At 44.0% G+C, this 55,497-nt stretch carries 58 protein-coding genes (2 of these 58 cut by a window edge); 24 read left to right on the forward strand and 34 right to left on the reverse strand.

From position 1 onward, the window contains the following. The 8 genes from J8Z23_RS23130 to malK form a co-directional block, all read right to left on the reverse strand. A protein-coding gene (locus tag J8Z23_RS23130; protein WP_434635471.1) for an O-antigen ligase family protein crosses the window boundary here: on the reverse strand, window positions 1-664 show its 5' portion. It extends 590 nt beyond the left edge of the window; the window shows 664 of its 1,254 coding nt (coding positions 1-664); the start codon lies at window positions 662-664; the stop codon falls past the left edge of the window. Further along, entirely contained in the window at window positions 630-1,682 is a 1,053-nt protein-coding gene (locus tag J8Z23_RS23135) for a glycosyltransferase (RefSeq protein ID WP_374072310.1), read from the reverse strand. The genes J8Z23_RS23130 and J8Z23_RS23135 overlap by 35 nt, the downstream gene beginning before the upstream one ends. 2 nt (window positions 1,683-1,684) lie before the next feature. Beyond that, complete coding sequence (locus tag J8Z23_RS23140) at window positions 1,685-2,494, reverse strand: putative capsular polysaccharide synthesis family protein (RefSeq protein WP_176319697.1); 810 nt, start codon at window positions 2,492-2,494, stop codon at window positions 1,685-1,687. Continuing rightward, entirely contained in the window at window positions 2,472-4,652 is a 2,181-nt protein-coding gene (locus J8Z23_RS23145; RefSeq protein ID WP_434635472.1) for a GumC family protein, read from the reverse strand. Before J8Z23_RS23145 ends, J8Z23_RS23140 begins: the two co-directional genes overlap by 23 nt. 15 nt (window positions 4,653-4,667) lie before the next feature. Then, window positions 4,668-5,201, reverse strand: a complete 534-nt coding sequence (locus J8Z23_RS23150; RefSeq protein WP_048625325.1) for a polysaccharide biosynthesis/export family protein — start codon at window positions 5,199-5,201, stop codon at window positions 4,668-4,670. A gap of 12 nt (window positions 5,202-5,213) precedes the next feature. Continuing rightward, window positions 5,214-6,419, reverse strand: coding sequence for an outer membrane beta-barrel protein (locus J8Z23_RS23155; RefSeq protein ID WP_434635473.1), 1,206 nt, complete (start codon window positions 6,417-6,419; stop codon window positions 5,214-5,216). A gap of 10 nt (window positions 6,420-6,429) precedes the next feature. Then, entirely contained in the window at window positions 6,430-7,830 is a 1,401-nt protein-coding gene (locus tag J8Z23_RS23160; RefSeq protein ID WP_048625323.1) for an undecaprenyl-phosphate glucose phosphotransferase, read from the reverse strand. 423 nt (window positions 7,831-8,253) lie between these two features. After that, entirely contained in the window at window positions 8,254-9,372 is a 1,119-nt protein-coding gene (gene malK, locus J8Z23_RS23165; protein WP_005375271.1) for a maltose/maltodextrin ABC transporter ATP-binding protein MalK, read from the reverse strand. 672 nt (window positions 9,373-10,044) lie between these two features. On the opposite strand from malK, the gene malE reads away from it, so the two are divergent. From malE to malG, 3 genes are all read left to right on the forward strand, one after another. Next, entirely contained in the window at window positions 10,045-11,223 is a 1,179-nt protein-coding gene (gene malE / locus J8Z23_RS23170; RefSeq protein WP_005375272.1) for a maltose/maltodextrin ABC transporter substrate-binding protein MalE, read from the forward strand. A gap of 79 nt (window positions 11,224-11,302) precedes the next feature. Further along, window positions 11,303-12,877 carry a maltose ABC transporter permease MalF gene (gene malF / locus J8Z23_RS23175; protein ID WP_031780258.1) on the forward strand — a complete coding sequence of 525 codons (1,575 nt, stop codon included), beginning with the start codon at window positions 11,303-11,305 and terminating at the stop codon, window positions 12,875-12,877. A gap of 12 nt (window positions 12,878-12,889) precedes the next feature. Next, complete coding sequence (gene malG, locus J8Z23_RS23180) at window positions 12,890-13,780, forward strand: maltose ABC transporter permease MalG (protein WP_005375275.1); 891 nt, start codon at window positions 12,890-12,892, stop codon at window positions 13,778-13,780. A gap of 362 nt (window positions 13,781-14,142) precedes the next feature. Here the strand turns inward: malG and J8Z23_RS23185 are convergent, their stop codons facing one another. The 3 genes from J8Z23_RS23185 to J8Z23_RS23195 form a co-directional block, all read right to left on the reverse strand. Beyond that, the gene (locus J8Z23_RS23185; RefSeq protein ID WP_005375277.1) at window positions 14,143-14,388 is read right to left on the reverse strand and encodes a hypothetical protein; all 246 of its coding nucleotides are present in this window, start codon (window positions 14,386-14,388) and stop codon (window positions 14,143-14,145) included. A 171-nt stretch (window positions 14,389-14,559) separates the two neighbouring features. Beyond that, entirely contained in the window at window positions 14,560-15,045 is a 486-nt protein-coding gene (locus J8Z23_RS23190) for an acyl-CoA thioesterase (protein ID WP_005392490.1), read from the reverse strand. 145 nt (window positions 15,046-15,190) lie between these two features. Further along, window positions 15,191-16,096, reverse strand: a complete 906-nt coding sequence (locus J8Z23_RS23195; RefSeq protein WP_176319692.1) for a DMT family transporter — start codon at window positions 16,094-16,096, stop codon at window positions 15,191-15,193. Between the two features lie 98 nt (window positions 16,097-16,194). Here J8Z23_RS23195 and J8Z23_RS23200 point away from each other — a divergent pair, with 98 nt between their 5' ends. Next, entirely contained in the window at window positions 16,195-16,983 is a 789-nt protein-coding gene (locus J8Z23_RS23200) for an AraC family transcriptional regulator (protein ID WP_048625321.1), read from the forward strand. On the opposite strand, the gene J8Z23_RS23205 is transcribed toward J8Z23_RS23200, so the two are convergent. Continuing rightward, window positions 16,978-17,895 (reverse strand): M14 family metallopeptidase, encoded by a 918-nt coding sequence (locus J8Z23_RS23205; RefSeq protein ID WP_150917767.1) that lies wholly within the window; start codon window positions 17,893-17,895, stop codon window positions 16,978-16,980. The genes J8Z23_RS23200 and J8Z23_RS23205 overlap by 6 nt on opposite strands. A 172-nt stretch (window positions 17,896-18,067) precedes the next feature. Between J8Z23_RS23205 and J8Z23_RS23210 the strand changes: the two genes are divergently transcribed. Continuing rightward, the gene (locus J8Z23_RS23210) at window positions 18,068-18,973 is read left to right on the forward strand and encodes a DUF808 domain-containing protein (RefSeq protein ID WP_046873771.1); all 906 of its coding nucleotides are present in this window, start codon (window positions 18,068-18,070) and stop codon (window positions 18,971-18,973) included. Between the two features lie 98 nt (window positions 18,974-19,071). On the opposite strand, the gene pyrC is transcribed toward J8Z23_RS23210, so the two are convergent. Further along, window positions 19,072-20,100, reverse strand: a complete 1,029-nt coding sequence (gene pyrC, locus J8Z23_RS23215) for a dihydroorotase (RefSeq protein ID WP_048625318.1) — start codon at window positions 20,098-20,100, stop codon at window positions 19,072-19,074. Between the two features lie 155 nt (window positions 20,101-20,255). Continuing rightward, on the reverse strand, window positions 20,256-20,420 hold the full coding sequence (locus tag J8Z23_RS23220; protein WP_005375297.1) for a YqaE/Pmp3 family membrane protein: 165 nt from the start codon (window positions 20,418-20,420) through the stop codon (window positions 20,256-20,258). Between the two features lie 268 nt (window positions 20,421-20,688). Between J8Z23_RS23220 and J8Z23_RS23225 the strand changes: the two genes are divergently transcribed. Then, window positions 20,689-22,506: an MOSC N-terminal beta barrel domain-containing protein gene (locus tag J8Z23_RS23225; RefSeq protein ID WP_434635474.1), complete on the forward strand. Its 1,818-nt coding sequence runs from the start codon at window positions 20,689-20,691 to the stop codon at window positions 22,504-22,506. 82 nt (window positions 22,507-22,588) lie between these two features. On the opposite strand, the gene nadE is transcribed toward J8Z23_RS23225, so the two are convergent. Further along, window positions 22,589-23,419: an ammonia-dependent NAD(+) synthetase gene (nadE, locus tag J8Z23_RS23230; protein WP_006742205.1), complete on the reverse strand. Its 831-nt coding sequence runs from the start codon at window positions 23,417-23,419 to the stop codon at window positions 22,589-22,591. 177 nt (window positions 23,420-23,596) lie between these two features. Between nadE and J8Z23_RS23235 the strand changes: the two genes are divergently transcribed. Continuing rightward, entirely contained in the window at window positions 23,597-24,130 is a 534-nt protein-coding gene (locus J8Z23_RS23235) for a nicotinate-nicotinamide nucleotide adenylyltransferase (protein ID WP_005392500.1), read from the forward strand. A 14-nt stretch (window positions 24,131-24,144) separates the two neighbouring features. Then, window positions 24,145-24,627, forward strand: a complete 483-nt coding sequence (locus tag J8Z23_RS23240; protein WP_006742203.1) for a hypothetical protein — start codon at window positions 24,145-24,147, stop codon at window positions 24,625-24,627. A gap of 127 nt (window positions 24,628-24,754) precedes the next feature. Here the strand turns inward: J8Z23_RS23240 and J8Z23_RS23245 are convergent, their stop codons facing one another. Then, window positions 24,755-25,363 carry a hypothetical protein gene (locus J8Z23_RS23245; protein WP_006742202.1) on the reverse strand — a complete coding sequence of 203 codons (609 nt, stop codon included), beginning with the start codon at window positions 25,361-25,363 and terminating at the stop codon, window positions 24,755-24,757. A 191-nt stretch (window positions 25,364-25,554) separates the two neighbouring features. Between J8Z23_RS23245 and J8Z23_RS23250 the strand changes: the two genes are divergently transcribed. Further along, window positions 25,555-26,664 (forward strand): 1-acyl-sn-glycerol-3-phosphate acyltransferase, encoded by a 1,110-nt coding sequence (locus J8Z23_RS23250; RefSeq protein WP_006742201.1) that lies wholly within the window; start codon window positions 25,555-25,557, stop codon window positions 26,662-26,664. Window positions 26,665-26,738: 74 nt separating this feature from the next. Here the strand turns inward: J8Z23_RS23250 and J8Z23_RS23255 are convergent, their stop codons facing one another. After that, window positions 26,739-27,338, reverse strand: a complete 600-nt coding sequence (locus J8Z23_RS23255; RefSeq protein WP_046873766.1) for a hypothetical protein — start codon at window positions 27,336-27,338, stop codon at window positions 26,739-26,741. 317 nt (window positions 27,339-27,655) lie between these two features. Between J8Z23_RS23255 and J8Z23_RS23260 the strand changes: the two genes are divergently transcribed. Further along, on the forward strand, window positions 27,656-27,928 hold the full coding sequence (locus J8Z23_RS23260) for a YnjH family protein (RefSeq protein WP_006742199.1): 273 nt from the start codon (window positions 27,656-27,658) through the stop codon (window positions 27,926-27,928). Window positions 27,929-28,002: 74 nt separating this feature from the next. On the opposite strand, the gene J8Z23_RS23265 is transcribed toward J8Z23_RS23260, so the two are convergent. Beyond that, complete coding sequence (locus tag J8Z23_RS23265) at window positions 28,003-28,302, reverse strand: YfcZ/YiiS family protein (protein WP_005375307.1); 300 nt, start codon at window positions 28,300-28,302, stop codon at window positions 28,003-28,005. Between the two features lie 607 nt (window positions 28,303-28,909). Between J8Z23_RS23265 and J8Z23_RS23270 the strand changes: the two genes are divergently transcribed. Further along, window positions 28,910-29,371, forward strand: coding sequence for a TetR/AcrR family transcriptional regulator (locus J8Z23_RS23270; RefSeq protein ID WP_005392508.1), 462 nt, complete (start codon window positions 28,910-28,912; stop codon window positions 29,369-29,371). Between the two features lie 191 nt (window positions 29,372-29,562). Here J8Z23_RS23270 and J8Z23_RS23275 read toward each other — a convergent pair whose 3' ends face one another. Genes J8Z23_RS23275 through J8Z23_RS23300 form a run of 6 tightly spaced genes read right to left on the reverse strand, consistent with a single transcriptional unit; the run spans window position 29,563 to window position 34,147 of the window. Further along, entirely contained in the window at window positions 29,563-30,345 is a 783-nt protein-coding gene (locus J8Z23_RS23275; protein ID WP_434635476.1) for a heme ABC transporter ATP-binding protein, read from the reverse strand. After that, window positions 30,345-31,382, reverse strand: coding sequence for a FecCD family ABC transporter permease (locus J8Z23_RS23280; protein ID WP_167427675.1), 1,038 nt, complete (start codon window positions 31,380-31,382; stop codon window positions 30,345-30,347). The genes J8Z23_RS23275 and J8Z23_RS23280 overlap by 1 nt, the downstream gene beginning before the upstream one ends. Before the next feature lie 9 nt (window positions 31,383-31,391). After that, the gene (locus tag J8Z23_RS23285) at window positions 31,392-32,261 is read right to left on the reverse strand and encodes a heme/hemin ABC transporter substrate-binding protein (protein ID WP_164665815.1); all 870 of its coding nucleotides are present in this window, start codon (window positions 32,259-32,261) and stop codon (window positions 31,392-31,394) included. A 28-nt stretch (window positions 32,262-32,289) separates the two neighbouring features. Further along, window positions 32,290-32,703: an ExbD/TolR family protein gene (locus tag J8Z23_RS23290; RefSeq protein ID WP_048625312.1), complete on the reverse strand. Its 414-nt coding sequence runs from the start codon at window positions 32,701-32,703 to the stop codon at window positions 32,290-32,292. Next, window positions 32,700-33,398 carry a MotA/TolQ/ExbB proton channel family protein gene (locus tag J8Z23_RS23295; RefSeq protein ID WP_005392513.1) on the reverse strand — a complete coding sequence of 233 codons (699 nt, stop codon included), beginning with the start codon at window positions 33,396-33,398 and terminating at the stop codon, window positions 32,700-32,702. The genes J8Z23_RS23290 and J8Z23_RS23295 overlap by 4 nt, the downstream gene beginning before the upstream one ends. Next, window positions 33,398-34,147 carry a TonB family protein gene (locus J8Z23_RS23300; protein ID WP_434635477.1) on the reverse strand — a complete coding sequence of 250 codons (750 nt, stop codon included), beginning with the start codon at window positions 34,145-34,147 and terminating at the stop codon, window positions 33,398-33,400. Before J8Z23_RS23300 ends, J8Z23_RS23295 begins: the two co-directional genes overlap by 1 nt. A gap of 160 nt (window positions 34,148-34,307) precedes the next feature. Between J8Z23_RS23300 and hutW the strand changes: the two genes are divergently transcribed. The 4 genes from hutW (at window position 34,308) to J8Z23_RS23320 (ending at window position 37,431) form a co-directional block, all read left to right on the forward strand. Next, window positions 34,308-35,678 (forward strand): heme anaerobic degradation radical SAM methyltransferase ChuW/HutW, encoded by a 1,371-nt coding sequence (gene hutW, locus J8Z23_RS23305; RefSeq protein ID WP_301659276.1) that lies wholly within the window; start codon window positions 34,308-34,310, stop codon window positions 35,676-35,678. Window positions 35,679-35,707: 29 nt separating this feature from the next. Next, window positions 35,708-36,211: a heme utilization cystosolic carrier protein HutX gene (gene hutX / locus J8Z23_RS23310; protein WP_005392516.1), complete on the forward strand. Its 504-nt coding sequence runs from the start codon at window positions 35,708-35,710 to the stop codon at window positions 36,209-36,211. A gap of 56 nt (window positions 36,212-36,267) precedes the next feature. Then, window positions 36,268-36,798 (forward strand): heme utilization protein HutZ, encoded by a 531-nt coding sequence (gene hutZ, locus J8Z23_RS23315; protein ID WP_006742192.1) that lies wholly within the window; start codon window positions 36,268-36,270, stop codon window positions 36,796-36,798. 96 nt (window positions 36,799-36,894) lie between these two features. Further along, window positions 36,895-37,431 carry an ATP:cob(I)alamin adenosyltransferase gene (locus J8Z23_RS23320; RefSeq protein WP_005392518.1) on the forward strand — a complete coding sequence of 179 codons (537 nt, stop codon included), beginning with the start codon at window positions 36,895-36,897 and terminating at the stop codon, window positions 37,429-37,431. Window positions 37,432-37,531: 100 nt separating this feature from the next. Here the strand turns inward: J8Z23_RS23320 and J8Z23_RS23325 are convergent, their stop codons facing one another. Then, window positions 37,532-38,446 (reverse strand): chemotaxis protein, encoded by a 915-nt coding sequence (locus J8Z23_RS23325; RefSeq protein WP_005392519.1) that lies wholly within the window; start codon window positions 38,444-38,446, stop codon window positions 37,532-37,534. A gap of 214 nt (window positions 38,447-38,660) precedes the next feature. On the opposite strand from J8Z23_RS23325, the gene ppiC reads away from it, so the two are divergent. Continuing rightward, the gene (ppiC, locus tag J8Z23_RS23330; protein ID WP_074189873.1) at window positions 38,661-39,002 is read left to right on the forward strand and encodes a peptidylprolyl isomerase PpiC; all 342 of its coding nucleotides are present in this window, start codon (window positions 38,661-38,663) and stop codon (window positions 39,000-39,002) included. Between the two features lie 124 nt (window positions 39,003-39,126). Here the strand turns inward: ppiC and J8Z23_RS23335 are convergent, their stop codons facing one another. The 3 genes from J8Z23_RS23335 to rcnR form a co-directional block, all read right to left on the reverse strand. Next, complete coding sequence (locus J8Z23_RS23335; RefSeq protein ID WP_434635478.1) at window positions 39,127-39,555, reverse strand: hypothetical protein; 429 nt, start codon at window positions 39,553-39,555, stop codon at window positions 39,127-39,129. Beyond that, on the reverse strand, window positions 39,552-40,478 hold the full coding sequence (locus J8Z23_RS23340) for a zinc dependent phospholipase C family protein (protein WP_301659274.1): 927 nt from the start codon (window positions 40,476-40,478) through the stop codon (window positions 39,552-39,554). Before J8Z23_RS23340 ends, J8Z23_RS23335 begins: the two co-directional genes overlap by 4 nt. Window positions 40,479-40,675: 197 nt before the next feature. Then, a complete protein-coding gene (gene rcnR, locus J8Z23_RS23345; RefSeq protein WP_046873754.1) occupies window positions 40,676-40,948 on the reverse strand; it encodes a Ni(II)/Co(II)-binding transcriptional repressor RcnR in 273 nt (90 codons plus the stop codon). Between the two features lie 136 nt (window positions 40,949-41,084). On the opposite strand from rcnR, the gene J8Z23_RS23350 reads away from it, so the two are divergent. From J8Z23_RS23350 to J8Z23_RS23360, 3 genes are all read left to right on the forward strand, one after another. Beyond that, window positions 41,085-42,161 (forward strand): nickel/cobalt efflux protein RcnA, encoded by a 1,077-nt coding sequence (locus J8Z23_RS23350; RefSeq protein WP_301659273.1) that lies wholly within the window; start codon window positions 41,085-41,087, stop codon window positions 42,159-42,161. 51 nt (window positions 42,162-42,212) lie between these two features. After that, window positions 42,213-42,563, forward strand: a complete 351-nt coding sequence (locus J8Z23_RS23355; protein ID WP_005392525.1) for a DUF3147 family protein — start codon at window positions 42,213-42,215, stop codon at window positions 42,561-42,563. 345 nt (window positions 42,564-42,908) lie between these two features. Next, the gene (locus J8Z23_RS23360) at window positions 42,909-44,468 is read left to right on the forward strand and encodes a methyl-accepting chemotaxis protein (protein ID WP_047008423.1); all 1,560 of its coding nucleotides are present in this window, start codon (window positions 42,909-42,911) and stop codon (window positions 44,466-44,468) included. Between the two features lie 131 nt (window positions 44,469-44,599). Here J8Z23_RS23360 and J8Z23_RS23365 read toward each other — a convergent pair whose 3' ends face one another. Continuing rightward, window positions 44,600-45,499 (reverse strand): LysR family transcriptional regulator, encoded by a 900-nt coding sequence (locus J8Z23_RS23365; RefSeq protein ID WP_046873751.1) that lies wholly within the window; start codon window positions 45,497-45,499, stop codon window positions 44,600-44,602. A gap of 142 nt (window positions 45,500-45,641) precedes the next feature. Here J8Z23_RS23365 and accD point away from each other — a divergent pair, with 142 nt between their 5' ends. Continuing rightward, window positions 45,642-46,505 (forward strand): acetyl-CoA carboxylase, carboxyltransferase subunit beta, encoded by an 864-nt coding sequence (gene accD / locus J8Z23_RS23370; protein WP_395207065.1) that lies wholly within the window; start codon window positions 45,642-45,644, stop codon window positions 46,503-46,505. A gap of 31 nt (window positions 46,506-46,536) precedes the next feature. Here the strand turns inward: accD and J8Z23_RS23375 are convergent, their stop codons facing one another. After that, window positions 46,537-47,514, reverse strand: coding sequence for a hypothetical protein (locus J8Z23_RS23375; RefSeq protein ID WP_395202943.1), 978 nt, complete (start codon window positions 47,512-47,514; stop codon window positions 46,537-46,539). A 447-nt stretch (window positions 47,515-47,961) separates the two neighbouring features. Between J8Z23_RS23375 and J8Z23_RS23380 the strand changes: the two genes are divergently transcribed. Beyond that, window positions 47,962-50,388 carry a M9 family metallopeptidase gene (locus tag J8Z23_RS23380; protein ID WP_395187300.1) on the forward strand — a complete coding sequence of 809 codons (2,427 nt, stop codon included), beginning with the start codon at window positions 47,962-47,964 and terminating at the stop codon, window positions 50,386-50,388. Window positions 50,389-50,672: 284 nt separating this feature from the next. Next, window positions 50,673-50,903: a PAS factor family protein gene (locus J8Z23_RS23385; RefSeq protein WP_005375384.1), complete on the forward strand. Its 231-nt coding sequence runs from the start codon at window positions 50,673-50,675 to the stop codon at window positions 50,901-50,903. Window positions 50,904-50,980: 77 nt separating this feature from the next. Here the strand turns inward: J8Z23_RS23385 and J8Z23_RS23390 are convergent, their stop codons facing one another. Both J8Z23_RS23390 and J8Z23_RS23395 read right to left on the reverse strand, forming a co-directional pair. Beyond that, window positions 50,981-51,358, reverse strand: coding sequence for a carboxymuconolactone decarboxylase family protein (locus J8Z23_RS23390; RefSeq protein WP_053809605.1), 378 nt, complete (start codon window positions 51,356-51,358; stop codon window positions 50,981-50,983). Between the two features lie 58 nt (window positions 51,359-51,416). Further along, window positions 51,417-51,773, reverse strand: coding sequence for a MerR family transcriptional regulator (locus tag J8Z23_RS23395; protein WP_005392533.1), 357 nt, complete (start codon window positions 51,771-51,773; stop codon window positions 51,417-51,419). A gap of 518 nt (window positions 51,774-52,291) precedes the next feature. On the opposite strand from J8Z23_RS23395, the gene J8Z23_RS23400 reads away from it, so the two are divergent. Next, a complete protein-coding gene (locus J8Z23_RS23400) occupies window positions 52,292-53,641 on the forward strand; it encodes an alpha-amylase family protein (RefSeq protein ID WP_301659270.1) in 1,350 nt (449 codons plus the stop codon). Between the two features lie 108 nt (window positions 53,642-53,749). Here the strand turns inward: J8Z23_RS23400 and J8Z23_RS23405 are convergent, their stop codons facing one another. Beyond that, window positions 53,750-54,043, reverse strand: a complete 294-nt coding sequence (locus J8Z23_RS23405) for an ArsR/SmtB family transcription factor (RefSeq protein ID WP_005375388.1) — start codon at window positions 54,041-54,043, stop codon at window positions 53,750-53,752. 245 nt (window positions 54,044-54,288) lie between these two features. On the opposite strand from J8Z23_RS23405, the gene J8Z23_RS23410 reads away from it, so the two are divergent. Beyond that, window positions 54,289-54,582, forward strand: coding sequence for a hypothetical protein (locus J8Z23_RS23410; RefSeq protein WP_005392536.1), 294 nt, complete (start codon window positions 54,289-54,291; stop codon window positions 54,580-54,582). A gap of 99 nt (window positions 54,583-54,681) precedes the next feature. Here the strand turns inward: J8Z23_RS23410 and J8Z23_RS23415 are convergent, their stop codons facing one another. Continuing rightward, window positions 54,682-55,497, reverse strand: partial view of a monovalent cation:proton antiporter-2 (CPA2) family protein gene (locus tag J8Z23_RS23415; protein ID WP_301659269.1) — the 3' portion only. It continues 1,143 nt past the right edge of the window; only the last 816 of its 1,959 coding nucleotides appear in the window; the start codon falls outside the window, past its right edge; it ends in the stop codon at window positions 54,682-54,684.

The raw sequence follows: 55,497 nt of genomic DNA on the forward strand, positions 1-55,497 counted from the left end.
TTCTCATCAGGTTTTTTACGAGCAGCTGGTCAAAGAAGAAAAGCAGACAAAAACCAAGTAGTGCTTTTCTTTCTTGCGACAACACCAGTAGTACCAAAGCAACGAGCATTAAAAGGTGGAAAGCGCGAATTTTATCCCGATAAAGGTATAGTAGTGAGCAAAGTACACCGAAACCGTATTTACTTACCCCGAGTAACTTAAAGCCGCTTTGATAGCCTTGAGCAAAGTGCCATAAGGCAACGAGCGTGCAGATCAAAAACAGCAGATAAGTGAAATAAACCATTACCCATTCATCATCAAACACGCCATAGGCGTACATTAGGCTAAGCAAGCAGAGAATCGCCAGCCATTGCACGGTTTCTATAACTAGCGGCATTAAGGGGACGCGATTTAGCAGGCCATTTAAGAACACATACCCACTGAACAGTACAAGGAACCCCATGCAGGGATGCATGAGTTTTTCAGCTTTTCCTTCCAATACCACTAATGCAGTAAAACCAATGGACAAAAGACTTACGATGTCTGATGGTGCTAGTGCAACTCCTCCAGCACGAAACTTCATGGGAATAAAGAATAATGCCAGTAGGCATGCCGCAAACCATGAGGCTCGGTGGCTCGATGGCGCGGAACTATTTGTTGGCGCAAAGCTGCTGGTAGATTCCATAGTAACCTTCACGAAATTTATCGATGGTGTAGAGAGAGGCCCTATTGACTGAGTATTGACTTGCAGCGTCATACCGCTCAACACTTTCACACAGCTGGAGCACTTTCTGGCTCAGCTCATTTGAGTTACCAACCTGAAATAAATATTCGGCACGTCCGGTGATGTCATCCAAGCCGGGTACGTCCGATGATAATACGGGTAAGCCTGCTGCCATGGCCTCAACCGCCGCCAAGCCAAAGCCTTCGACGTGTGACGATTGCACGTAAATGTCCATGTCGTTTAAAAAGGCTGGAATGTCAGAAACTACGCCATGAAAGTGAACGCGTTGCGCGACGTTGATTTTTGTTGCTAATGCTTGCAGTGACGATTTTTTTTCGCCATCTCCAGCAAGATGGAGCTCGTATCGTCTCGGTAAATGGACAAGTGCTTGGATAAGCGTTTCATGATCTTTATGTTGATGAAGTCGGCCCACCATTCCAATCTTGATAACTGGTTTGTCGATTAGGTGGCTGGCGTATCTTGGCGTCATAGAAAACCTTTTTAAATCAACGCCATTGTGCACCACGTGATATTTATGTTGGTAGCGAGGCATGAACTTCACCAGTTCATCTTGTACTTTTTCACTAATACTGACCGTCAAGTCGTGGCCCCAATATAAGACGTACTCCATGAACTTAAACAGCGGATAGTCACGTCGACGGTTGTAAGAGCAGTGCTCAGTCTGGATTCGTTTTTTACCTACCGCCAATAGCGCTAGATAAATGGAAGGGTAGAGGTGCCCGTGAACGACATGCGGCCAACGTAGCAAACAGTATTTCTCACTCAATGACAAAGTGCGCCAGTTAAAACACTCTATCCCTTGGGCGGATAGCGTTGGTAAGTAATCATTTTCATCACATAAGACCAAAATTTTGATTTCGTATTCAGGCTTATGTTCTAAAACAAGGTCGACTAAGAACTTCTGAGCACCGCCGTTCTGAGAAAGATCATTAATAATATGTAGAATCTTGGTTTTCATGATTAATTGGTCAGATATTGCTGTTTAAGGTCGGTGATTTCTGCATTTGAGAAAAAGTGCTTCGTCAATTTAGAATTCAGCATTTCTTCAACGTACTCGGGTGTAGGTTGAAATTGCGTTTTGAATTCTTTCATTAGTGGCGAGTACCATTTGTTGTCTGACTGATTTTCATAAACGACATCCACGGGGTAACCTAAAAAGCCTTCGACTGCGGAGTTAGCCTGCTTTAGCTTGTCACTTCGAATGACCAACAGTGAAAAGTTATTGTTATGGTATGTCTGATAGCCTACTTCGTGATTAAAAGGTTCGTTAAACACATCAATCCCTGTTAGTTGTTTGATTTCGTTGTCAAACCACTGCAGCGCATATTGATGATTCATGTGCTTATCAAATGCCTCTTGGAGTAACTGCGGACGTTCGGTACGGATTGCGCTATCATCTTTTAGGTATTTGTCCGCCATCCAAAACGGAAGTGCTTGAAAGAACATTGAAATATTTCGTCCGATCGGTTCACGCACCAGTGAGATAATTCGAACTTTTTTCTTGTGCTTTAACATACGGCTCATCGCTATGCGCTTGAGTCGTCGCTTTAACGCATTGATCTGAGGTTTATGCAATTGCGCTCTAACAGGGGATATCTGTTTTTGCGCATCGACAGTCATAAGGTCGTGCAAGTGAATCGAGTTAGGAATGGAATGTTCTAATGCACTCGAACCTACTTTGCCCATTTGATAGATCAATACCGGTTGTTCTTGGCTTTTCAACGTTTGGTACCAAGATGCGTTTGAGTTAGTAGGCGTATTTCTGGACATAAAGCGTTTCTCCTTCCTTAGTCTTGGCTTGTGTGATTAAGACGCCAAGAGATGGAACTGAGTGTTGTATTTGTTTAGATAACGCAAGGTTAACCAGTGATGATTTTGTCGATTCTGAGCGAATGACGGTAATCAGACCATTGGCATACTGACCAAGAATAAGTGCATCACTCACTGACAGTAGGGGCGGTGTATCGATAATGATCCGGTCATACTTATTTTGAAAATGTTCGAGCAACTTTTTAAAGCGTTCAGAAGCTAGCAGTTCCTGTGGGTTTGGCGGAATTAGGCCTGCCGGCAATACATCTAAGTTGGCTTCTTCTATATGTGTAACACAATCTTTGATTGGCGTATCCATAGTCAGGATATGCGTTAAGCCTGGGCTTGATTCAGCAATACCAAACCGTTTTGCGATGGAAGGTCGACGTAAATCGCAGTCGATGATCAATACCTTTTCCATTTTTGAAAACGACACCGCCATATTGATACTGGTCGATGTTTTTCCTTCTTCTGGAATGGAAGAAGTAAAGGGCAATATCTTTTGCTTCGTGTTGGTTAGTCTGAGCAGAAGCGAGGTTCTGACGGAGCGGCAAGCTTCACTAAATAGCTTTTCTTCATCATCTAAATACGCGGTATAACTGACGCCGTTTTTACGCAAATTGCGTTTTTTGACCATCGGAATCACGCCTAAACACGTAACACCAAGTTTTTCCTGCACATCGGCTGTGTTTCGGATAACTTCTCGCAGAGTTTCTAAGATGATGACCAGCGCACAAGCAATGGCAAAGCCAAAAAATGTGGCAATCAGTACCAGTTTGATTCGTTGCGGTGCTACCGGAAATAGAGGGATGATGGCTTTGTCAGTAAAACGTGCAGTGACATTTTTGTAGTCGCTGGTGGCGTTGGTCTCTTTCTCACGATTTAAGAACGCTTCATAGAGTGCCTTATTGGATTCAACCTCGCGTTTTAACTGTTCGTAACGCGCTTTTTGTGACCCTAACGATTGGAAGTCGGACTTTTTGTTATCGAGTTCTGCTCGAAGCATGTCCTCTTGCGCCTTTGCAGCAAGAAGGTCTTGTTGCTTGCTGAAGGAAATGTCACGAATGAGTTGCTGGGTTCTTGATTGAATTTCAGCGAGCTGCGCTTTCGCCTGAATCATTCGGTCATGCTTGGGGCCGTAGCGCTGTGCCAGCTCAGAGAGATTTTTGGCTGCCTGGGCTTCCGATAATTTTAGGTCGCGGATCTGCGCTTGATTAGCGAATTCATCAATTGACAGCAAGCTGTCTAAACTTTGTGAGGATTTACGTCTTAACAGTTGGATTAACGTCTGCGCTTCAATGCGCTTATTAACAGCGACATTTAGCTTGCGAGTGAGTTCTTCTAGCTCATTTGCGTAAATTTCATCAATACCGTTTATATCGATCAATCCTTCTTTTAACAAGAATTCTTGCAGCGCTTGCTCAGAGTTACGTAATCGCTCCTCCAATTTTTGTGAGTTATTTGTCAACCAAGTGGCCGCATTTTGTGTAACGACCAATTTGGCTTCAAAATTTGCGTCAATGTAGGCTTGGCCGATCGCGTTGGCGATTGTTGTTGCAAGCTTAGGATCGGTAGAACGAAAGCGAATTCTGACTAATTGGGTGTTACGTACCGGCTCAATATCGAGTTTACTTCTGAAAGCTTGAAGCGCTTGATAATAGGACTCTGAAAACTGGGCAGTTTCTTTTGGGCTTGGTGCCACATTCAGTAGGTCTTGAACAAAAGGGATCGACTTTATTTGGTCGATCTTTTGATTTAATCCACCTGAGCGTGTGAACTCCGGTAGTTGAGTTAGGTTCAGCTCTCTAATGACCTTATCTGCGATATGATTCGATTTTAAAATAGCGATTTGCGTTTGAAAGTACTCTTTTTTTGTCGTGTCGACGCCATATACTTCCTCGATTGAAAGGGCGCTTTTTTGTTCTTCTTGGATGAGTAGCGTTGCTGTAGCTTGGTATATCGATGCTTTGGAGTAGATATACCAAGTACAAGTTAATGAAAACAGAAGTGTGAAAGCTGCGATGCTTAGCCCATTCTTTTTAATCGCTTTAAAGTGATGACCAAAACGAATCAGTTCTACTTTGTTCATCTGGAGATTATTTGGATGAGTCCCGTTCATTTGATTCCCTGTCACTTAAAAGAAGCTTTGGTCGATAAATACAATGTCACCAGGCTCAACGTTGCGGTGCATACTGACACCCTCTATCGTTTGACCCGTTTTATGTTTGGTGAGGTTAATGCCTTTGCGTGAGGCTCGGTCGGTCAAGCCACCAGCTAAAGCGATGGCCTTTTCGATAGTTAATCCTGGTCGATATTCAAATCCACCTGGTTTCCTGACTTCGCCGTTGACATAAAACAGACGAAAGTTATTGATAGTGACCATCACTTTTGGGTTGATGAGATAATCGCCTTTTAAGCCCGTTTCTATTTCGTACTTGAGTTGTTTCGGTGTTTTTTTGATTGCTTTGATTCGGCCAAGGTAGGGGTAATCAAAATAGCCATCTGACGTTATTAGAATATTTTTAATCGTAAGATCTTCTTCACCGTAGACCTGCACAGAAATGGTATCGCCCGTGTCGAGTAAGTAATCTTCTTCGTTTGAGTCAGCGTTTACCAAGGTGCTAAATAGCAATAACGCGACGCTCATGAATGTGATGAATGACTTCATTAATAATCCTTGTTACAGAGAAAACTGTGCGCTTAAAGTCCAAATGTTCTGCTCGAAGCTATAACCTGGTCGGTTAGAGGTTTTATCTTGGTATTGCCAGTCGGCTTGCAGCTGTATCCAGCGTTTAATTTGATAATCGATACCAAAAGATAGGGTGTAGCGATCGTCGTTTCTGGTGATCCCCGTATAGTCATCTTGTTGATAAATAGCACCTAAGCGAGTTGCAAGGTAACTATTCCAATCGTGCTTGAGGTTCAGTCGATAACGAGTTTGTAGGTTGTAATCGCCATCTTGATCTGGGTTAACTGCCGCTTGAGTGGTTTTCACGCTGACTAGAGTTTGTTCTTGAGGCAGCCATTCAAAGCCGATATCCCAACTAAAGCCTTTAAATGTCTCTCGTTGAGCGCTGTCAAAATCTTTGATTTGATAACCGAGTCGAGCGATGCCTTTGGTTTTTCCCGTTACTTCCCATTCGGCACCTGTGTAATAGAAACTGGTGCTATTATCTTTGGAAGGAAGAGCAGAATTTCTGTGTTGATAGTCGGTTACTATTTGTTTTGTCCCAACCAACCAATAGGTTCTTGGCGTCGCCCTTAAATAGAATTCCAAGTGTGCATTGGGAGCTCGAAAATCGTTGTATTTCGTTTTAGCGTTTGGGCGCCCAGGTAATCCGTCACGGTAGTTTTGATAGGTTCTATCACTGTAGCCTAAACCGAATTCGAGTCTGCCTTTTGCACCGTTAGAGCCAAAGACATAATTGGTTTTGATATCGTTACGGTTGAACTCAATTGGTGAGTCTATTGCGCTACCATTACCTTCGGTAATGTCTTCCCCTCTAATTTCATGCTGGGCGCGAAAACGATAATCAACCACTAAACGATGACGATGATTGAACTCAAAAAAGTTGGAAAACTGAAAGGTATGATCGTCGAAGTCGTTGCGGTCATCGGATGAAAAACCTGCTTTCAACTTGTATAAAATATCTGCGCGATATCGATTCCTTTCTATACGTGCTAATAAGCTTGGCTCTATACCCCAAATATTGACCGATTCTACATTGCCGGATTCCTCCGCTTTGTTGATGTTGTCATCGCCCTCGTAGAAAGTTCTTACGAGGGGAATAAACTCAATGCCAGACTCGGTTTGGTAAGCCATCGGTTCTGCGAGTAAGCCAGTTGAAAACAGACTCAATGCTATTGCCATTGTCAGTTTCTTCATAATCTCAACCTTAGTAAGCGTTAGCACCAGTGAACCCTTTGAAAACGGTCATGAAGATGATTTTGATGTCCATCCAAACCGACCAGTGGTGGATGTAATCCAAATCAAATTCGACTCTCTTTTCCATTTTTTCTAAGGTGTCGGTTTCGCCGCGATAGCCATTAATTTGCGCCCAGCCAGTAATGCCTGGTTTTACTTTGTGACGTAGCATGTATCGGTCAACAATCTGGCGATACTCTTCATTGTGCGCCACGGCATGGGGGCGTGGACCAACAATAGACATGGTCCCTTGCAGTACATTGATAAATTGAGGCAGTTCGTCCAAAGAGGTACGACGCAGAAAACCACCAAAAGGCGTAATGCGTGGGTCGTTCTTTGTCGCCTGTTTCACGTGAGGACCTTGATCCATAGTGGTCATTGAACGGAATTTCCATACTTCAATCTTGCGTCCATCGAGGCCGTAACGATGCTGTTTAAAAATGACCGGACCTTTAGAGGTCAGCTTAATGCCAATCGCAATGGCGAGCAGGACTGGAGAGATCAAGGCTAAAATAATGCTCGAAAACAAGATGTCTTCAAACCGTTTTACCCAGGAAGAAATTCCAGCAAATGGTGTATCAAACACGCTGAGCGTTTGAACTTGGCCGATTTGTGCCCAACGAGAATGCAAAAGGTTATAGGTAAAGAAGTCGGGAATCAGATACGTATTTGCGGTTGTGTCTGAGAATTGGTTAAGAAGCGATGCAATACGTTCTTTTGCGTGCATTGGCATTGCGATATAGACATAATCCACTTCCCCTTTTTTGGCTCGCTCAAGAGCGTGGTCAACTGCCCCTTTAATAGGGTAAGCAGAATTTGGCAATCTGTCGGAAGAACGCTCATCGTAAAAGCCATCAAAAAGCACACCGTGTTCAGTGTGGTTTTGAATTTCGTTAGCAAGGGTAATGCCGTGAGGAGTTTGGCCGATGATTATTGCAGTACGAGTGTTGAATCCTTTTTTTCTTAAATAGGCTAATCCGGTACGGAATGTCACTCGCCATGCCAAAAGTAGAGCGGGCGTAATCGCAAACCACAATGCCAGAATAGTGTTATCAAATAAGTCATAGACTTCCGAAAAATACAGAACAATAAAGATAAGCGCGGAAGTTACTGCCCAGGCCACACAGACAATAATCATCTGCTCTTTAAACGAACTGGTTCGCCAAGAGCGGTACAGATTGCCGCTTTCTGCCATAAATAGAAAGGAGATGCCTCCAACAAAAGCCAGTATGACGTAATCTTTCCCCATCGCAGTATTCATGTCTTTGAACACTAAAAGCAGCATAAAAGAGACGATGACAGCAAGATCTGAGATGCGATATAAAAAAGCGAACTCCATCTCGTGAGAGCGGATAAGTCCTTTTTGTTTCATGACTCAGTTTCCCTTCTTACACGCTACCGCCCTTGGGTGTCTCCCCCAATTGCCGTGTCGTGAGCGTTATTAGTAGTTGGTGAACAGAGCATTCTGTTGAATGCTTCTGAGTTTTTTGTCACGTGTAATTTCGTTGATAAGTGTAAAAATTTGCGTTGTTGAGGTAAGTGGAAATAAGAATGAAATTTAGACCTTTGGCTAAGTTTGGCGGGTTAGGAAAAAGCTGGTACTTACTCATGAGGGATGAGGAAAAGTATTAAAAATGAAGTATCAGTACAAAGACAATGGTTTATGTAAAGGTAGAAGAAACGGGTGATCTTATTCGTTAACGATTAATGATTTAGTATCGAATTACTTATATTTATTAGGATAAAAAAATCCCTCTCAAGTGAGAGGGATTTATTGTGAATCAGGACGAAAGAATTATTCGACTTCTACGCCGTTTTCTTTGTATAGGCGGCGGCATGCACGACCATCACTGTGGAACAGGTGACAACGGTGTGCTGGAATACCAATCTCGATTTTATCGCCGGTATCGACTGCGAGCGTGTCAGGCTGACGGAAAATAACGTCCGCGTCCGCACCTTCTAGGTTTAGGTATACTTGAGTTTCGTTACCTAGCTTCTCAACAATCATCACTTCACCGTGAATGCTTGCATCAGCTTCAGAAGCGGATAATAGGTGCTCAGGGCGAATGCCTAAAGACATGCGGTCGCCACGGTTAACCGTCGTGCCATCCACTGGAATCCAGAAAGATACGCCATTAGATAGTTGAACTTTGACGCGCTCTGCTTCTACTTCATCAATGAATACGCTCATGAAGTTCATTTTCGGAGAACCGATAAAGCCTGCTACAAAGCGGTTTTGTGGGTAATGGTAAAGTTCAAGTGGCTTACCAACTTGCGATACATAACCGCCGTCTAGTACAACGATTTTATCTGCCATTGTCATTGCTTCCACCTGATCGTGTGTTACGTAGATCATGGTACAACCAAGTTGACGTTGTAGCTTCGTGATTTGCGCACGCATGTTTACACGCAGTGCGGCATCCAAGTTTGATAGTGGTTCATCTAGAAGGAATACATTAGGTTGCGATACCAGTGTTCGACCGATAGCCACACGTTGACGCTGACCACCTGAAAGCGCTTTTGGTTGGCGTTCAAGTAAGTGACCCAGTTGTAGAATTTCTGCAGCCTGTTCAACACGTTTGTCGATTTCTGCTTTGTCTGCTTTTGCTAATTTTAAGCCAAATGACATGTTGTCATATAAGTTAAGGTGTGGGTAAAGAGCGTAAGACTGGAATACCATACCAACACCACGTTTGGATGGTTCGACGTCATTCATGCGCTGGTCACCAATATACAAATCACCTGAAGTAATGTCTTCAAGACCGGCAATACAACGTAAAAGGGTAGATTTACCACAACCTGATGGACCTACGAAAACAACAAATTCACCTTCGTTGATTGTTAGGTCTACGTTCTTAGAAATCAGTACGTCGCCATACGCTTTACAAACATTTTTTAACGTGACACTCGCCATGTAGCTCGTCCTCGATCAATTTTTTATTATTCACCGCTCATCATTATATGAATTATCTAGCGAGCAGTAACAGTAGGAATCGGTAAGTTATTGCGGTTGGTAAGAAAAGTAGGGTAGCACTTCAATAAAATGTCCTGAATAGAAGTGCTACCCATCATAGCCAAGTACGAGTTTCTCTCCCCCACATTATTCGTGTTGTCTCCCCCGTGAAATAATTACCACAAACAACACCAATAATGACATTCCACTCGTCTGGCAATGCAAAACCAGCAAATCTTTTTCCTAATACGTAGGCACTGCTGGGAAAGGGTTCTTACCATCCACTCTTGGATGACTGAAGTTTGTAAGATTGTGCGAGGTGCGACATCCTCCTAATAGAAATAATTGTAGGGGGAGTAGGTAGGGAGGAGTAAAAAAGGAGGAGGAATAAAGCAGTTGGTCGGAAATCACATTATTGCACCACCTAAAGTTGAAACCGATCACAGGAAGTATCCGTTTTGTGATTTGAGTCTCTTACCCTTGGCGATTTAGATCACGAAAATACGTCATAATTGTAAGGGCGTAGGGATTAGGAGGATGAGACATATTGGATTATTTCAGATGATATATGTCGAAATACGGCTGAACCTCAATGGACTAGCCCTACATCAAAAATATAAAAAGGATACGAACATGAAAAAGTTAAGCGCTGTAGCACTAGGTACTCTTGTTGCTTTGGGTTCTTTTGGTGCTAATGCTGCCATCGAAGAAGGACAACTTACTATCTGGATTAACGGCGACAAAGGTTACAACGGCCTTGCTGAAGTTGGTAAAAAATTCGAAGAAGACACTGGCATTAAAGTGACAGTGGCTCACCCAGATGGCCTTCAAGACAAATTCCCTCAAACTGCAGCGACTGGTGACGGTCCTGACATCGTATTCTGGGCTCACGACCGTTTCGGTGGTTACGCAGAAGCTGGCCTGCTAGCAGAAATTAAACCTTCTAAGAACATTCAAGAAGGTATTGTTGATTTCGCTTGGGATGCTGTACGTTACGACGGCAAATTGATCGGCTACCCAGTTGCGGTTGAGTCTCTATCTCTAATCTACAACAAAGACCTAGTTCCAAACCCACCGAAGTCTTGGGAAGAAGTTGCAGCGCTAGATGCAAAACTTAAAAAAGACGGCAAGTCTGCAATCATGTGGAACCTAAAAGAACCGTACTTCACTTGGCCACTAATGGCTGCTGATGGCGGCTACGCGTTCAAATACACTTCTGAAGGTTATGATGTTAAAGACGCTGGTATCGCGAAAGAAGGCGTTAAAGACGCAATGAGCTTCGTAAAAGGCTTGGTAGACAAAGGCGTGATCTCTGCAGATATGGACTACTCAGTATCTGAGTCTGCATTCAACCAAGGTAAGACAGCAATGACGATCAACGGTCCATGGTCTTGGGGCAACATCGAGAAGTCTGGCGTTAACTACGGCGTGACTACGCTACCTAAGTTCCAAGGTCAATCTTCTAAGCCATTCGTTGGTGTTCTAACGGCTGGTATCAGCACTGCGTCTCCAAACAAAGACCTAGCGGTTGAGTTCATTGAGAACTACCTACTAACAAATGACGGCCTACGTATGGTTAACAACGATAAGCCTCTAGGTGCGGTAGCGCTTAACTCGTTCCAACGTGAACTAGATTCAGATACTCGTATTGCTGCGACAATGGACAACGCGATGAACGGCGAAATTATGCCAAACATTCCTCAAATGAACGCATTCTGGGGCGCGGCTAAGAACGCAATCATCAACGTAGTTGATGGTCGTCAAACTGTCGATGCAGCATTGGCAGACGCAGAAAAACAAATGACTAAATAATTAAGTAAGACCTTTTTAAGGAGGGGGCAACTCCTCCTTACTTTTCTATATTTATTCTATATTCGCTAGCAGGTTCCCTATGCAGTCAGTTCAAGGTACAAATGCTATGACAGCACCAGAAGCCAGCCTTCCGAGCAGCAAAAAAGTGTTCATGAAATGGTCACTTTTAGGCACAGTCGGCATTATCAATGGCTACGCAACAATCCTTATGTATTCACGCGGTGAGATTGCGTTTGCACTACTTACGATCATTCTTACCGCTTTAGCGTTGTTCATCTTTGGTAGTAAAAAGACGTACGCACACCGTTACATCTACCCTGGTATCGCAGGGATGATCCTTTTCATTCTTTTCCCTCTGGCGTACACCATAGGTTTGGCGTTTACCAACTACAGCGCGAAAAACCAACTCTCTTTTGATCGTGCGCAGAGCGTACTTTTGGACAGAACTTATCAAAGTGGTGATAGCTACCCGTTCACTTTATATAAAACGGATCAAGGACATCAGCTTGTGGTTGAAAAAGATGGTGAGCTACTTGCTACGCCCACTTTTCAACTAGATAGCCTCTCAGCATCGGATCTTGACCTATCGCCAATTGAAGAAGCAACGGGCGAGAAAGAATCAATCAAGACGATTGTTAAGAGCCGTAATACGTTGAGCAGTGTTGATTTGCATCTGCCGAGCGGTGAAGACATCCGCATGAGCGGGTTACGTAAGTTTGCGGCAGTTGTGCCTTTGTACACGCTGCAAGAAGACGGCGAAACGCTTTACAACAATCGTACTGAAGAGACGTTACGTCCAAATATGGAAGTAGGTTACTACCAACCTGTCGATGAAAATGGTCAGTTTGTTGGTAGCACAGTGTCTCCTGGCTTTGTGGTGAATATTGGCACGCACAACTTTGAGCGTGTGTGGAAAGATGATGGCATCAAAGAGCCGTTTATCAGTATCTTTATCTGGACGATTGTGTTCTCGGCACTCACCGTACTATTTACGCTTGTAATTGGTCTTGTTCTAGCAAGTGTTGTTCAGTGGGAAGCATTAAAAGGCCGTTCGGTTTACCGACTCTTACTGATTCTGCCTTATGCGGTACCGGCGTTTATTTCTATCTTGATCTTTAAAGGTTTGTTTAACCAAAGCTTTGGTGAGATCAACATGCTTCTGGAAGGTTTGTTCGGTATTAGCCCTGCTTGGTTCTCAGACCCGTTCATGGCGAAAACCATGATCCTGATTGTGAACACGTGGCTTGGTTTCCCTTACATGATGATTCTATGTATGGGTCTACTAAAAGCGATTCCTGATGATTTATATGAAGCGTCAGCAATTGATGGTGCGAACTTTATTACTAACTTTACTCGTATCACGCTACCAATGATGTTGAAGCCTTTAACACCACTGTTGATTGCGAGCTTTGCCTTCAACTTCAACAACTTCGTACTTATCCAGTTGTTGACAGGCGGTGGTCCAAACATGATTGGTACGTCAGAACCTGCGGGTTACACAGACCTATTGGTAAGTTACACCTACCGAATCGCATTCGAAGGTGCGGGCGGTCAAGACTTCGGTCTAGCAAGTGCAGTAGCAACACTTATCTTCCTATTGGTTGGCGCATTGGCACTTATCAACCTACGCGTAACTAAAGTAGCTCAGGACTAAGGAGAGATTACAATGGCAATGGTACAAGGTAAGTCATTAAAGTATCGTGTTTGGGCTACTCATATTGCGATGTGGGCATTCTTGGCACTGATTATTTTCCCTTTACTGATGATCATCGCGATTTCATTCCGTGAAGGTAACTTTGCAACGGGTAGCCTGATCCCAGACAACCCAACGCTTGATCACTGGAAATTGGCATTAGGTTTCTCGGTGACTAACCCAGACGGTACAGTTACACCGCCACCATTCCCAGTTATGACATGGCTGTGGAACTCAGTAAAAGTGGGTGGTATTTCTGCAATCCTAATCGTGGCGCTATCAACCACATCAGCTTATGCGTTTGCTCGTATGAAGTTCAAAGGTAAGAACACCATCCTAAAAGCGATGATGATCTTCCAAATGTTCCCTGCGGTATTGGCATTGGTTGCCCTATACGCGTTGTTCGACAAATTGGGTCAGTACATCCCATTCCTTGGTCTCAACACGCACGGCGGTCTGATATTCGCTTACTTAGGGGGTATCGCACTGCACGTTTGGACGATTAAAGGCTACTTCGAAAGTATTGACTCTTCGTTAGAAGAAGCGGCGGCACTGGATGGTGCGACACCATGGCAAGCATTCCGTTTGGTATTGCTTCCATTGTCTGTGCCAATCCTAGCGGTAGTATTCATCTTGTCGTTCATCATGGTAATTGGTGAAGTTCCTGTAGCATCACTACTACTTTCTGATGTAGACTCGTACACACTTGCAGTGGGTATGCAGCAATACCTATATCCACAAAACTACTTGTGGGGTGACTTTGCTGCAGCTGCTGTACTTTCAGCAGTGCCAATCACTGCCGTATTCTTACTTGCTCAACGCTGGTTGGTTGGTGGTCTAACCGCTGGTGGTGTGAAAGGATAATCTCTTGTGGTCTGAGATTGATAAGAATAACTAGAAAAGGGCGACCACATGGTCGCCCTTATACGTAGCACGGATATTACAATTTTGGTTTGGCCGCCGATCAGTAATATCTTGGCTTTTATTGGCGTTACGCATAGCTGGCTGTTAGCTTAGTTCCTTACGATTCAATCACTAACAGTTTTTGTAACCATAACCTGAGTTTTGATTCAGGTTTTTTTATACCTGTTAAATACAGTTGTTCAATAAGCAGGTAAAGATTAGCGGCTTTGCAATGGATTACACAGGGCTAGGAGAATGCCCTGCGTAGCACTTCACATAAATAACCTGAGTTCAGGTATCAGTAAAATTGAGGTAGGTAAGGATTAAAACTCTCGACTGGAGGGGGCACATCCAACGTATTGAAGCAGCGTGTATAAGCTTTCTTGCTGTAGTGCGACGCGACGAAATAAATTTGCAAAGGTGACATCACCGCCAAAGCAGGTCTGAATGTAATGGTTAATTTCTGTTTCGTTATACCCCTCGACGTACATGGTTCTTACCCACTGGTACTCGACCGCTTTTAAATTGGTCAACGTCTCTTCACTTAAGGTCGTTTCTTTTAGTCTCAAGATCCAAACTCTATCCAACTCCAAAATAGTGGAAGGATTTAAGCAAAGCTAGGTGAAGGATTTATGACAGAGGAGGCCGAGTGTGAAGCAAATGGCAAAACCATGATGTTGCTCCACACTCTGGTTATAAGTAACGTTGAGGTAGTCAATAGCGTTCTTAACGGATGTAGGTTACTTGAGATACTTTACGTGCGCTTCCATCTCTTCCCCGATTTCTTTGCGCATGTTCATAAGGCGGATAGCGGATTGTTCCAAGGCTTTATCTTCATCAGATTCTGGAACCCATTTCGGCACGTCGGTTGGTTTTCCGTTCTCATCTACAGCAACCATAATAACGATACAGTGGGTGGTGAGTCTGTTTTTCATTTGTTTTGGGTCACTGGCTTGCACGTCAATCGCGATGTGCATTGAGCTTCGTCCGGTATAAATGACTTTCGCGCTAACTTCGACTAAGTTGCCGACATGAATCGGCGCAACAAAACGAATACCACCTGCGTATGCAGTAATGCAATATTTGCCACTCCACGCTGCAGAGCAGGCGTAGGCTGCTAAGTCGATCCATTTCATTACGGCACCGCCGTGCACTTTTCCGCCGAAATTGACGTCACTGGGTTCTGCTAAAAAGCGAAGGGTAATGTCTCTTTGACCACTGCTCATCTGTCTTTCCTTGATGGGTTATTGTTTTCCCAATTTAGCAGTAAGATGAATTTTCGGGAATAGAGAATGAAACAAAATATTAACTTTTATTCGAACGATGAAAACAAAAAGCCACAGCGTAGTTCTGTGGCTTGGGGAACTGGGATTAATTGGCGGTGGAGGCAATCTCGGAATTGGGCAATTGCTTTCTGTGTCGTATTTTTATTTGCGACAGGATAACGCCAGAGATGACTAACAGCCCACCAATAATGTGGTAAGCGTAAATTTTCTCACCAATCAACGTTGAAGCAAGTACGACAGAAACCACGGGCATTAAGTTCATGAACATGGCACTTGAATCAGCGCCAATTGAATCGATCGCTTTCACCCACATTAACGGCGCAAAAATGGAAGCCGCAATGCCAGCATAGGCGATTAATGGTAGCGCGTCTTGGCTTGGTAACAGTTGCTCACTAGAGAGCCAAAGTGGTGTAAGCATCACAACCGAGAAGAAGCCTTGCATGTAAACCAGAGTCAAACTACTGAAAGGCATCTTCCAGCGTTTTAGCAGCACGCAATAAGCCGCGTATACCATGGCTGCAATCAGCATAAGGCTATCACCTTGGGTCATGTCTTGATGTAAAAAGTAGGTGATATCACCATGACCAAGCATAAACGCCAAGCCGCCGAGCGAAATCACACCACCGACGATACTTAACATTGATACAGACTTGCCTAACAGAGGAACACTTAAAAACACACTGATCAAAGGAACCAAAGAGGTAATCAGTGCCATGTTGGAAGCCGTTGTCGTTAAACCAGCGTAGTAGCCAAGTGATTGGTTGAGCACCATGCCAAGTAACGCAAGAAATGCCAGCTTAGTTAAGTAAGGTCGAATAATGTGTCGTTGTTTGATGATCGCAGGCAGACAAAATGGAGTTAGAAGTACCATTGCGACAAACCAACGATAGAAACTCATCGCACTTGGTTCAATGGCGCTTGCTGCCATCTTATTCACAATTGAGTTACCACCCCAAATCATAACGGTGAAAAACGGAAGTAAATAAATCATGAGAACCCTATAGCACAATTATTGATGGCGCTAGTCTGGCAGGTCTTTATAATAAAAAGTATCTCTTAAAAGACATCGTAAGCGATAGGAAGACAATTTTGAAAAAGAGCGCCAGAAATCTTCATCCCTCATTATCAATCGACCGCGCACCATCGGATGTATTTATGAATTTTGAAGCCTTTCTCTCTAATACAGAAACGCGAATTCATAGCCATCCTTGGGGGCAAGTGCAGCTGATCAGCGGTGGGATCCTAGAGATGGATGCAGAAGATACAAGATTTCTAGCGCCTCCGCATCTTGCAATTTGGGTTCCTGCTGGTATCCGTCATACTAGTTACAACCGTAAACCTATCGAATATTGTTCTTTGAACATTGCCCCTGAATTGACGGCGCACTTTCCTACCAAAACGAGTCTGATCAAAGTGACTCCAATCGTGTCGTCCATTATTGAGGACTTTCGTCAACGAGATATTAACGTGGCGCAAAGTGATGAAGACAAGCGCTTGGTACAGGTGTTATTGGACCAGCTCGCAAAGCAAGAAGTGGAACACCACTTTTTACCAACGACCGATAACAAGTATCTTGAACCGATTTTAAAAGCAGTAGAAGAATCGCCGACGGATGAGATCAGTTTGGCAGAATGGGCAGAAAAAGTGCATACCACTGAACGCACGTTAGCGAGACACTGCCAGAGTGAGTTGGGCATGAGCTTTACTGAGTGGCGCTTACGTGTGCGATATTTACATTCTATGGAGTTGCTGCGTAAAGGGCAGACCGTAAAGGAAGTCGCGTTGACGTTAGGTTATAACCAAGCTAGCCCTTTTATCGCAATGTTCAAGAAATACTCCGGCATGACACCGGAGCAATATAAGAACCGCTTATTATAACTGAGCCAGAACGTAATTCAGACCACCGACCACGGCTGCAACTTGCGCATCGTTGCACTCTTCGTCGGTCACCGTTGGGCTGTCTGGGTACACTTCCGTTGTCGTGCCGTAAACGCAATTTGTTACGCCGCCACACAGACCCAGCTTCACCATTGGGTAGTTGATAACGCCAAACTGTACGACTGGTGAACCAATGATTTCGCCATTTTCATCTGCAGGTGCAATGTGAGTCACTTTCGCAACCGATTCAATCACCGCTTTTTGAAACTCGGGTTGAGGGTTTTCACTATCTCCAACTGTGTAAAAACCGTCTGGGATCATGCCCTCGATGTATTCAATGCCATCACGAGCGGCAAGCGCAGGACGGAACTCTGTTTCATCGGAGTCTGTCGTCTCGTGCAAATCAATGTGCATTAATACATCGCCTAATGTCGCAACGAGCTTCATGAGGTTGGCGGATTCTTCGGCGGGGCTATCCTTATAGAAAGAGCGGTTTGGATCAATCGCGTTTGGATTCCAGCGGTTGATCACCTCGTAACCCCAAGGGCTTACGCAGGGTGCAACGACAATATTGAAATGCTCTGCATAGCGCTCTGCTTCCGTTTCTACAAACTTTAATGCGCCATGTACACCGCTGGTTTCGTAACCGTGTACGCCGCCTGTGACCAACACAATAGGCTTCGTTGAATCCCAATTGCGTGTTTTGATACAAAATAGAGGGAAACGTGCCTCGTTGTATGAGAGCGCACCGTATTGTTCAACATCAAAACGCTCGCGTAGGGCATCGATTTTACTGACGACTTCATCTTGGTAGCTACGTTTTACTTCTTGCGTTGCTAACCAAGCTTTACGTTCTTCTTCGCTCCAAGGTTGGCCAGGGGTGCCGATTGGGTAAATGTATCCACTTTTCATCTATACTTTTTCTTTTGACTGCTGAAAGGTATCACAAGACTAGACCTGTCTTATCTCAACGGCAATATAAAACACCATTTGGCATAGTATTCTTTGCAAAATCATCACTTTGATGAGTGATTTATTGGTGTTACATTTTGTTACTTACTCAATTTCATATAAGAGACAAAAAATGGCTGGAGCAAGTTTACTCACACTGTTGGATGATATTGCCACGGTACTCGACGATGTCGCCTTAATGTCGAAAATGGCGGCAAAGAAAACCGCTGGTGTGTTGGGTGATGACCTAGCGTTAAACGCTCAACAAGTGTCTGGTGTTGCATCTGAGCGAGAAATTCCAGTGGTTTGGGCGGTTGCGAAAGGCTCGTTCAAAAACAAATTGATTTTAGTTCCTTCAGCATTGCTAATTAGCGCGATTATTCCATGGCTTATCATGCCATTATTGCTAATTGGCGGCTTGTTTCTCTGCTTTGAAGGGGCAGAAAAGGTGCTTGAGAAAGTGTTCCCTCACTCGCATCCGCACGAAGAAAAAGAAGAGTTAGTTAATACTGGCGAGTCGATAGAAGAGTATGAAAAACGCAAAGTTGCTGGTGCGATTCGAACGGACTTTATTCTTTCAGCGGAAATCATTGTGATTGCGTTGGGTACCGTGACTGGGGCGAGCCTTGTGACGCAAATCTTAGTGGTGAGCTTAATTGCAGTCATCATGACCATTGGTGTTTATGGCTTAGTAGCAGGGATCGTGAAATTGGATGACTTGGGCTTCTACCTTGAAATTCGCTCAAAAGGTAAGGGCTGGATGGCGAAAGTCGGCAGTGCTTTAGTTGCTTTCGCACCAAAGCTGATGAAGTTGTTAACGATTGTGGGAACTGCCGCGATGTTTTTAGTCGGCGGGGGGATTGTAGTGCACAACGTACCTGCCATTCATCACTTTGTAGAGCCGATTATTATGAACTTTAGTGGTCATTCGGTTGCTACAGCGATTCTGCCTATTTTGCTTAACGGTATTATCGGTTTTGTGGCGGGTTTGATTGTGGTTGCTGTGTGGACAGCTGTAGAAAAAATTCGCGGCCACTAATAATCACAGCTCAAAACAAGAAAAGAATAACAAGGGTCATGACTTCTTTTCACAGAAAGGCATGACCCTTTTTTATGGATGGAACGTCAGTAAAGTACTTACTTCACTTTCCATTCGATCTGTTCATTTGCTCGAATAGGCACAACGATATCATTGCCAAATGGCATCGTTTCCGGCACATCCCAAGCGGATTTTTCTAACGTTACCGTATCTGTGTTGCGCGCAATGCCGTAAAAATCAGGACCATTGAAGCTTGAAAACGCTTCCAAGTTTTCCAGCTTGCCTTCATTCTCGAATACTTCTGCATAAAGCTCTAGCGCTGCGTGTGCAGTGTAAGAACCAGCACAACCGCAAGCGGACTCTTTTGCCCCTTTCGCATGTGGTGCCGAGTCTGTACCTAGGAAAAACTTCTTGCTACCACTAGTTGCTGCTTCGATCAGCGCTTGCTGGTGGGTTCCGCGCTTAAGAATTGGCAAACAGTAGAAATGAGGTTTAATACCACCCACAAGCATATGGTTACGGTTGAAAAGAAGATGGTGAGCAGTGATGGTAGCAGCTACGTTATCTGAGGCGTTATTAACGAAGTTTGCTGCGTCGGCGGTAGTGATGTGTTCTAGAACGATTTTAAGATTAGGGAAGTCATTGACGATAGGAGCGAGGACAGTATCAAGGAATTCTTTCTCTCGGTCGAAGATATCAACATCGTGATGTGTTACTTCGCCATGAACCAAAAGTAACATTCCGACTTCTTCCATCGCTTCGAGAACGTGGTAAATGTTCTTCGCATTGGTCACACCGGAATCTGAGTTTGTGGTAGCTCCAGCAGGATAAAGCTTGGCAGCAACAATGTTTCCGGTGGCTTTAGCCTTACGTATTTCATCTGGTGTGGTGTTGTCTGTGAGGTAAAGCGCCATCAAAGGTTCAAACTGTTCGCCATGTTGCTCTTTTAGAATTCGGTCACGGTAGGCTAGGGCGAGCTCAGTTGTAGTAACTGGTGGGACGGTATTTGGCATGATCAGCGCACGGCCATTGTAGCGGCTGATGTCGCGAACGGTGTCTTTAAGAACTTCCCCATCGCGTAAGTGAACGTGCCAGTCGTCAGGACGAGTGATTGTCAGTGTTGTCATTAATTGCTCCCACCATTGAAAAGTTGTCTGATTGGAGCCCAAGCGCCGTATTTGCTTTTGAGCAAACGCTTGCGCTTAGGCGACAGGATGATAGAGGAATTGCCCTCACATTTCATCCCATTTTTCACTTTTCTACAGAGTGAGAGTGTAAGTGATTACTTCATCGTTAACCAAAGTGCGTGAATCGTACCTGGCAGAAAGAAGAAACACGTCAATATTAGGTTAATCAAAAAGTCTTTATTTAGACCTTTCTCCATAAACACCGCGACAGGCGGAAGAAAGATACATAACAAAATCAGAACCAGTTTTCTTGTATCCATAATTAAGCTCCAAATCAATAAATGGGGGCAGTGATAACTCAGATGAATTATGTGTGCCGTATCACACTTTATCAAACGGTATTTGGTCAGAACGATGTTAAAAAACGCGAATGTTGAGTGTAGTAAATACTTGTCGCTCAAACCAAATTTATAAGAATAGCATTCAGAAAAAATTGAGTTGGATGAAGCGGCAATAGACTCTGCACCTTAATGTGATTTGGGTATACAATACTGCAACAAATAAAAAACACCCTGTAGGAAGAAGGCTATGTCGCAACCCATTTTGTCCCAAATTAATGTTTTTCCGGTTAAGTCAGTTGGCGGATTATCGCTGTCGTCAGTATGGGTTGAGAAGCAAGGATTGAGCTTCGATCGTCGTTTTATGATTGCGAAAGCTGATGGCGCTATGATTACCGCGAGAAAGTATCCGCAAATGGTAACCATTAAGTCCGCCTTATTATCCGATGGGGTTGTGTTTAGCAGTTTGGGGATGGAGCCGCTTAAAATCCGTTATCAAGACTTTAAAATGCAGGAAACGCCAGCAACAGTTTGGAAAGACACCTTTACTGCATATACCACCACAGATGATGCAGATGATTGGTTTAGTCGTGTATTGGGTCAACGTGTTGAGTTGTTGTTTAGTGGTGAGCAATCGAATCGTGTTCGCGAAAAGCTAGGACAAAACGTTAGCTTTGCCGATGGTTATCCGGTGTTAGTGATTAGCCAGGCTTCCCTTGATGAACTGAACCGAAGAAGCTCTGAGCAACACTCTATGGATCAGTTCCGTACTAACTTAGTGGTCTCTGATACCAAGCCGTTTGAAGAAGATTCATGGAAGCGCATACGAATCGGTGAGGTAGAGTTTGAGTCTCTCAAACCTTGCGAGCGCTGTATCCTGACTACGGTGAATACCCAAAGAGGCACATTCCGTGAGAGCAAAGAGCCGCTCAAAACCTTGCAACAGTTCCGTGCAAACGATGTCGGTGGTGTGTTCTTTGGCCAGAATCTTGTCGCGCGAAATGAAGGCATTATTCGTCAAGGCGATAAAGTTGAAGTATTGGAGTACAAAGAGCCGGAGTTTTACGCAGATAACTCGCCAGTGCGCATGACGTTAACATGTGTTGAGCGTGAAGAAATCGCCCAAGACTTCGTGACCTTATGGTTAGAACCAAACAAAGGTTCTTTACCTAATTACTTGCCAGGACAACACCTGCCAATAGAGGTGAATATTGATGGTAAGAAAGTAGGTCGACGCTATACGCTATCATCCAGTCCGTCTCGTCCGGGTCGCTATGCTATTTCTGTTAAGCGTATTGCAGGTGGAAGAGTCTCTAATTCGCTCTTAGACAATTTACAAGTCGGTGATGTTTTAGAGGCAGAACAACCTTCTGGCCAGTTCCACCTAAAAACTCATGAAGCGCAGCCTCTATTGTTACTCTCTGCAGGCAGTGGAGTAACACCAATGCTATCGATGGTACGTTACTTAGCGGATCACAATCAGTTGGAGAACGTGGTTTTCTACCATCAATGTCGTACCGAAAATGATATTCCTTGTCGCTCTGAGTTGGAGCAGTTAAAGCGTAAGCACCCGGGGTTAGAAGTGAAAATCTGCTTGACGCAGCCTGCCGTTGATTGGTTTGGGTTAAAAGGGCGTTTAAGTTTGTCACACATTAAGCAAATCAAAGATATTGAACAGCGCCAAGTGTTTGTGTGTGGTCCTGATGGTTTTATGGAGAAAGCGAAAAATCTCCTACTAAGAAAAGGGCTGCCAGAAGAAAACTACCATCAAGAAGCGTTTGGCGTATCTTCAGTCACTTCAAGACCAGAGAAGAGCATAGCGATCGATTTTAATGGGACGAAAGTTGTAGGGAATAATCAGAAAACGTTGTTAGATCAGCTTGAAGACGCAGGGAAGGTTGTTAGCAATAGCTGCCGTGCTGGCTTATGCGGAGCGTGTAAGGTTCAGCTTACGTCGGGTCAAGTACATCATCCGGACGTGCCTGCGTTGACAGATGAGGAACGTGCGATGGGAACCGTATTGGCGTGTTGTGCTGTTCCAGAGACGGACGTGACGGTAACAAACTAAGCGAGAAGGCTCCCCGGTTCTCAATAAAAACGCTGCTAACTTTAGCAGCGTTTTGAGTTTAAAAGTGAACGGAAAATATCGCTTAGTCGTAAATCGTCGGGATTGGCTGACGTTTGTGCTGCGTTGCTTTGTAAATCGCTACCAGACGATCACTCACTTGCTGCGGAACGGGTTTGCCTTCTAAGAAGTCATCGATCTGTTCATAAGTTAAGTTCAGAGCATCTTCATCTGCTTTTTGCGGCTCTAGTTCTTCTAGATCTGCCGTTGGTACTTTCTTAACAAGTAGTTCTGGTGCGCCTAATGTTGCAGCCAACTCGCGGACTTGACGTTTGCTTAAACCAAATAGAGGGGCAAGGTCGCACGCGCCGTCACCAAACTTAGTGTAAAAACCGGTGATGTTCTCTGCTGAGTGGTCTGTTCCCAATACTAAGCCGCCAACGTAACCAGCGATTTCATATTGCGCAATCATACGAGCTCGCGCTTTTACGTTACCTTTTACGAAATCAATTTTGTCGGCTTCAGTCGGAAGCAGGCCCGTCCCTTGCAATGCGGTATCAGTCGCCGCATGCAAACCGTCAACACCATCTTTAATGTTCACAGACACAGAGTGTGTTGGCTTGATGAAAGAGAGTGCCAGTTGCGCTTCATCTTCATCTTTTTGCTCACCGTAAGGCAGACGTACTGCGATAAACTGATATTTGTCAGTACCAGATTCCGCATTCAATTGTTCTACTGCAAGCTGGGCAAGGCGACCTAACGTGGTTGAGTCAACACCGCCACTAATGCCAAGCACCAGTGACTTACAACCTGCTTCTTGTAGCTTACGCTTAATAAAAGCAATACGGCGTTCAATTTCAAAATGCGGATCAATTGAAGGGAGTACACGCATTTCATCACGGATGGATTGTTCCATTTAGGGTTCCTTTTCCTGCAAATATTTCAGACACCAAAGCCCGCTTGCTCAAATGGTGATAAACCATGCAATTGAGACTGATAAACACGACTTTAGGGTCAAAAGCTGTAAAGATTAGTAGTATCATACCGAAATCATCAGATTAGAAAACTCTCTTCAACCAGGTAATCACCGGATATGAAAAAAATCGCCATTTTTGGTAGTGCATTTAACCCACCTAGTTTAGGGCACAAAAGTGTTATTGAGTCATTGAGCCACTTTGACCTTGTGCTACTTGAACCTAGCATTGCACACGCTTGGGGCAAGAATATGCTCGATTACCCAACTCGGTGCAAAATGGTTGATGCATTCATCAAAGATATGGGACTTTCTAATGTTCGGCGTTCTGATGCAGAGCAAGCTTTGTACCAACCCGGACAAAGTGTGACAACCTATGCGTTGTTAGAAAAAATTCAAGAAATCTACCCAACAGCCGATATAACTTTTGTCATAGGTCCTGATAATTTCTTCAAATTTGCTAAATTTAGTAGAGCAGAAGAGATTATGGAACGTTGGACTGTTATGGCGTGCCCTGAAAAAGTAAAAGTCAGAAGCACGGATATACGTAACGCATTGGTTACGGGTGAAGACATAAGCGCCTACACAACCCCGTCCGTCTGTGAATTGTTGCTTAACGAAGGCTTATACAAAGAAACATTATCTGGGAACTGAGAGGTCAGATTTTCATGGTCAGATTAGCCGTATTTAGTGCATGTGCGCTGCTTGTGGTCACACAAGCTCATTCTGCGTGTAACTATTTTTCTGATCGTTCTGTTGTGTTTGAAGATAACACCCTTCCTATCTGTGAAGAAATTTTAGATTCCATTGGCGTATTAAGTACGGATGCGTTGATTTGGTATGCTGCGGAAGCGAAATTCGAAGGGCCAACAGAAAACTATTGGGAAGAGTGGGCGATTAAGCCGGAAGACACACCACTCCTAACCCAAAATCTAGAAAAGAATTATTTTGGGCTTGGTTTTTGGATGCCGGAAGAGCTCCGAGACGAAGAGAGCAAAATGGACACAGAAGAGTGGCTCCGTAGTCATGGCCTGATGTTTAGCGTGGGTTTTGGTGATAAATCCGACGGACAGCCAAGAATGCGATTTGATTATCGTTGGCACGAATATTACGACGCTGACTGGATGATGCAGATTGAAGTTCCCTTCTAGTCATCTTGAGCGAACATAAAAAGGGCGTACATCATCCATGTACGCCCTTTTTATTTTTATCTGAGTCTCTATTTTTTGCGCGCGTCACTCTGCGTAATACTGAAAAGATGGCTCGTTAGAATGCGAGTTATAGCGCTTCTCCAAAGACCAAAAAGCAAAGTTGCTCATATTCTTCTGTGTTACCCGCAAAAAGCGTATCGACAATCTGCTCTTTTTTCTTTCCCGACAGCTTCATTTTTCTTGCTTCACGGAGTGTGAGTACCAAGCACAGCTCTTTAGAAATGTCCATGTCACAACCAGGCGTCCACTGATTGATGGTTTTTGTTAACGTTGAGTGCGCTAGTTTAGGAGAGAGAGTCAATACTTCATGTCTTACTACCGTCAGCAGATCGGTTTGCAGATCCGAGCGCTCGGCTGTTGTTGCTAGTTTCTCGACGAGGGCTTTTAGCAGCGGTGAAGGTTTCACAAAACCTGCTTGTTGTGAGAAGTCATCATTTAAACGCACAGAAAAATCACAACGATATACACGAGAATTAGGTAAAAAGGTGAGGGAGCTCAAACATCCTTGAGGAATCCAAAAATATTGGCCTGGTTCAATGGCATACTCCTGCTTACCCAATTTAATGACGGCTAACCCTTCGACGACAGACAGCAGACTGTGCTTCAGTGCTTTTTTGCGCGCAGCTACTTCAAGAAAGGGGTATTTAGCGTCGTGAAATTCAATTGCGTAGTTCATTATGAGTACCAGTGTTTTTTGGCGCTAAGGGTAACGTTAAACCTATACGATTCCAACCAGCTGAGAGAATTTTTTAGCATGAGAAATTGTAGCCTAACTGGTATGACCATGTTAAAAGTATGGGTTGAAATGCTGCTTGTCAGCAAAACTATGCGTAAAATGTGCCAGCTTTTTTTGATATGTAATGAACAATGACTGCCAATACCGATCCTTATATTGAAATTCGTCCTTACAATGACGAAGAAATTCCAGCAGCGCTGGATCGTCTAATCCAAGATGATGAATTTATCACTGCTATTCTCGATCATCGCTTTGCTAATAAAGCAGCGTGGTTTAAAACGCTAATGAGCCCGATCCTGCGCATCTACCTGAAAGCTAAATGGAGCAAGCTTGATTCAGTAGAAGCGATTCAGATTGAAGTGAAGAAGTATCTGAAAGATACATTGAATAAGACAACGGATGGCGTCACTTTTTCTGGTTTGGATAAGCTGGATAAAAACACGTCGTACTTATTCGTTTCTAACCACCGTGATATTGCGATGGACCCTGCGCTAGTAAACTATGGCTTGTACCAAAGTGGGCACCGTACAGTTCGTATTGCGATTGGTGACAACCTGCTGAAGAAGCCATGTGCGACCGAATTGATGCGACTCAATAAAAGCTTCATCGTTAAGCGCTCTGCTAAGGCGCCTAGAGAAATGATGAAAGCATTAGGACAACTGTCGAGCTACATTAAACACTCGCTTGATACCGGTAATTCAATTTGGATTGCCCAAAAGGAAGGTCGTGCCAAAGATGGAAACGACTTTACTGATCCTGCGATTTTAAAAATGTTCCATGTTGAAGGCCGCAAGCAGAAGATCAGCTTTGGTGAATACACGCGTTCTTTGAAAATCGTTCCTGTCTCGATTGCCTATGAAAATGATCCATGTGACATTGCCAAAGCAAAAGAGCTGTACGAAAAAGCAGAAAATGGCCGTTATGAAAAAGGTGAATTTGAAGATATCGAAAGCATCATTCAGGGCATCATTGGTTATAAAGGCCGTGTGCATGTCGCGTTTGGTGATGTGATTGATCAAGAGTTTGAAACGCCAGAATCTCTTGCCGGCGAAATCGACCGCCAAATTCACAACAACTACAAGTTGTACCCAATCAACTTGCTAGCTGCTGGACGCGAAGATTCAAGCATCATCACAGAGGCGGTGAAGCGTCACCTCGCGGATAAATTGGAGCAGTTACCTGAAGGGGCAAGACCTTATTTGGTGGCGAGCTATGCCAACCCAGTGAACAATCAAGAGTAATATTCATCACTGAACTTGATGGATTATGAACGCCTTAAAGCCTCGGTTTCCCGGGGCTTTTTCTTGTCTGCTTTTTAAGGTGCAACAGCCCCGCCAAGGGTTAAATTGCTAGGCCACTTGGTGATCTTGTTACCACCTAAAAAGATATTCCCTTTCACCGTCATCGTGTCTGGAAATACTTGTAGCGCTGATCCTCCTATATAAAGGTTACCATCAACCACCAATCCTTCAGGAAGAGCAGAGATAGGAGTGCGAATAACACTTAAATCGCCTTTGACTCGAAGTTTAGCTGGGAGCGTTTTTAATGGTGTATCCGTCAAGTTCAGATAACCGCCGAGTTTGATGCCCCTAGGCCAGCTTTCGATCTTACTACCCAGTAGATTCGCATAACCTTTTATCTTTGTACCTGAGCGAATGGTTTTGAGCGCGCTGTTGGTTGCTTCCAAACTGCCTCCAACATCAAGCCCCTTAGGCAGCTTTTTGATCGGGGTTTGCGAGATATTTAAGTTGCCTTTGACCACTAACCCAGAAGGTAATTGGGTGTAAGGTTTGTTTCGTAGATCAAGATTACCGTAATTATCGGTGTGACCAAACTTAGAGTAGTAATCTAGCTCATATGCGTAAGATGAGAAGCAGAGCAGCATCAAAGTAAGGAAAAGGGAAACAATACGCATAGCCAGAGACTTAGTTAAACATAGAGATCTTAAGTACTCATCTTATACTTAAATAGACTCATTATGCATACTTTGTTAACAGTTTTTGATTTTTAGCCCAAGAACTTCAAATTAGGGCTTTATCTGAAAGCATACACGCTCTCACGATGCCGAGTTGCTTCAGTGTGCAAGTTAGGGAATGATTAAGTGATTGATTATATAGTTTATTTAAAAGTAAATGTGAGAAAAATATCAGTAGAGATATGAAGAATATGAGGTTCTGCCAAGAACTGAACAAGCGTCCTTGTTAGTATCATGAGCGTCTGAGGGAGATTTTCATGAAGTTAAAAAGAGTGTCTATTTTTGCCGCTGGTGTTGTAGCAGTACTACTATCTGGGGCCGCTTTTGCTAAATCATACAGTACGCCAGAAAGCAAAGCGCTGGTGGTCGCTGACGGCAAGGTAGGTCAGCGTATCTGTTACTACGATGATAAAGCCTACACCACCGGAGCCGTGATTAATGTTGAGGGTGTATTACTGATGTGTACAGCTGAGAACGATTTTGAAACGAATGGTTCGTTAAAGTGGGTGGTATTCAAAAAAGATAAATAAACGCCAAAAAACGGTTTGTTTAATATTAGGATAACGGAAAAATAAAAAAGCGAGCACAGAGCTCGCTTTTTCCATTAACGCGCGAGTGAGCGAGTTTTTAATTCAAAGATAAGCTTTTCAGCACTTACTTCAAATTTGAATCGAGCCGTCGCTTGGTTGGACTCTTCTGTTATTTCAGAAACATTGTATTCAACATCAGCACATACTGATTTAGCGAGCTCAATGTATTTTTGTAGTTCAGACTCTAGCTCTGTTTTTGTCTGTGCGAAAACCGTTACGTCGGCAACTTCGTCACCTTCTTTGATGATGAAGCCAATCTCGCCCGCGCAGCCGCAAGCTTCACATACTTGGTTTTTTTCTAATTCGACACTCATAACGAATCCTCTTGTAAATACTAAGGGTATTCTATCAGGTATTTGATCTGTATCTACAAAAATGACGAGTTTTGAATAAAAAAAGAACAGAATAGGCGCTTGTTAAGTAAGGGTTAAAGATTGGATTACTAAATCATCAAGAACGTTAATGTGATATATATCAACATTTAAAATCAATTAACGAACATAGTGACGAGATTTCGCTCAGCCCAGTTGAACTAATGGACAATTTATAAGACTATTTCTTGATTGATTATTTTTAATAATTATCATTCTTGGTCTTTGAATAGTTTCGATGAATAATTGGCGCAAGGTTTTGATGAGACTAACTTTTCGCCTTATTTTGAGTAGCATGTATTGACAAAAACATAACTGCAAATTGCACATTACGCACTGTAAAGACGTTATGATTTGGAACTTAACTTTATATTAAGTAGTCGCAGTACATATATCCAAATGGCCTTAATGCGCAGGTGTTAGCGGTTCAATTTTTAGGTTTCGCTTAACGAAGTGCCTTGGGCAACTTGGGTATAATGCTAAGAATGATTTCATTCTGGCCTCATTTAATAGTGAGTTAGATGGATTTACAAAGAGAAGAGCTTAAAATATGCCAAAGCGTAGTAAAGAAGATACCGAAATCACTATCCAAAAGATCATGGATGCCGTTGTTGATCAGCTACTAAGACTAGGTTACGACAAAATGTCGTACACGACTCTAAGTCAGCAGACAGGTATATCTCGTACCGGTATTAGCCATCACTTCCCTAAGAAAACGGACTTCACCGCCGCACTGGATGGCCGTATCTTTAAAATGTTTATTGAACACCTAGAGTTTGATAAAGGGCTAAGTGCATTTTCACAAAGTTGGATTAAAGCACTGGAAGATGCTGAGTTCCTCGCGATTTTACGACTGCTATTCCATCACATTGTCACGGCCGAAAATGCGCAAGAATTTGCTGCTAACGGAATTGACCGTTTATACAAAATGGTTGAAAGCCAGTTTGGCGCAGGTGGTGACAAAGAGCTCGAGTGGTTGATTGGTCGTTCATTGATCCAAATGAGTAAGTAATCGCAATTGAGAGCGATAGATGAACACTTGTTTGCTGCTTTGGTTGTAAAGCCAAGGCAGAACACAGTAATTTTCTCGCCGCTCTTTTGAGCCCAAGATTCGATTAAATATCAAAGCAAAGGCCCGCAATATGATTATTGCGGGCCTTTGTCGTTTGGGAAGCAGAAGAGACGGCTCAGAAGAGATACACGCTAAGCGGCGGCGTGAACTTGAGGAAAGTCTAAAGTTGGATGTTTTGTCACGATGGAGCGGTAGCCATAAACGTGCTCAATGCGCTCTGGCGTCAGTGCATTCCATGGTGTGTCATCACAAACCAGTTTTCCCTTATGCAAAAGTACAAGTCGGTCTGCGTACTGGGAGGCTAAATTCAAGTCATGCAACACGACAACGACTGCGGCGTTCTGTATTTTCGCGGCCTCACGAGCAATCTTTAACGTGTTGTGTTGGTGGGCGAGATCTAACGCAGAGATTGGCTCATCGAGCATCAAGATTCGTTCCTCGCCAGATTGGTGTAGCTGTGTCATCACGCGTGCTAGATGTAATCGTTGCTTTTCGCCACCAGATAAAGATGGATAGAGGCTTTCTGCCAAATGCATTACATCGGTTTGTTTCATGTAATGTAAAGCTAACTTAGTGGTTTCTTTATTGGACAGCGATAGCGGAATCGCGCCTAATTCGACCACTTCTCTGGCTAAAAATGGGAAGGTCAACGTACTGTGCTGTGGGAGCATCGCAATGTGTTTTGCGCTTTTTTCAGGCTCCCAATCATGCTTTTGTTTACCGAAGTAGGCGATGTCATGATTTGAAGAGATTTCACCACACAGAAGCTTGAGCAAAGTACTTTTTCCCGCACCGTTGGGGCCGAGTAGGGCGGTCACTTCACCAGCTCGGATATCAATATTGATGTCATCGAGAACAATGCGCTTGCCATATTTCATTGAAATGTTTTTACCCGATAAAACGATCTGGTTCATTACAAAATCTTCCCTTTCTGCTGGAACAATAAGTAGATGAAGAAGGGCGCGCCGATCAAGGCGGTCACGATACCGACGGGTAATTCTGCTGGTGCCACGGCAATACGAGCAAACATATCAGCAGCGGTAAGAAGCAGCGCTCCCATTAGTGCAGAGATTGGCAGTAGCGTTCGATGGTCGGGGCCTGCTAGCATGCGTCCTAAGTGAGGAATCACGAGCCCAATAAAACCAATTGCACCACTAATACTCACCGTAATACCAACCCCCAATGCAGAGAGCAAAATAAGCTGTCGTTTGAGTTTTTGGACCGGAACTCCCAAGTGTCTTGCTTCTGATTCCCCTAGCAACAGAGCATTTAGCGCCATCGATTTTTTCTGGAACCAGAATAACAGGATGACCAGCGTAACAGCGGATAGGCCTATCCCCGACCAATTTGCGCCAGCTAATGAGCCCATGGACCAAAGTGTTAGATCTCGCAGCATCTGATCATCTGCGATAAAGTTCATATATCCAATCGCTGCTCCCGAAAGCGCGCTGATGGCAACGCCAGCTAACAACATAATCGTAACTGAGGTACCAAATTTACTTGTGCCGAGTTTATAAACGAGAATGGTCGTCAACGCACCACCTAGGAAAGCAAAAAGAGGCAGCGCAGCTAAGTTCATCAGTTGCGGATAGTTTTGGCTAAACTCAGCAAATACAACAATAGCGAACGCGCCACCAAGTGCTGCCCCAGCAGATACACCAATGATACCAGGCTCGGCTAATGGGTTACGGAACAAGCCCTGCATAACCACACCACAAATTGCCAAAATGGCGCCGATGAACATACACAAAATGGTGCGAGGTAACCGGATCTCGTTAATCACCAACTGAATGTGAGGAGCGAGATCAGAACTGCTTCCTGTTAGGCTACGCAAACTGTCAGTGAAGCTAATGCTCATTGGACCTACTGTAATAGAGGCGATAGCAACAAATGCTAAAAAGCCACTAAGTACGGATAACGTCGTTGAAAGGGAGATACGTCTTAACAACATGTCATGTCTCTATGGGTAAAGCAGCGCATTCAAACGCTCGGCTTCTGCAAGGCTTTTAAGACCCAAACCACCAACAAGGGCGTGACCGTCAATCGTGATGATATTTTTATTCATTCCCGCAGGTGTGGCGGCGAGAAGTGGCATTGCTTTTAAAATCGCATCGGCACCGCCCAGCGTTTCATAGCTGCGACCGCTAACGAGAATAACGTCAGGCTGCATCTCTACCATGGCTTCTGTGGATAAAGGCTTGTAAGAAGACAGCTGGTCAGCAGCTGGGTTTAGTCCGCCTGCTAGCTGGATAATTGCATCGGGTGTGGTTTCTGATCCTGCAACGTTCGCAGGTCGACCTTCATGGATGAGTAGAAACAGTACTTTCTTTTTCTGAGCTTGAGCAGGTTGATTTGCATTGAGTGCTTGAACTTGCGCTTTCACATCTTGCTTTAAATCTTCCGCTTTAGCCTGGCGATTCATAAGGTTCGCAATTTGATCGATACGTTGGTAAAGGCCCTCAACGTTGGCATCGGTATTGACGATTTCTACATCTACCCCCGCCGCTTTTAATTGGTTCAATGCTGTTTTCGGTCCCATCTCATCAGAGCCAATGACTTTTGTCGGACGTAAGGCGAGCAACCCTTCTGCTGAAAGGCGGCGATGGTAGCCTACTTTAGGCAGTTCCATGCCTTTTGGTAACTGACTGGTTACGTCGATAGCAACCAAGCTATCTTTGGCGTCGAGTTCAAGCAACAGTTCAGTGACGGCACTGCCTGCACTAACAACACGCTCTGATGACGGTGTTTCATTGGCAAAAAGTTGGCTACTCGCAAGTAGGGAAATGGCTGCCGTAACAACAGCATGAATGGTGGCACGTGTGTTCTTCATTTTGAAAGGATCTCTATCTTACTTATTTTTATGATGGCTCTTCAGTGAGTAACTGAGTTGCCTGAATTCCGTTTTCTTGTAAAAAGCCGAGAAGTTGAACTAGCGACTGAATGTTCGCGGTTTTTTCTGCTCCAATCACAATCGGTTTATCGCTTGATTTACTCTCTTCTAGCAGCGCGAGGGTAAAGTTGTCCCAATCAATGTATGTCTTGCCGTTAATGGCCCAGTAAGGCTCGTCTTTGAGAATATTTACCGTGATGGATTGCTTATCGACATTTGCAACGGCCTGAGATTCTGTACTCGGTAAATTGACATCTAATGAATCGAGTTTGACCGCTGCAGTTAACATCAGGAAAACCATTACGATAAAAATGATGTCCAACAGCGGTGTTAAATCAGGAGTTAAGTCGTTACGAGTGTTGTCTTGTGGCGTTTTAATCATTGTGCTTCTGCCTCGACCTTCGCAGAAGAGCGCACTGCTAATGTTGAATTGTCTGGCGACACGTGTTGCAGAGAGATACCTTCAAGCCATAAATTGACATAGTTTAATGTGTGTTCGAGTTTAGCGATCACACGATCCGCCCACAAACCAATGATTTGTGCTCCTGAAATCGCAGGAAGGGCGATAATAAGGCCTGCTGCAGTAGTTCGCATGGCCAAACCTAGACCGTCTGCCAAATCATTCGGGGTGATATTCCCCGTTGAGACAGCGATGCCTTTGAACATCTCAATTAAGCCAAGTACTGTACCAAGCAAACCAATCAAAGGGCTGATGACGCCAATCAACGTCAGTAAGCGAAGGCCAGAATGCAGCTGATGACGTTTTTCTTGCAGCCAAATGCCTGCGGCATCTTCTCTTAGAGACTTTGAGAAAGAGTGATGGGCAAGCAACATGGCAACGCCACGATAAAGGAGCGGTCGCTTATGCGACAATTCTTCTGCAAGCGTCTCAAGATCGTTTCCATTCGTTGGGTCTAACCCAATGAGCTTTTGGCGAATGGCTCGTTTCCCGACGCCAAGGCTAATCAAAACGTGGAATAACCGCTCGGTAATGATCATGACGGTGAGGGCTGAGCAAATGATCAAAGGCCATGTCATTAGGCCAAGTTGAGTTTGTAATTCTTGTAGTTGTTCCATTATCCATCCAACTTAAAACGAACAGGTACTTGTACTCGGTGAGCTACTTTTAGCCCGCCCGAAATATGTGGTGTAAATTGCCACTGTTTGATGGCACGAAGCGCTGAGGCGTCCAGTGATTCTGTGCCGGAAGACTCAATCAAAACCTGTTTAATTTGATTGCCATTTTCATCGAGCCATATTTCATATAAGGCTACGCCTTCGATACCGCGTCTTTGTGCAGATCTTGGGTAGCGAGGCTGAGTTGGTTGATTAACAAACGTTGGTTTGTCGACCAAAATAGGTTGAGACGTTGCCCCTTTGGATTGGCTCGCTGGCGCGGTTTGCTGAGCGACCATCTCTTTCTTCGCCGGTTCCGTTTTTTTCTGCGGTTTGGCTTCGGGCTGATTCTCTTGTTTTGTTACGGGTTTGGCTGGTTCCACCGTCTTAGGCTTAGATTGTTTAATCGGCTCTGTTTTTTTCTTCACTACCTTTTTCTTAACAGCGTCTTTCTTAACGACCTGTTTCTTTACGATCTTCTTTTCCGGCTCAGGCTGCTCCTGAGGCTGCGGTTCTTTTGGTGGCGCCACATTTTCTGGCGTGGATGTTTCGACGGTAGGTGGTGGTGCCGATACAAGGTTTAAACTTACCGAAATTGCTGGATTTCCAGCAGGCATCGCGAACACTTTCGTTTCTTGAGAAACAAAAAGAAGTGCGGCATGGATGGCAAGGGAAGCACCTCCTGCAATGACATATCTTTGTACGTTCACGGAATATCTCGGGAAACTATGAAAACTTGAGCAGATTATTACTCACAACCGAAATAAGATCAATTATCAATTGCATTATCATTACGCTCAAATTATGATTCTTGCAGATTTTTAAAGACCAGCCTCTACCCCTTATATGGTGGGAGCTAAGCGAGTATATATGAGCGTCGATATCGATAAATTTGACGAATCAGTGTTGGGAAGCAATAGCCCTGACCCATTGCGATTTGCCTTTGTTAAGAAACATTCGGCACACGCTGGCGGAGCGAGCGTGCCTGTACCTCCACCTCAGCAACAGGCGATTTTTTCAAGCGTTACCGCTAACTCGGTTAAAGCGACCAATAAACGTTGTCTTTATATTCACGTTCCATTTTGTCGCGTACGTTGCACCTTTTGTAACTTCTTTCAAAATGCTGCGAGCCGCGCACTGGTTGATGAGTACTTTGACGCACTGATGCAGGAGCTCAAGGAGAAAGCTGCATTGCCTTGGACACAAAACGGTATTTTCCATGCTGTGTATATCGGTGGTGGAACGCCAACGGATCTGTCTCCAGCACAGGTTCGCGTGTTAGGTCAGGCGGTTCATGATCACTTTCCTTTGGCTGCGGATTGTGAAATAACCTTAGAAGGTCGCATCAACCGTTTTTCTGATGAGCTATACCAAGGCGCTCTCGACGGTGGATTTAATCGTTTCTCTTTTGGTGTACAAAGTTTTAATACACAAGTGCGTCGCAGCGCGAAACGATTAGATGATAGAGAAGATGTGCTAAAGCGAGTTAGCGAGATTGCCAACGAAGACAAAATTCCTGTCATTATCGATTTACTCTACGGCTTGCCTTATCAAACCAAAGAAGTGTTAGAGCAAGATTTAAATGATTTTCTCTCGACTGGCGCACACGGGTTGGACTTATATCAGTTGGTAGTCGGTGGTTCAGCCCCCATGCTTAACCTTGTAGAAAAAGGAAAAATCCCCCCACCAGCTACCACGCCAGAAAAAGCAGGCATGTATGAGCTCGGTGTGAACTTTATGGCCAAACACCATATGAAGCAACTGAGTGTGAATCATTGGGCAATCGATAACCGTGAACGTAGTTTATACAACAGTTTAGCCAAGACATATGCAGAGGTACTGCCAATTGGCTGTGGCGCTGGAGGTAATATCGGTGGTTACGGAATGATGCAACATCGCACATTGGCGACCTATATTAAAGCCATCAAAGAAGGGCAAAGCACCATCGCTATGATGATGAAGCAAAGCCCTCTAGAGCCACTATTTTCTGCACTCAAATCCGGGTTTGATCGCGGTATCGTTCAGGCAAACCAACTGCCATCGTTTATGGGGGAGGACACGTTCGGATTTTTAATGCCTCTATTTAAAGTGTGGCAGCAAAAAGGTTTAGTAGAACTGCATGAACGCAGCCTAGTTCTTACTCTTGCTGGTAGTTTCTGGGCTGTTTCATTGGCTCAAGGTTGTATTCAGGTACTTACGTCAGAGATGAACGAAACCGTACCGAAAGTATCCAATAATTAATGAAAAAATTGAACAAAGACGGAAAACATATGGAATCAATCAAACAACAAGTTGAAGCATTACTAGAGCAAGAACCGCAATTATTGCCAGCAGCGATGGCAGAACGTCTCGGTATTTCTGAATTTGAGGTTGTTGCGGCTTTGCCGCAGGAAATGGTGGCCATCGCTCCAGGAGCGCAAGCACAAAGCATTCTAGAAGGTTTGGTTGGTTTCGGCCCGGTGACGACTATTGTTCACTCTTTTGGCTCTATTTTTGAAGTCAAAGCGCCATTCCCAAAAGGAAAAGTGGCGCGTGGCTATTACAATTTAATGGGCAGAGAAGGTGAGCTACACGGTCACTTGAAACTAGATAATGTTAAAAATGTTGCGTTGGTCAGCAAACCGTTTATGGGTAGAGAGAGTCACTATTTTGGCTTTTTCTCTGAGTGCGGAAGCAATGTTTTCAAAGTTTATTTAGGCCGTAACGAAAAGCGCGAGCTACTTGAAGATCAAGTCACCGCATTCCGCGCCTTACAAGCCGAATTGAAAAAGTAATCACAAACATAATCGAGGCTCAACTCGAATACTAATTAGTAAAGTCAGGTATCAATATGGATCAACAAGTTAAACAAGAGCGTTTGCAAGGTCGTTTAGGGCCAGAGATCAAAGAGTTTCGTCAGGAGCGTCGTACGCTTCAGCTTGCAACTGTCGATGCGGAAGGTCGCCCTAATGTAAGTTACGCGCCTTATGTCCAAAATCAGGAAGGCTACTTCGTACTCATTTCTAAAATCGCTCGTCATGCTCGTAACCTTCTAGAAAATCCTAACGTTTCTTTGATGATGATCGAAGATGAAGAATCTTCAAAGCAGTTGTTTGCTCGTAAGCGCTTAACTTTTGATGCTGTGGCAAATGTGGTTGAGCGTGACACGGAGATGTGGCACCAAGTTGTTGGACAAATGAAAGAGCGTTTTGGTGAGATTATTGATGGTCTCAGCCAACTAGAGGATTTCGTGTTGTTTAACTTAAAGCCAGAATCGGGACTGTTTGTTAAAGGCTTTGGTCAAGCGTATCAAGTCTCTGGCGACGATTTAGTGGACTTTGTTCACCTTCAAGAAGGTCACAAGAAAATCGAAAGTGCTTGATTGTAAACCGGTCATGTAAATATCGAATATTCGGAATAATGAACGCATAAGGGGAGTTAGGTTATACTGGCTCCCTTTTTATATTGGAACAAAAGCATGAAGCCTGTGAGCAAGGAATTGAGCGAGATTTGCTATCCCTTTATTTACGAGGACAGTCCAGTTTGTGACTTTGAAATCACGGCAGATGAACTTTGTAGTCGTATTGGTTTAGTTCTCGCGATGGATCTGGACGAGTTTAGCCGCGATATACTGACAAGAATGCAGCCTAATGTTTATCACCTAAATGGTTCGGTTCGCGGAAAGCTGGCGATTACAGAAGCGGAAGTTGAGGAGCTAAAGGCAGATTATGATTCGCTTAAGCAACGCATTGATGGTGGATTCAAAGGTTTCGTTCTACCCGGAGGGTACCCTGCATCCAGTCAATTGCATTTGTGCCGCTGCCAAGCTAAAAAAACGGTACGAGCATTAGTTGCGATCGAACATGCAGGTAAGAAGCAACCTGCCCCCATTCTATTTCGTTACGCGAACTTATTGGCGAATGTACTTTATAGCTTGGCTTCTTATATTAATCACATCAATCAAGTCGAAGAGACAGAGTTTGTATCTCGTAGTTACTCGATGCCAAAGAAGTGACCTGAGAAACTAGCAGCTGCGAGCATCAAAGTTTCTGCGCGAAAAAATGGCCGCAAAACACCATATTCGACAATTTGCTTCTTGGCTGTTTAGTTTAGAGTTAAGAAGCCATAGCTTTGGCTTCTAGTTCTTTTGCACCGCGCAGCATGGCTTCAATCAGCTCACCAGCATTGAACTTCTCAAGCGCCTCGTGTGCGCCAACTTGGTGAGCTCTGTCTACACAGATTTCGCTCGATAACGACGTATGCAAAATGCGGTATGAGTGATTAAGAGCGGAGTCATTTTGTACTTCGAATGCTAACTCGTAGCCGTCAAGCCCTGGCATCTCAATATCACTGACCAAAATATCGATTGGTCGATGAGCCTCAGCCTCGCTTTTCATCAGCTCTAATGCGTCTAAACCATTTTTACAAATTTGGTATCCGATATTGATACTATCAAGAGCATCACACAGCTGTTTACGAGCGATGGAAGAGTCATCCACCAAAAGAATGCTTAATGCTTTTAGGCGCTCACGTTCAACATCTGTCAGCATCGGGATCTTTGAGTTTTCGTATTGCGGATAAATTTTGGAAAGCAGCAGTTCTACATCCAGCATCTGAACCGTTTTGTCTTCGTAGCGAGTAATACCTGTTACGAAAATATTTTTCCCAGCGCTCGCTGGTGGAGTTTCAATGGCTTTCCAATCGCATTCAATGATCTTCTCAATACTACGAACCATAAAGGCGACCACGGTTCGCAAACAGTCTGTCACGATCAAGTAGCAATTTTTGTATTCTTCTTCACTGATAGGACGAAAGCCGACAGCCGCTGACATGTCGATCACAGGCACTGTTAAGTTACGTATTGTAACGGTGCCAATGACGTGATGATGCGAGTAAGGGATCTTCGTGGTTGGCATATACGGAACGATTTCACGGACTTTTAGCGTGCCTATCGCGAAACTCTGTTGCAGGGTGAGTTTGAACATCAACATGCCCTGAGATTGATTCGCTTTACTAACGACTTTTGCCATGAAATAACCTTATAAATACCACCGAATTGTGTCTAATCTAATCTTATCAGACGAAGGCTTCAACCATCGGAGAGACAAATGTGAGCTTTTTAGACAATCTCTTAAAGAATAGTGATTAACTGAGCAAAACTTGGTTGTATTTTAATCTTGTTATGCCGAAAGTTTTATAGTCCCATGTATTTGAGCCTTGAAGCCGCCTAGGTATAAACAAGAAATGTTTGGCGTGTTAAAAGGGATTGGGTACACTTGCGCGACCAGAATAGTGAGAGATAGATCAATGGCAAATACAGCAGCCGCATTACATATTCTTGTGAAGCACAAAGAGCAAGCAGAAGACATTATCAAGCAACTGAAAAAAGGCGCAAAGTTTCAGACACTAGCGAAGAAGTATTCCACTTGCCCGTCAGGCAAGCGCGGTGGTGATCTTGGTGAGTTCCGCCGTGGTCAAATGGTACCTCAGTTCGACAAAGTGTGCTTTTCTGGCGAGGTTCTGACGCCACATTTAGTTAAAACCAAGTTCGGCTGGCATGTTGTAAAAGTGCTTTACAGAACGTAGTGATTTCTTACAGGTAAGCTTGAGCTTTTTAAATATTACCTGTTTCTGCATATTGTGAGTAATACATGACAGGCATAAGTTAAAGCCATGTATTACTCATAAATTTCCTCTATTTTCCCTACTGTTAATCAGTACAAAGAGCTGCCGCATCAAGTTTGATTTGGCATGAGTAAGGTTTTGGAGAGTCCCAATAGATCTTATCAAATTCTGAGTTGCAACCTGCATCTTCCATTAATGCTATATCTCCGTCACATATCAACATAACTGCATTATTACCTTGAAACTCTGAAAGAATTCGATAATTAGAAATGTTTCCATCGATAGCTAACTGTGAGAGTTTGGTGATTTGAGCTGGATTAGCTGACATCGCATTTTCGAAGATTTCTTTTTCTGTTAGTCCTGCTGTGTCTCCAAACTTGAGCTCACCGTCAACAGCTTGGGCTACATCTTTTAAAATCGAGGCCATATCAAACATGACTTCTTCAGAATATTGAGATTTGTTAGCGCAAGAAGTCAATGAGAGAAGAAGGGTGATAACGATGATTAGCTTCATAGATTTCTCCAAGCACTAAGCTGTCCGTTTTCATTTCGACCAGTGTCTAAATTCCAATTTTCAAAAAAGCCAGTATCTTGGTTTTCATAAATGGAAGCTGCCAGCTTTTCCCAAAATATTTGGATTGTCTTAATCGCCTTATCAAAAATTTCATCGTAGTGCTTAATACCATCTGGCGTTTCTAAATCCTGAATATAAGTAGAGTCAACTTCGTTTGGAAGCGGGTAAGTTAACCCTAGTTTGGAAGCCACATGCCTCGCCCAGGGAAATAAGCGATGCGACTCCTCAGCATTATCCACAACGGATTGAAATCCTTCGTGCCAGGCGTTTACGTCAGGTTCGCATTCTTTAGCATATTCAGGGTAAGTAGCTGAAAGGGCACTAGACCAAATAGTACGAATAACTGGATCTATTAGGTTGTTGTTACTCTGGTCCACACAACTGCCGATGTTTTCTCTGACTCTATCTGCAAGGCCAATACTTCCGAGTTGCATCCTGGATGGCCAAATATAAGCATCTTGGTGCATTTCGCAAATTCTGTGGTGCTGGGCGTTTTCTGCGTAAGGGCCCACTTTTAATTCAACAACAGGATGAAGAGTAATATCGGTTGCTACATGTGCTACAAAGCCACATAACCATGAGAAGGCTTTTTCAAAGTGTTCGTTATCTTCGGCTTTTACCTGTTGAATAAGAGCATCAATTAGCTTACCAACGTGGTTGTAATGCATTTTATCTGCCCACTTATTTTGCGCAGAATTCATTAGAGCAAGGTAAGGATAGTCGGGGCTTACACAACCGAGCTCTAAATACCGTTTATTTTGAGCTAAAGCCTTTTTTGCTTCTTGAGGTATGTTTAACTTCATCAATGCATTATTAGCAGAAGCTTCATTTACCGCTGTGATATGTGCGAAAGCACCAGGCATAGTAACCTCCATGTACAGTTTAAATGCATGGAGTTTACTATGCAGGCAATATGTTCGTTGCGACTCGAGTCTTATAAAAAATAAATGTTTATGTGTTGGATATCGAGCGAGGCATTTGCAAATTATCGCCTTAGGACGTGCGTTATCTATTTTAATGAAATTCGATAATGGCACTTCAAAAAATTCATGAAATCGTGTTATTTGATATAGGAGTCCAACACTTTCAGTACAACTTCCATATCAGCTTCACGTTTTTCTAATTCTTCCTCCAATACGACGTGTTCGATCAGATGGCCTTTAATTACTTCTTTCATTAAGCCATTTACAGCCCCTCGAATTGCAGCGATTTGTTGCAACACATCTTGGCACTCATGTTCTTCTTCCAGCATTTTTTTAAGACCATTCACCTGACCCTGTATTTTGCTGACACGGGTATTGAGCTTCTTTTGATCTCTGGTTGTATGGGACATGACTTATCTTCTTTAAGTTACTGACTGCGAGATTCTAACTGATAATGTAGCATTTATCTTATACTGGGGGGTAGTATTGAATACTAGGGGGGAGTATAGTTTGGGGCAACTTTAGAAGAGCATATTGAGAATAACAATGGATTTTGTCGCATTATTACAACAAGGTAATGGATGGTTTTTTATACCCAGCGCAATTTTATTAGGAGCGTTACATGGATTAGAGCCAGGACATTCAAAAACGATGATGGCCGCGTTTATTGTGGCCGTAAAAGGAACAGTGAAGCAGGCGGTGATGTTGGGGTTGGCTGCAACGCTTTCCCATACGGCGATCGTATGGATAATTGCTGCGGGTGGGATGTATATAAGTCAAAGATTTACTGCAGAAGCTGCGGAGCCATGGATGCAGCTTATCTCTGGGGTGATTATCGTTTCGACGGGTTTATGGATGTTCTGGAGAACGTGGAGTCATGAGCGAGCTTGGCACAAAGCTCATAAGCAAGCTCGAGACTGGAGAACGCAAGTTGTCGATACTGGTCATGGGCATCTATCGCTTTCTATCGTAGAAGAAGGGCATCACTGCCGTTTTCAGTTACGCACACTTAACGGTAAGCCTTTAACGGCTGAAAACGTTAAACTAGTGCTACTCAACGCAATCAGACAGCCTTCTGATATTTATCACTTTATTGAGCGCGATGGCTATTTGGAATCTGCCTCCTGTATTGAAGCCTCTGATGATTTTTTCGTCACGTTGATGGTCGGGCACCATGATCACACCCACGATTTCGAGGTGCATTTTCATGCGGATTCCCATTCGGAAAGTGAGAATAAAGAGTACCAAGATGCTCATGAGCGTGCTCACGCTCTAGATATTCAAAAGCGCTTTGGCGATCGAGATGTTACCAATGGACAAATACTTCTGTTTGGTCTGACGGGTGGGTTAATACCATGCCCGGCGGCGGTCACTGTTTTACTCATTTGTTTGCAACTTAAGGCCATGACACTTGGTGCAACCTTGGTGGTGTCGTTCAGTATTGGTCTAGCGTTAACTTTAGTTGCAGTTGGTGTTGTCGCGGCAGTGGGCGTTCAAAAAGCAACATCGAAGTGGAGTGGTTTGAACGATGTGGCTCGTCGTGCACCTTATCTATCGGGGATCTTGATTAGCGCCGTTGGTGTATATATGGGCATGCACGGGTTTACGACGTTAATGAGCTAAGCTCTGTTGTAATTATTACGTCGCTTTTTGTTTATTAAAGGTAGCTCTTTCATGTTGTGGATGATTACTAAGTACGCGTTAACCGCAGGAATAGTGGTGCTGATATCTGAAGTTGCCAAGAGAAGTGATAAAGCGGGAGCGCTGATTGCCGCGCTCCCGACGGTCACTATTTTAGCTTTAATTTGGATGTATATTGAAGGGCAAGGTCAGGAAAAGCTCGCGAACCACGCGTTTTATACTTTTTGGTATGTACTGCCTACATTGCCGATGTTTCTAGTTTTTCCTTTCTTACTGAGCCGATATTCGTTTTGGTTCTCTTTGGGAATTTGCGCCATTATTTCAATCGTTTGTTTCTTCATTGTGACCATCGTTATTAAAGAGTTTGGAATAGAATTAACTTAATTGAGCAAAGGAGAATTGTAAGAATATAGGTCGAAGCGCTCGCTTATTTATATTTTCAAGGCTCTAACTAGAACTCTTTTTTTAACTCTCGATGCTAGTGTGGCCGCTTACTTGAAGTTATCGATTACTCTCTTGTTTTTCAGTCAAACCTCGTAGAAATGTGACGTTTTGAAGACTTTTCTTCCTTCATTCTAAAGTTATCGGTAATCAGGCAGATACAGTGGCTACAAAGTTACGTCTAGCTTTGCCAGACAGGCTAAAAATACAGTTTGTGTTGGTTATAAGAGGCGAAAGGCTTAACGCTCTGTCGTGAGCATCACATTGAATTGTACCGAGACAATTAAAATGAAAAGAATCATCTTATTAGCCGTTTGCGCCATGTTTGGCATTGCTGTCGTGGCAAGTATGGCATCAACGTACCTAATTTCGAGTCAGAAAATCGATGACATCATCTTAAACAAATCCCAAGTTCAAGCTGAGTTTTTAGCAGGAAATGCAAGTTATATTTTGGAGAACTCAGCCAACCCAATGCAAGACTTACAATCGCTTGTTGAGGGTTTGAAACAACGTTCAGACGTAAGCTATGCAGTCGTAATTGATCGCAATGTGACGGCGGTTGCTCACAGTGATAAGCAAAAGCTAAATAAAACCTACAATGATAACTACACCGTTGAAGGTGCAACCAAGGGTGTACAACAGTATTCAAAGTGGTATGCCGATGTCCAGAAAGTGTGGGTGTTTGATATCATGGCGCCGATCTACGTGAATGGTCAGTTGTACGGTACGTTTGATATTGGTATTCCTATTACAGAAGTAAGCCAAGCGACGAATGGAATTATTACTTCCCAACTGATTTCCATGGTGGTGATCTTCGTTCTGTGTGTTTTGGCTCTATCGCTGCTACTCAACAAGCTGATGCGACCGCTCTCTGCGCTTAAGGAGGCGTTGCAAGACATCTCGAAAGGTGACGGAGACTTAACGGTTCGTTTACCAGCAAAAGGTAATGATGAAGTCGCACAAATTTCTTCGGCGTTCAACGTGTTTGTTGGCAAGGTACATGAAATCATTACACAAGTTGTAAATACTGGTGTGGATCTGAATGGTTCCGCTGTCGCGCTGCGTGGACAATCTCAACAAGCGCTTGCAAGAGGGCAGGAGCAGAATGAGCAAACCATGCTGGTTGTCACGTCTATGAACGAAATGATCGCGACCGTCAACGAAATTGCGTCAAATGCTGCTGGTGCAGCAAGTGCTGCGAGCACGGCAAGTAATGAGACTCAAGATGGCTATAAGACGCTAGAAAGAACCAAGACGGCGATGACGAATCTTGAAAACGAGATGAACAGTACTTCCAATATTATCGTAAGCCTTGCGGACAACACTCAGTCGATTGGTAGTATTCTCGAAGTCATTAGAGGGATCTCTGAGCAAACGAACCTACTAGCATTAAATGCCGCTATTGAAGCAGCGCGCGCCGGTGATGCCGGACGAGGTTTCGCCGTAGTGGCAGACGAGGTTCGTAATCTTGCAACTAAAACGGCTCAGTCCACTGATGAAATTGACAACATGATCCATCAGTTGCAAACCGAAGCCCAAAGTGCGGTTAATTCAATGAGTAATAGTAGAACCCTAATTGAAGAAGGCACTGCAGAAACGGAGCTCGCTCGACAAGCACTAGAGGCAATTGCAGATCAAGTGACCACCATTTTGGATATCAATACTCAGGTGGCAACGGCAACAGAACAGCAATCGACGGTAGCAAATGAAATTAACATGAATATGGATACCGTCAGTCACTCCGTGAAAAACGCGCTAACGGCGAGTGAGCAATTGGAAGAATCAAGTCAACAACTTGCGGAATTATCGAGAACTCTCGATCGTCACGTAGGAGCGTTTAGAATTTAAACGCCAACGGAAATCCTTTTGCAAAAGCCAGTAAATCTCGATTGCTGGCTTTTTTATTTGAGAAAATCTCATGTCGAATTGCTCTACTATGCCAGTTTTTATAGTTATTGGGATAAATGATTAGTGATTAACTAGGCGTTAAGTTTCGCGAGTTGTTTTAAGTGCTCAACAAACATAGAGATTTTCTTGGCTAAGTGCTTTCTAGAAGAGTAAAACGCATAAAGCACTAAATCTTCAGGTTCGTATTCTAGAGGGATGACTTCAAGCTTGCCGCTCTCGATCTCGTCTTTGCATGACTCTATTGGAAGTATTGCGTATCCAAGCCCTGATAACGCGCCAGATTTAGCGAGATGACCACTGTTTACTTTGAACGATGATTGTACTGTTTGCGTAATATGACCTCCGTCGGGGTTTTTAAACACCCAGGGAGCGCCATTTACAGCAGTAAGTGTCGTAATACAGGGAACATGATTTAAATCCGTAATTTTGTAAGGGCGGCCGCACTTATTAAGCAGTTGAGGCGCAGCCAAAATAGCACTGGGCCAGCGTTTTATTTCCCTTGCTACCCAATTGCTGTCAGACAAAGTCCCTCTATGAAAACTTAAAATGACATCAAAGCTATCAATAACCTCATCTTTAGGGTTTAGCGTTGTATCGCAAGACAAAGAGATTGACGGGTATTGCGTGCAAAAGGTGACAACCGCTTTGGCCAGTACAGGTGTGTCTGGCATAAGAATACGTAGCTCTCCTGTTACAGTGTGCGAGTGGCGAGTCACGGTTTCTAGCGCGTTGTTGAGTTGTTCTAATAGTGGACGAGTGCTGCTATAGAGCTCTTCTCCAGCCTCGGTAGGCGTCATTCGCCTTGTCGTTCTATTGAACAACCTGATGTTTAACTTTTCTTCAAGCAGGGCAATATGTCGGCTGACATTCGATGTTGGTATATTCAAACACTCAGCGGCTCGCTTAAAGCTGTTGTTTTCATACACACAGTGAAAACTTTTTAACCAGATTTGGTCGACGTTATCAAACATTCTATTGTCCCACTTTGTTGGATTATCAAGCCAGCATATTGCACTTTATCCTCAGACTGAGTTGCATACAATTTTATTTAACAGTCAGAGCGGGCAAACGATGCAGATGTCCTGCTACGAGGTGATAAATAATGAGGTACTCATGAGTTGGCTAGAAAGGTTATTTGAGAATAAAAATATACTAGGTTCGCGCAAAGCGTCTATTCCTGAGGGCGTTTGGACAAAATGCCCTGAATGTGAACAAATACTTTATCGCGCGGCATTAAAAGAGAATTTGGAAGTATGTCCTAGGTGCTCTCATCACATGAGAATGGCTGCACGTCAAAGGTTGAACACTTTCCTGGATCATGGAACACAGCAAGAGTTGGCAAGTGAGTTGGAACCGCAGGATATTTTGGGTTTTAAAGACTTAAAACGATATAAAGAGCGAATTGCCATCGCGCAGAAAACAACTGGAGAAAAAGATGCCTTGGTTGTGATGCAGGGGAAGTTACTAGGCTTGCCTGTTGTAGCCTGTGCGTTTGAATTCTCTTTCATGGCTGGCTCGATGGGGGCGGTGGTTGGCGAGAAATTTGTCCGCGCCGTTGAAACTGCGATTAATACAAAATCTGGGCTAGTGTGTTTTTCTGCTTGCGGAGGGGCGCGCATGCAAGAGTCTTTGGTAGCACTAATGCAAATGTCAAAAACCAGCGCAGCGTTAAACCACTTATCTGAGCACAGATTACCCTATATCTCAGTATTGACGGACCAAACTTATGGTGGTGTCTCGGCGAGTTTAGCCATGTTGGGAGACATCAATATTGGTGAGCCTAAAGCAAGCATCGGCTTTGCGGGAAGGCGTGTTATTGAACAAACGGTACGTGAAAAGCTACCAGACGAGTTTCAAAGAAGTGAGTTTTTATTGGCACATGGTGCATTAGATATGATTGTGGACAGACGTGAAATGCGTGATCGCGTTGGCGGCTTATTGGCTAAGTTAACCAACGCGAGGGTGGTCTCAGAATAGGTTGTATTAAAGTTAGACTTAGTACTTGCGTTTATTGAGCCGTAATCATTACAAACCGTTCATTTTGGCCCCATCTTGGTTCCGCATTCATTAGGCTGAGATCCAACGCCGTTTGGTATGGGTCAACAGCAAAATGGTCGCTTACTAAACCCCAGAGCATCCAGTTGATTGCGATTTCATTCTCGGTAAGCTCTTCGAGTGGCGCTTGGAGGAAAAAGTACTCATCTTCACCATCGTAACCGAGCCGATCATAGATAATGTTGCGTAGCTCTCGATCCAAATCATGTTGGAGGTTGATTGAGTCGTACAGTTGCTCTTCTGTTGGGCCATTCTCATGGTGATAAACATTGCGTTTTGACTCTTTGCGTAAAGTACCTGAGCCAGTTTCAATGCTTACTTTCTTTTGCGAGTGTTGCTCAAGAACTTGAATGATTTCATCCTCTAGTTGATCGAGTTTACTCAGCAAAACTTGATTGTTTATGTCACCAGCGGGGGAGGCCATCGTTTGGAAGGCTTTCACTCTCTCGTAGACTGCTTTCCCGTGAGGAAGCGCTGCAAAGCACTGTTCTCGGAGCGCGTCATTGGCTTGCCAAATGCCCGAGTAGAGCTCGTAATCATGTGGATATGGTGGAAGATCTTCAGTATCTTCCCCTAATAATTCTCGCCAGCGCTTTTGCCACTGTTCTTCTTTTGAGTGTTTTACACGAGCGTATTGCTTAACCCAGCGGTTACGAAGTTTTACCCCAAAAATCGCAAGTCCCCATGGAGCGAGCAAATAAAAATAATAGTGAGAAGAGTTATCCCAAAAGTAACCGTAAACGTAAACACCAAAAGCAAGCACCCAAGTTCCAATAGTACAAGCAATAATCCCGGACATTATTGATGACTGGCGCTTTGTTTCTCTTAATGTATTACCTTCAGCACATAACCAAAAAATGCCGCCAAAAACAAAGGCAAACGTTGTCATGAAGTAGGCAAGCGCCGCTCCCAAAAATCCCCAAAGTGACATGTATTATCCCTAGCCAAATATCTGCTTATTTACTCATCAATGATTCGAGGAGTAAATGTGTTTGATTTGGCGGAGAATTTACCATTAATGCCAACCTTTTGATATGCACTCGATGACTTATTGGGAATGAGTCACAAATAAAAATAGATGGTATCAAGCATCAAAATTTAATTTAGAACCTTTGATTGTCGTGAACTCTATCTGGAAGAGTTAAGGGTGGAGTTTAAGGGCAATTTTCCTCATAAAGTCGTTATTTAGAAAAAGGTAAATTAATGTTTTTATTGATAATTGTGAGAAATCTTGGGTTGGGATTGATCCCATAAATTTAGAGTAAAAAGCCTATTTTTGGGAGCGATTTCATAAATTTTATGATACTGATTTCACTGTTTGAGCTGTAAAGAATATAAACCCCCACTCAATGTATGTTAATAATCAATGAGTGTTGTTATGTCTCATATCCGTTTTTTCCCGCGCCATCGTTTGGCGCTTGCTTGTATGCTAGCGAGTGTGTCTAGCTTCTCTTTTGCACAAAACCAGTGCGCTGTTGCTGATTTACAACAATCGAGAGACTTGGCTGCTGCCGTTTCTGGTGCTGAGTATGATTGCTACCACGCTTGGTTTTCAGCTCCTTCCGCAACGCTGAACGATATTTACAGCGAAGCGAGCTTAAGCCGTATCCAAGTCGCGTTGGATCAAGAAATTGCCCGCTATCGTGGAGAAGCAGAGCAAGCTCGTGTTCTAGAAAATCTGGGCGAGTTTATTCGTGCTGCATACTACGTTCGTTACAATGCTGGCACAGGTACACCTGAGTTTTCAGAAGCGTTGAGTCAGCGTTTTGCTCAGTCGACGAACCTATTCCTTAACAACCCTCATGCTTTGGATCAAGGCCGTGAACAAGTTGGCGCAATGAAGAGCTTGACTTTGATGGTTGATAACGTGAAGCAGTTGCCGCTGACCATGGATAGCATGATGGCCGCGTTGATGCACTTTAACCGTGAAACCGCGCAGGACACGCAATGGGTCGATGGTTTAAACAACCTGTTCCGTTCTATGGCAGGTCATGTAGCAAACGATGAGTTCTACCGCTACATGGCAAACAATACTCACCATATTGATACATTAGCGAGATTCGCATCTGATAACGCTTGGGCATTGGATACGGATGCGAGCTTTATTGTTTTCAATGCATTACGTGAAACTGGTCGTTTGCTTGCGAGCCCAGATCAGGAGACCAAACGCAAAGCCTTGGCTGTGATGCAACAAGTGATGCAGCGTTACCCACTGGGTAGTGAGCATGACAAACTGTGGCTTGCTGCCGTAGAGATGATGAGCTACTACGCACCTGAAGGTTTAAACGGTCTGGACCTAGATCAAGCGAAGCAAGATCTAGCAGCGCGCGTGATGCCAAATCGTTTTGAGTGTCAGGGACCTGCCATCATTCGCTCTGAAGATCTGACCGATGCTCAAGCTGCGAAAGCGTGTGAAGTACTGGCTGCGAAAGAAGCCGACTTCCATCAAGTGGCGAATACGGGCAATCAACCTGTCGCTGATGACTTAAATGACCGTGTTGAGGTGGCGGTGTTTGCTAGTAACGACAGCTACGTTGATTATTCTTCGTTCCTGTTTGGTAATACAACGGACAACGGTGGTCAGTACCTTGAAGGGAATCCATCAAAAGCGGACAATACCGCCCGTTTCGTGGCTTATCGCTATGCGAATGGCGAAGATTTATCGATTTTGAATCTAGAGCATGAGTACACGCACTATTTGGACGCGCGATTTAACCAGTACGGCTCATTCAGTGATAACTTAGCCCACGGTCATATCGTGTGGTGGCTGGAAGGTTTTGCTGAATACATGCATTACAAACAAGGCTACCAAGCTGCGATCGAACTGATTGCAGGCGGTAAATTGAGCCTTTCAACTGTGTTTGATACCACATATTCTCACGATACTAATCGTATCTATCGTTGGGGTTACTTGGCCGTTCGATTCATGTTAGAAAATCATCCGCAAGACGTAGAAAGCTTGTTGGCGTTGTCGCGCACTGGTCAGTTTGAACAGTGGGCGCAACAGGTGACGACATTAGGTCAACAATATGACGCAGAGTTTGAACGCTGGTTGGATACGTTAGAAGTGGAGCCAGAGCAACCAGTTACTGACCCAGAAGAGCCAATAGAACCAACAGAACCTGAAGCACAAGTGACCGAATTGACGGCGAACCAAAGCCTTCAACTCAGTGGCGAAGCATACAGTGAAAAACTGTTCTACGTTGACGTACCAGCCAACACCGTTCGCTTTAATGTATCTATTGAAGGTGCGGGGGATGCGGATCTTTACATGAGCTACAACAAAGTTGCGCATTACTACGACTTTGAAATGAGCCAGTATGGCGATGGCAGCAATGAAGAGATTGTATTTGAGCCAGAGCAGGATGGTTACGTGAAAGCAGGTCGTTACTACATCAGTTTAACCGGCCGTGATAACTATGACTCAGTGAATCTTGTGGCTGCTTTAGACGTTGAAGCGCAAACACCGCCAACACAAGTGCAAGACGATTTGGCACCAGTGGTATTAGAGTCTGGTGAAGCAAAAATGCTGACCGTTCACAAGCAGCGTTATGCGGCAGTGTATGTACCTGAAGGTGTTGAAGAGGTTCGTGTGTGGCTAACGGCCCACTCTCAAACTGGTAATGTCGATCTATATGCCAGCAGAGAGCATTGGCCTACGGTTGAGCAACACGAGTACGTCTCCAACTATGCAGGTAGCAACGAATACCTTGCGATTCCTGTTACTGAAGCGGGCTATGTGCACTTCTCTCTTCAAGCACCAGAACAAGGTGATGACGTTGAAATGTTAGTGCACTTCAACTAAAACATGCTCGATTAGCTGAAATTGAGATAAAAACGTCGCTCATAGAGCGGCGTTTTTGTTTGTATCGGACGCTATTGTGATCAAACAGCGGCGAATGCTAGTTAATCGGCTGATTTATCGAGTTATCCTTTGCTCTTTTTCTAAACGGCTTTAGGTTTGTATTACAATTTACCGTGCACATAAACTTTTTTAGCGACGCGTTCTGTGACCTAGCTTCTGATTTGTGCTTTCCAAACGGATACAATATATATGCACCCCGTGCAATAAAGTGAAAAGGGAAAGACATGAAAACGCTTATTTATGAAACGTTGATTAGCCTTGCTAACCAAGAACCAGAACAACATGCAAGAATCCGACAAAATCTATATGAACAGTTGGATCTGCCGTTCGATAAGCAGCTGGCTTTGTATTCTTGTGCCCTTGGTCCTGCAAGTTCAGGCAAGTTGGAGAGTAGTCAAGGCATTAACAACGCGGTAGATTGCGCGGTTAAACTGCTTGAAACCCCTGAGCGCTAATTCACTCGTTGTTTAAATCACGGCCCGATCCCCAAGGGCCGTTTTTAATTGCCTTTAAATTGATTTCAACGTCGTGATTACTCTGCTCTTTCCGCCAGCACTTCTTTGAAGGCAAACATGCCGTTTAATGCCGCTGGAAACCCTGCGTAGACGGACATCTGTAAGATGACTTCTTTAATTTCAGCCTCGCTGCAGCCTACATTCAGTGCTGCATTGAGATGTACTTTCAGTTGTGGCGAACAATTCCCCATTGCCGTTAGCGCGGCGACGGTTGCGATTTCTCTCGATTTTAGGTCTAAGCCTGGACGAGCATAAATATCGCCAAACGGATACTCAATGGTGTACTGAGCTAAATCTGGGCAAATATCTTGTAAGCTTTCGATGACGTTATGACCAGCGTCGCCATCAATGTGAGAGAGTAGTTCTAATCCTTTGTTAAAGCGTGATTGTTCCATTGATATGTTCCTAGTGAATAAATGCAAACATACCTTAATCCTTAGAGTTAACTCTAAGTCAACGAACTTTTCCGCTTTTATACAAGGCAATTTTTTCTTCTAGAGCCGTTAAGTGCTTTTGCTGCTGTTCAATGTGGAGCTTGAGGTTTTCTTGGTGTTGCTCTAGCAAGGCTTGGCGTTGTCGTACAGACTCTGAGCCGACTTCCCTTAATTTTGCATATTCCAGAATCTCTTCAAGCGGCATTGCAGTTTCTTTTAATCGCTTTACGAAGCTAATCCAGCTTAGATCTTTCGCACTATACACTCGATGCCCACTCGCGTTTCTATGGACATGTTTAAGTAAGCCAATTTTTTCATAGTATCGAAGTGTATGAGCAGACAAGCCGACGAGGCTAGAAAACTCTTTGATATTCATGATTACCCTCCAAGGTAATTCATACCAATAGGCATAAGCTAAGTTCCGCATTTTGAAGTCATTTCGGGATAGATACAAACGGTAATCTTCCATGTTTTAAGGTGGGATACGCAGAAGGGGGCTGTTTTGAATACGCGCCAAACGTGATCCACCTGCCAGTTTCACTTTATTAAAAATTAGTTACTCAATAGAGTGGTTTGGCTGTTTTTAGTCTTTGGCCTCCTTTAGGGCGTACCCGGGCATTTTCTTTTATATATTTTGAATGCAATTTTTTGCAATACAAAACAATGATTTAGTTTGTTTTATGTGCGGTGTGCTTGAATGTCATCTACTCGTTTACGTCCAGAACCGTTTCTACTTGGGCAATGGAGGAGTCACTACGCCTTCATTTTCAGCCTTGAGTTAGGGCGAAAAGGGTGAGGGCGTCTGATGAATAGCTCTTATAATTTCGACTATTGAATTCACTCACAAAAAAATGCAAACAAGTAATCGTGAGTGAAAACGAGTAGGAGAACAACATGAGTGGCTCACAGGAAATACAATCATTCGGTGCGAATGTTATCTTACATGCGTTTGATTGGAAGTATGCTGACATTGCCCAACGAGCAAAAGAAATCCACGAGCTAGGTTACGGCTCCGTGTTGGTTTCGCCACCAATGAAAAGCGCCCACGATGATCGCTGGTGGCAGCGCTATCAACCTCAAGATTACCGTGTCATCGACAATGCGTTGGGTGATACCAAAGACTTTATCCGTATGGTTCGTGAACTGGAGCAAGTTGGCGTGTGGGTTTACGCTGACGTGGTGTTTAACCATATGGCAAATGAGGCCCACTTTCGCCGAGACCTCCAATACCCAAGGCAAGAGGTCCTGGAGGAATACCAACAAAACAAACAGAAATATCAGTCGCTAACGTTATTTGGCGACTTATCTCAACCGCTTTTTGATGAAGAGGACTTTGTTGAAGCGTTCGGTATTAAAGACTGGAAAGATAAATGGCAGGTACAAAATGGACGCATCACAGGTGGACCAACCGATCCTGGCTTGCCAACCCTCCGTGTTTGTGACCATGTCGTTGAGCAGCAACGCGCTTACCTAAAAGCACTGAAAGCCATTGGTGTGAAAGGTTTTCGTATTGATGCCGCGAAACACATGACGCTAGAGCACCTTAAACGTGTTTGGACAGACGACATCACGCGCGATGTGCATATATTTGGCGAAATTATTACCGATGGCGGTGCGACGGAAGAAGAGTATCAGTTGTTTCTTGAGCCGTATTTACAGGAAACTCGCTTAGGCGCTTACGATTTCCCGTTGTTCTCGACCATTTTTAAGGCGTTTGCTAAAAAGGGCAGTTTCAAGTCGTTGATTGACCCATACTGTTTCGGTCAGGCCCTTTCGCCTGGTCGCGCCATTACATTTGTTGTCACGCATGACATTCCTAACAATGACGTTTTTCTTGATCTGATCATGGATGAGGAAAACGAATGGTTAGCTTATGCCTACATTCTAGGCCGCGATGGTGGTGTGCCATTGGTTTATACCGACTTAAACACGAGCGGTATTACAGATAAAAATGGCAAACCAAGATGGCAAGGCGCATGGAACGATCCGCGAATGGCGAAAATGATCCAGTTCCATAATATGACGCATGGCGAGTCGATGAGTGTTCTTGAAGGTAACGATGATATGCTGGTATTTAAGCGAGGGAGCAAAGGCATTGTCGTGCTTAATAAATCGCAGCGTCAGCAGTCTTTGGCATTGAAAATGGATGGCGACTGGGTGGATTTGATGACGGATCAGGACGTTCCATCTGACGGTAAGTTAATTGTGCCACCTAAAGCCTCAATGTTGCTCGTCGAAAACTAAAAAATAAAACACCGAGCTTAGCGAGCTCGGTGTTTATGTTTGTCGGCGGTCATTCAAGAACGGGTAAAGTCTAATGTAAAACCGAAGTCTTTCGCCTCTGCTATGAGGTTATGAGCACTCATTAACGCAACATTCAGCCTTTAAAAAGCCGATCACATCATCTAAACATTGGTACTCTGCAACGCAAAAAAGGGTTCGCCCCTCACGACGTTGGGTGAGAAGCCCGGCTGAGGCTAGACTAGAAATATGATGAGAGAGAGTGGATGCAGGAATGCCAAGCTTTTCTTGTACGCCGCCTACCGCGATACCTTTGTATCCCGCTTTGACAACTTCTTTGTAAATACTTAAACGAGTAGGATGACCTAACTCTTTTAGTGCTTTAGCGACGGCTTCAAGCTCCATACTGACCTCTAAAGAATGACTACAGTAAATTTGTTTCGATAATAGGGAAAGTCTCGGTAAATGCCAACTCTTGTGATCTAGGAACGATTTAAATCAGATGAGATTCATACCGGCTCATACCAGCACAACAATAATTGTCTACTCCAATGAGACAGATCAATCTTCATTATTATTTCACCCCACGTTCAAACTCCCTCGTCTACACTCATGGGTGAGTTGTCAGTTGGCAGACCAAGGAGGCGGCCATGATTGCGGTTCATAGAGATTATTGTTTGTCTAACAGTTCAGATTTACATGCTCACGTTAAAGTTAACCCTGTCGGTAAATTAGAAGTTGAGATTGTAGAACTTCAAGAGCGCCATACCACAGAGTTTGATGATTTGTCTTTTGAGAGCCGTGGGTGTGAAACTCGAATCTGTGGTAAAGAAGACACAACTCCGTGGCAGTTCAATCTTGCAGTTACTGATGCGTTAGAGCTTTCTCACTTAGTGGAAGAAGCAAACGAAGAGTATGAGATTTTAATGAATGATCTTATGTAATCTCGTGAGAAGATCATTTTATCCTGCACGGCATGTGACTCGGTACTGAAAAAGAAAAACCTCCCAAACGGGAGGTTTTTAATATTGAGCAAGTTACCGTCAGAGCGGTTCTTCTCTCGGCGGTGTTAGTTCTTGAACGTTATCTTCATTGAAGTCATCGGCGTAACCTTTCGGCGGTGGCGTCCAACCACGTTCTGAGCGCGAGAGTTTGTCATGGCGATCTTTTTGCATCTCTTCCGCCATTTTTTCCTCTAACTGAATAAACAGTTGTCGGAAATTGTTGTCATAACGTTCGCCTCCAGAATCATCTTCCCAAGCTTTGTAGAGTATCTCGGACTTGCGTGCTTCAACACGCTTGTATGTCGCTTTTTGCTGCTCAACAAAGAAGGGATGAATACCGAGTGCTTTCATCGTGTGACCACCCATCTCCAATGCGGAATGGTAGGTTTCCGATTCAATAATATCAGCCCCAGCTTGACGCAAAAGATAGCCGTGACCACGGTCAAAGGCGCGTGCGATCACCGTTACTTTGGGGTACGTGTGTTTGACGTACTTCACCAGTTCCACACTCGATTCTTGGTTATCAATTGCGACGACCAACGCAGCCGCATGCTCGATGCCTGCAGTGTGCAGCATATCTGGTCGAGTCGCATCGCCAAAATAAGCACGAGTGCCAATCTGGCGCATGTTATCAACTTGGTTGGCTTGGTGATCGAGCACCACTGTTGTTACACCATTAGAAACAAGCAAGCGGTTAACAATCTGACCAAAACGGCCGATACCAGCGATGATTACTGTGCCTTTTTCTTCAATCGTATCGCTTTCCCTTTCGTTTGATTGAGTTTCAAAACGCGGCAGTATTAATTTGTCAAATAGAATGAACAAACCTGGTGTTAAGAACATTGAGATAGCAAC

The sequence above is a fragment of the Vibrio sp. SCSIO 43086 genome, assembly GCF_051132235.1.
GTDB classification, from domain to species: Bacteria; Pseudomonadota; Gammaproteobacteria; order Enterobacterales; family Vibrionaceae; genus Vibrio; species Vibrio diabolicus.

What these genes read in the sequence shown, in the direction of transcription:
- J8Z23_RS23155 (WP_434635473.1), bottom strand. Translation starts at nt 6,419, where the DNA reads ATGAAGAAACTGACAATGGCAATAGCATTGAGTCTGTTTTCAACTGGC.
- rcnR (WP_046873754.1), bottom strand. Translation starts at nt 40,948, where the DNA reads ATGTCCCATACAACCAGAGATCAAAAGAAGCTCAATACCCGTGTCAGC.
- J8Z23_RS23280 (WP_167427675.1), bottom strand. Translation starts at nt 31,382, where the DNA reads ATGTTGTTAAGACGTATCTCCCTTTCAACGACGTTATCCGTACTTAGT.
- J8Z23_RS23160 (WP_048625323.1), bottom strand. Translation starts at nt 7,830, where the DNA reads ATGAAACAAAAAGGACTTATCCGCTCTCACGAGATGGAGTTCGCTTTT.
- J8Z23_RS23335 (WP_434635478.1), bottom strand. Translation starts at nt 39,555, where the DNA reads ATGAAGCTAATCATCGTTATCACCCTTCTTCTCTCATTGACTTCTTGC.
- J8Z23_RS23360 (WP_047008423.1), top strand. Translation starts at nt 42,909, where the DNA reads ATGAAAAGAATCATCTTATTAGCCGTTTGCGCCATGTTTGGCATTGCT.
- J8Z23_RS23275 (WP_434635476.1), bottom strand. Translation starts at nt 30,345, where the DNA reads ATGAACCAGATCGTTTTATCGGGTAAAAACATTTCAATGAAATATGGC.
- J8Z23_RS23270 (WP_005392508.1), top strand. Translation starts at nt 28,910, where the DNA reads ATGCCAAAGCGTAGTAAAGAAGATACCGAAATCACTATCCAAAAGATC.
- J8Z23_RS23350 (WP_301659273.1), top strand. Translation starts at nt 41,085, where the DNA reads ATGGATTTTGTCGCATTATTACAACAAGGTAATGGATGGTTTTTTATA.
- J8Z23_RS23365 (WP_046873751.1), bottom strand. Translation starts at nt 45,499, where the DNA reads ATGTTTGATAACGTCGACCAAATCTGGTTAAAAAGTTTTCACTGTGTG.
- J8Z23_RS23235 (WP_005392500.1), top strand. Translation starts at nt 23,597, where the DNA reads ATGAAAAAAATCGCCATTTTTGGTAGTGCATTTAACCCACCTAGTTTA.
- J8Z23_RS23245 (WP_006742202.1), bottom strand. Translation starts at nt 25,363, where the DNA reads ATGAACTACGCAATTGAATTTCACGACGCTAAATACCCCTTTCTTGAA.
- J8Z23_RS23385 (WP_005375384.1), top strand. Translation starts at nt 50,673, where the DNA reads ATGAAAACGCTTATTTATGAAACGTTGATTAGCCTTGCTAACCAAGAA.
- J8Z23_RS23195 (WP_176319692.1), bottom strand. Translation starts at nt 16,096, where the DNA reads ATGATTTATTTACTTCCGTTTTTCACCGTTATGATTTGGGGTGGTAAC.
- hutW (WP_301659276.1), top strand. Translation starts at nt 34,308, where the DNA reads ATGAGCGTCGATATCGATAAATTTGACGAATCAGTGTTGGGAAGCAAT.
- J8Z23_RS23225 (WP_434635474.1), top strand. Translation starts at nt 20,689, where the DNA reads ATGTCGCAACCCATTTTGTCCCAAATTAATGTTTTTCCGGTTAAGTCA.
- J8Z23_RS23240 (WP_006742203.1), top strand. Translation starts at nt 24,145, where the DNA reads ATGGTCAGATTAGCCGTATTTAGTGCATGTGCGCTGCTTGTGGTCACA.
- J8Z23_RS23135 (WP_374072310.1), bottom strand. Translation starts at nt 1,682, where the DNA reads ATGAAAACCAAGATTCTACATATTATTAATGATCTTTCTCAGAACGGC.
- J8Z23_RS23320 (WP_005392518.1), top strand. Translation starts at nt 36,895, where the DNA reads ATGAAGCCTGTGAGCAAGGAATTGAGCGAGATTTGCTATCCCTTTATT.
- J8Z23_RS23190 (WP_005392490.1), bottom strand. Translation starts at nt 15,045, where the DNA reads ATGAGCAGTGGTCAAAGAGACATTACCCTTCGCTTTTTAGCAGAACCC.
- J8Z23_RS23285 (WP_164665815.1), bottom strand. Translation starts at nt 32,261, where the DNA reads ATGAAGAACACACGTGCCACCATTCATGCTGTTGTTACGGCAGCCATT.
- J8Z23_RS23295 (WP_005392513.1), bottom strand. Translation starts at nt 33,398, where the DNA reads ATGGAACAACTACAAGAATTACAAACTCAACTTGGCCTAATGACATGG.
- accD (WP_395207065.1), top strand. Translation starts at nt 45,642, where the DNA reads ATGAGTTGGCTAGAAAGGTTATTTGAGAATAAAAATATACTAGGTTCG.
- J8Z23_RS23210 (WP_046873771.1), top strand. Translation starts at nt 18,068, where the DNA reads ATGGCTGGAGCAAGTTTACTCACACTGTTGGATGATATTGCCACGGTA.
- J8Z23_RS23220 (WP_005375297.1), bottom strand. Translation starts at nt 20,420, where the DNA reads ATGGATACAAGAAAACTGGTTCTGATTTTGTTATGTATCTTTCTTCCG.
- J8Z23_RS23260 (WP_006742199.1), top strand. Translation starts at nt 27,656, where the DNA reads ATGAAGTTAAAAAGAGTGTCTATTTTTGCCGCTGGTGTTGTAGCAGTA.
- J8Z23_RS23390 (WP_053809605.1), bottom strand. Translation starts at nt 51,358, where the DNA reads ATGGAACAATCACGCTTTAACAAAGGATTAGAACTACTCTCTCACATT.
- J8Z23_RS23395 (WP_005392533.1), bottom strand. Translation starts at nt 51,773, where the DNA reads ATGAATATCAAAGAGTTTTCTAGCCTCGTCGGCTTGTCTGCTCATACA.
- J8Z23_RS23340 (WP_301659274.1), bottom strand. Translation starts at nt 40,478, where the DNA reads ATGCCTGGTGCTTTCGCACATATCACAGCGGTAAATGAAGCTTCTGCT.
- hutX (WP_005392516.1), top strand. Translation starts at nt 35,708, where the DNA reads ATGGAATCAATCAAACAACAAGTTGAAGCATTACTAGAGCAAGAACCG.
- malK (WP_005375271.1), bottom strand. Translation starts at nt 9,372, where the DNA reads ATGGCGAGTGTCACGTTAAAAAATGTTTGTAAAGCGTATGGCGACGTA.
- J8Z23_RS23255 (WP_046873766.1), bottom strand. Translation starts at nt 27,338, where the DNA reads ATGCGTATTGTTTCCCTTTTCCTTACTTTGATGCTGCTCTGCTTCTCA.
- J8Z23_RS23380 (WP_395187300.1), top strand. Translation starts at nt 47,962, where the DNA reads ATGTCTCATATCCGTTTTTTCCCGCGCCATCGTTTGGCGCTTGCTTGT.
- J8Z23_RS23205 (WP_150917767.1), bottom strand. Translation starts at nt 17,895, where the DNA reads ATGAAAAGTGGATACATTTACCCAATCGGCACCCCTGGCCAACCTTGG.
- hutZ (WP_006742192.1), top strand. Translation starts at nt 36,268, where the DNA reads ATGGATCAACAAGTTAAACAAGAGCGTTTGCAAGGTCGTTTAGGGCCA.
- J8Z23_RS23140 (WP_176319697.1), bottom strand. Translation starts at nt 2,494, where the DNA reads ATGTCCAGAAATACGCCTACTAACTCAAACGCATCTTGGTACCAAACG.
- nadE (WP_006742205.1), bottom strand. Translation starts at nt 23,419, where the DNA reads ATGGAACAATCCATCCGTGATGAAATGCGTGTACTCCCTTCAATTGAT.
- J8Z23_RS23150 (WP_048625325.1), bottom strand. Translation starts at nt 5,201, where the DNA reads ATGAAGTCATTCATCACATTCATGAGCGTCGCGTTATTGCTATTTAGC.
- pyrC (WP_048625318.1), bottom strand. Translation starts at nt 20,100, where the DNA reads ATGACAACACTGACAATCACTCGTCCTGACGACTGGCACGTTCACTTA.
- malE (WP_005375272.1), top strand. Translation starts at nt 10,045, where the DNA reads ATGAAAAAGTTAAGCGCTGTAGCACTAGGTACTCTTGTTGCTTTGGGT.
- malF (WP_031780258.1), top strand. Translation starts at nt 11,303, where the DNA reads ATGCAGTCAGTTCAAGGTACAAATGCTATGACAGCACCAGAAGCCAGC.
- J8Z23_RS23290 (WP_048625312.1), bottom strand. Translation starts at nt 32,703, where the DNA reads ATGATTAAAACGCCACAAGACAACACTCGTAACGACTTAACTCCTGAT.
- J8Z23_RS23145 (WP_434635472.1), bottom strand. Translation starts at nt 4,652, where the DNA reads ATGAACGGGACTCATCCAAATAATCTCCAGATGAACAAAGTAGAACTG.
- ppiC (WP_074189873.1), top strand. Translation starts at nt 38,661, where the DNA reads ATGTTTGGCGTGTTAAAAGGGATTGGGTACACTTGCGCGACCAGAATA.
- J8Z23_RS23410 (WP_005392536.1), top strand. Translation starts at nt 54,289, where the DNA reads ATGATTGCGGTTCATAGAGATTATTGTTTGTCTAACAGTTCAGATTTA.
- J8Z23_RS23250 (WP_006742201.1), top strand. Translation starts at nt 25,555, where the DNA reads ATGACTGCCAATACCGATCCTTATATTGAAATTCGTCCTTACAATGAC.
- J8Z23_RS23405 (WP_005375388.1), bottom strand. Translation starts at nt 54,043, where the DNA reads ATGGAGCTTGAAGCCGTCGCTAAAGCACTAAAAGAGTTAGGTCATCCT.
- J8Z23_RS23355 (WP_005392525.1), top strand. Translation starts at nt 42,213, where the DNA reads ATGTTGTGGATGATTACTAAGTACGCGTTAACCGCAGGAATAGTGGTG.
- J8Z23_RS23265 (WP_005375307.1), bottom strand. Translation starts at nt 28,302, where the DNA reads ATGAGTGTCGAATTAGAAAAAAACCAAGTATGTGAAGCTTGCGGCTGC.
- J8Z23_RS23375 (WP_395202943.1), bottom strand. Translation starts at nt 47,514, where the DNA reads ATGTCACTTTGGGGATTTTTGGGAGCGGCGCTTGCCTACTTCATGACA.
- J8Z23_RS23400 (WP_301659270.1), top strand. Translation starts at nt 52,292, where the DNA reads ATGAGTGGCTCACAGGAAATACAATCATTCGGTGCGAATGTTATCTTA.
- malG (WP_005375275.1), top strand. Translation starts at nt 12,890, where the DNA reads ATGGCAATGGTACAAGGTAAGTCATTAAAGTATCGTGTTTGGGCTACT.
- J8Z23_RS23325 (WP_005392519.1), bottom strand. Translation starts at nt 38,446, where the DNA reads ATGGCAAAAGTCGTTAGTAAAGCGAATCAATCTCAGGGCATGTTGATG.